Origin of the sequence: Micromonospora sp. MH99 (assembly GCF_021442385.1) — a bacterium.
GTDB lineage: Bacteria > Actinomycetota > Actinomycetes > Mycobacteriales > Micromonosporaceae > Micromonospora.
On record NZ_MUZA01000007.1, the window covers coordinates 57,672 to 114,060 of the forward strand.

The 56,389-nt window shown below is 73.5% G+C and carries 51 protein-coding genes and 1 riboswitch (1 of these 52 running past the window's edge); of the genes, 23 read left to right on the forward strand and 28 right to left on the reverse strand.

The window, feature by feature from the left end; translation table 11 throughout:
* Positions 1 to 138: 138 nt before the first annotated feature.
* Positions 139 to 2,022: a hypothetical protein gene (locus B0E54_RS05840; protein ID WP_234582220.1), complete on the reverse strand. Its 1,884-nt coding sequence runs from the start codon at positions 2,020 to 2,022 to the stop codon at positions 139 to 141.
* Between the two features lie 500 nt (positions 2,023 to 2,522).
* Here B0E54_RS05840 and B0E54_RS05845 point away from each other — a divergent pair, with 500 nt between their 5' ends.
* The 3 genes from B0E54_RS05845 (at position 2,523) to B0E54_RS05855 (ending at position 5,668) form a co-directional block, all read left to right on the forward strand.
* Positions 2,523 to 3,245: a hypothetical protein gene (locus tag B0E54_RS05845; RefSeq protein WP_234582221.1), complete on the forward strand. Its 723-nt coding sequence runs from the start codon at positions 2,523 to 2,525 to the stop codon at positions 3,243 to 3,245.
* A 203-nt stretch (positions 3,246 to 3,448) separates the two neighbouring features.
* Positions 3,449 to 4,705, forward strand: coding sequence for a hypothetical protein (locus tag B0E54_RS05850; protein ID WP_234582222.1), 1,257 nt, complete (start codon positions 3,449 to 3,451; stop codon positions 4,703 to 4,705).
* 99 nt (positions 4,706 to 4,804) lie between these two features.
* Entirely contained in the window at positions 4,805 to 5,668 is an 864-nt protein-coding gene (locus tag B0E54_RS05855) for an alpha/beta fold hydrolase (RefSeq protein WP_234582223.1), read from the forward strand.
* A gap of 33 nt (positions 5,669 to 5,701) precedes the next feature.
* Here the strand turns inward: B0E54_RS05855 and B0E54_RS05860 are convergent, their stop codons facing one another.
* Complete coding sequence (locus B0E54_RS05860) at positions 5,702 to 5,872, reverse strand: hypothetical protein (protein ID WP_007457769.1); 171 nt, start codon at positions 5,870 to 5,872, stop codon at positions 5,702 to 5,704.
* Positions 5,873 to 6,068: 196 nt separating this feature from the next.
* On the opposite strand from B0E54_RS05860, the gene B0E54_RS05865 reads away from it, so the two are divergent.
* Both B0E54_RS05865 and B0E54_RS05870 read left to right on the forward strand, forming a co-directional pair.
* Positions 6,069 to 6,695, forward strand: coding sequence for a hypothetical protein (locus B0E54_RS05865; RefSeq protein ID WP_234582224.1), 627 nt, complete (start codon positions 6,069 to 6,071; stop codon positions 6,693 to 6,695).
* Between the two features lie 156 nt (positions 6,696 to 6,851).
* Positions 6,852 to 7,226: a hypothetical protein gene (locus B0E54_RS05870; RefSeq protein ID WP_234582225.1), complete on the forward strand. Its 375-nt coding sequence runs from the start codon at positions 6,852 to 6,854 to the stop codon at positions 7,224 to 7,226.
* Between the two features lie 58 nt (positions 7,227 to 7,284).
* Here B0E54_RS05870 and B0E54_RS05875 read toward each other — a convergent pair whose 3' ends face one another.
* On the reverse strand, positions 7,285 to 8,241 hold the full coding sequence (locus tag B0E54_RS05875) for a DUF72 domain-containing protein (protein ID WP_234582226.1): 957 nt from the start codon (positions 8,239 to 8,241) through the stop codon (positions 7,285 to 7,287).
* A 132-nt stretch (positions 8,242 to 8,373) separates the two neighbouring features.
* Here B0E54_RS05875 and B0E54_RS05880 point away from each other — a divergent pair, with 132 nt between their 5' ends.
* Positions 8,374 to 8,877, forward strand: a complete 504-nt coding sequence (locus B0E54_RS05880; protein WP_234582227.1) for a DinB family protein — start codon at positions 8,374 to 8,376, stop codon at positions 8,875 to 8,877.
* A 105-nt stretch (positions 8,878 to 8,982) separates the two neighbouring features.
* On the forward strand, positions 8,983 to 9,249 hold the full coding sequence (locus B0E54_RS05885) for a hypothetical protein (RefSeq protein WP_234582228.1): 267 nt from the start codon (positions 8,983 to 8,985) through the stop codon (positions 9,247 to 9,249).
* Positions 9,250 to 9,264: 15 nt separating this feature from the next.
* On the opposite strand, the gene B0E54_RS05890 is transcribed toward B0E54_RS05885, so the two are convergent.
* The 3 genes from B0E54_RS05890 to B0E54_RS05900 form a co-directional block, all read right to left on the reverse strand.
* A complete protein-coding gene (locus B0E54_RS05890; RefSeq protein ID WP_234582229.1) occupies positions 9,265 to 11,346 on the reverse strand; it encodes a glycogen debranching N-terminal domain-containing protein in 2,082 nt (693 codons plus the stop codon).
* Positions 11,343 to 11,732, reverse strand: coding sequence for an SCP2 sterol-binding domain-containing protein (locus B0E54_RS05895; protein ID WP_234582230.1), 390 nt, complete (start codon positions 11,730 to 11,732; stop codon positions 11,343 to 11,345). Before B0E54_RS05895 ends, B0E54_RS05890 begins: the two co-directional genes overlap by 4 nt.
* An 84-nt stretch (positions 11,733 to 11,816) precedes the next feature.
* Positions 11,817 to 12,326, reverse strand: a complete 510-nt coding sequence (locus tag B0E54_RS05900; RefSeq protein WP_234582231.1) for a DUF664 domain-containing protein — start codon at positions 12,324 to 12,326, stop codon at positions 11,817 to 11,819.
* Between the two features lie 79 nt (positions 12,327 to 12,405).
* Between B0E54_RS05900 and B0E54_RS05905 the strand changes: the two genes are divergently transcribed.
* The gene (locus B0E54_RS05905; protein WP_234582232.1) at positions 12,406 to 12,921 is read left to right on the forward strand and encodes a 2'-5' RNA ligase family protein; all 516 of its coding nucleotides are present in this window, start codon (positions 12,406 to 12,408) and stop codon (positions 12,919 to 12,921) included.
* Here the strand turns inward: B0E54_RS05905 and B0E54_RS05910 are convergent.
* Positions 12,918 to 14,159, reverse strand: a complete 1,242-nt coding sequence (locus B0E54_RS05910; RefSeq protein ID WP_234582233.1) for an MFS transporter — start codon at positions 14,157 to 14,159, stop codon at positions 12,918 to 12,920. The genes B0E54_RS05905 and B0E54_RS05910 overlap by 4 nt on opposite strands.
* 229 nt (positions 14,160 to 14,388) lie before the next feature.
* Here B0E54_RS05910 and B0E54_RS05915 point away from each other — a divergent pair, with 229 nt between their 5' ends.
* Positions 14,389 to 14,574, forward strand: a complete 186-nt coding sequence (locus B0E54_RS05915) for a hypothetical protein (RefSeq protein ID WP_007457747.1) — start codon at positions 14,389 to 14,391, stop codon at positions 14,572 to 14,574.
* A 16-nt stretch (positions 14,575 to 14,590) separates the two neighbouring features.
* Here B0E54_RS05915 and corA read toward each other — a convergent pair whose 3' ends face one another.
* A complete protein-coding gene (gene corA, locus B0E54_RS05920) occupies positions 14,591 to 15,718 on the reverse strand; it encodes a magnesium/cobalt transporter CorA (protein WP_234582234.1) in 1,128 nt (375 codons plus the stop codon).
* Between the two features lie 233 nt (positions 15,719 to 15,951).
* Between corA and B0E54_RS05925 the strand changes: the two genes are divergently transcribed.
* The 4 genes from B0E54_RS05925 (at position 15,952) to B0E54_RS05940 (ending at position 20,829) form a co-directional block, all read left to right on the forward strand.
* Positions 15,952 to 17,892 carry an amino acid transporter gene (locus tag B0E54_RS05925; protein WP_234582235.1) on the forward strand — a complete coding sequence of 647 codons (1,941 nt, stop codon included), beginning with the start codon at positions 15,952 to 15,954 and terminating at the stop codon, positions 17,890 to 17,892.
* A gap of 83 nt (positions 17,893 to 17,975) precedes the next feature.
* Positions 17,976 to 18,087, forward strand: a riboswitch (SAM riboswitch).
* Between the two features lie 319 nt (positions 18,088 to 18,406).
* Entirely contained in the window at positions 18,407 to 19,270 is an 864-nt protein-coding gene (locus B0E54_RS05930; RefSeq protein ID WP_234582236.1) for an ABC transporter substrate-binding protein, read from the forward strand.
* A gap of 39 nt (positions 19,271 to 19,309) precedes the next feature.
* The gene (locus B0E54_RS05935; RefSeq protein ID WP_234582237.1) at positions 19,310 to 20,086 is read left to right on the forward strand and encodes an amino acid ABC transporter permease; all 777 of its coding nucleotides are present in this window, start codon (positions 19,310 to 19,312) and stop codon (positions 20,084 to 20,086) included.
* A complete protein-coding gene (locus tag B0E54_RS05940) occupies positions 20,083 to 20,829 on the forward strand; it encodes an amino acid ABC transporter ATP-binding protein (protein ID WP_234582238.1) in 747 nt (248 codons plus the stop codon). The genes B0E54_RS05935 and B0E54_RS05940 overlap by 4 nt, the downstream gene beginning before the upstream one ends.
* 9 nt (positions 20,830 to 20,838) lie before the next feature.
* Here the strand turns inward: B0E54_RS05940 and B0E54_RS05945 are convergent, their stop codons facing one another.
* From B0E54_RS05945 to B0E54_RS05955, 3 genes are all read right to left on the reverse strand, one after another.
* Positions 20,839 to 22,134: a hypothetical protein gene (locus tag B0E54_RS05945; RefSeq protein WP_234582239.1), complete on the reverse strand. Its 1,296-nt coding sequence runs from the start codon at positions 22,132 to 22,134 to the stop codon at positions 20,839 to 20,841.
* 138 nt (positions 22,135 to 22,272) lie between these two features.
* The gene (locus B0E54_RS05950) at positions 22,273 to 23,895 is read right to left on the reverse strand and encodes a Na+/H+ antiporter (protein WP_234582240.1); all 1,623 of its coding nucleotides are present in this window, start codon (positions 23,893 to 23,895) and stop codon (positions 22,273 to 22,275) included.
* A gap of 72 nt (positions 23,896 to 23,967) precedes the next feature.
* Positions 23,968 to 27,366 carry a BTAD domain-containing putative transcriptional regulator gene (locus tag B0E54_RS05955; protein WP_305076118.1) on the reverse strand — a complete coding sequence of 1,133 codons (3,399 nt, stop codon included), beginning with the start codon at positions 27,364 to 27,366 and terminating at the stop codon, positions 23,968 to 23,970.
* A 137-nt stretch (positions 27,367 to 27,503) separates the two neighbouring features.
* On the opposite strand from B0E54_RS05955, the gene B0E54_RS05965 reads away from it, so the two are divergent.
* From B0E54_RS05965 to B0E54_RS05975, 3 genes are all read left to right on the forward strand, one after another.
* On the forward strand, positions 27,504 to 28,382 hold the full coding sequence (locus B0E54_RS05965; protein ID WP_234582241.1) for an alpha/beta fold hydrolase: 879 nt from the start codon (positions 27,504 to 27,506) through the stop codon (positions 28,380 to 28,382).
* A 316-nt stretch (positions 28,383 to 28,698) separates the two neighbouring features.
* Positions 28,699 to 29,148, forward strand: a complete 450-nt coding sequence (locus B0E54_RS05970; RefSeq protein WP_234582242.1) for a hypothetical protein — start codon at positions 28,699 to 28,701, stop codon at positions 29,146 to 29,148.
* Positions 29,145 to 29,540: a hypothetical protein gene (locus B0E54_RS05975; protein WP_234582243.1), complete on the forward strand. Its 396-nt coding sequence runs from the start codon at positions 29,145 to 29,147 to the stop codon at positions 29,538 to 29,540. The genes B0E54_RS05970 and B0E54_RS05975 overlap by 4 nt, the downstream gene beginning before the upstream one ends.
* 14 nt (positions 29,541 to 29,554) lie before the next feature.
* Here the strand turns inward: B0E54_RS05975 and B0E54_RS05980 are convergent, their stop codons facing one another.
* Together B0E54_RS05980 and B0E54_RS05985 are read right to left on the reverse strand one after the other, a co-directional pair.
* On the reverse strand, positions 29,555 to 31,702 hold the full coding sequence (locus B0E54_RS05980; RefSeq protein WP_234582244.1) for a hypothetical protein: 2,148 nt from the start codon (positions 31,700 to 31,702) through the stop codon (positions 29,555 to 29,557).
* A gap of 8 nt (positions 31,703 to 31,710) precedes the next feature.
* Positions 31,711 to 32,655, reverse strand: a complete 945-nt coding sequence (locus B0E54_RS05985; protein WP_234582245.1) for an SDR family NAD(P)-dependent oxidoreductase — start codon at positions 32,653 to 32,655, stop codon at positions 31,711 to 31,713.
* Between the two features lie 131 nt (positions 32,656 to 32,786).
* On the opposite strand from B0E54_RS05985, the gene B0E54_RS05990 reads away from it, so the two are divergent.
* Entirely contained in the window at positions 32,787 to 33,617 is an 831-nt protein-coding gene (locus B0E54_RS05990; RefSeq protein ID WP_234582246.1) for a helix-turn-helix domain-containing protein, read from the forward strand.
* Between the two features lie 15 nt (positions 33,618 to 33,632).
* Here the strand turns inward: B0E54_RS05990 and B0E54_RS05995 are convergent, their stop codons facing one another.
* The 5 genes from B0E54_RS05995 to B0E54_RS06015 all read right to left on the reverse strand — a co-directional run bounded on the left by B0E54_RS05995 (position 33,633) and on the right by B0E54_RS06015 (position 38,630).
* A complete protein-coding gene (locus B0E54_RS05995; protein ID WP_234582247.1) occupies positions 33,633 to 34,400 on the reverse strand; it encodes a TetR/AcrR family transcriptional regulator in 768 nt (255 codons plus the stop codon).
* A gap of 94 nt (positions 34,401 to 34,494) precedes the next feature.
* Entirely contained in the window at positions 34,495 to 35,670 is a 1,176-nt protein-coding gene (locus tag B0E54_RS06000; protein WP_234582248.1) for a zinc-dependent alcohol dehydrogenase, read from the reverse strand.
* Entirely contained in the window at positions 35,667 to 36,209 is a 543-nt protein-coding gene (locus B0E54_RS06005) for an SRPBCC family protein (RefSeq protein WP_234582249.1), read from the reverse strand. Before B0E54_RS06005 ends, B0E54_RS06000 begins: the two co-directional genes overlap by 4 nt.
* A 97-nt stretch (positions 36,210 to 36,306) precedes the next feature.
* Positions 36,307 to 37,941, reverse strand: coding sequence for an MFS transporter (locus B0E54_RS06010; protein ID WP_234582250.1), 1,635 nt, complete (start codon positions 37,939 to 37,941; stop codon positions 36,307 to 36,309).
* A complete protein-coding gene (locus B0E54_RS06015) occupies positions 37,935 to 38,630 on the reverse strand; it encodes an SDR family oxidoreductase (protein WP_234582251.1) in 696 nt (231 codons plus the stop codon). The genes B0E54_RS06010 and B0E54_RS06015 overlap by 7 nt, the downstream gene beginning before the upstream one ends.
* 163 nt (positions 38,631 to 38,793) lie before the next feature.
* Between B0E54_RS06015 and B0E54_RS06020 the strand changes: the two genes are divergently transcribed.
* From B0E54_RS06020 to B0E54_RS06035, 4 genes are all read left to right on the forward strand, one after another.
* A complete protein-coding gene (locus B0E54_RS06020) occupies positions 38,794 to 40,083 on the forward strand; it encodes a sensor histidine kinase (protein ID WP_234582252.1) in 1,290 nt (429 codons plus the stop codon).
* Positions 40,071 to 40,736, forward strand: coding sequence for a response regulator transcription factor (locus B0E54_RS06025; RefSeq protein WP_234582253.1), 666 nt, complete (start codon positions 40,071 to 40,073; stop codon positions 40,734 to 40,736). Before B0E54_RS06020 ends, B0E54_RS06025 begins: the two co-directional genes overlap by 13 nt.
* A gap of 100 nt (positions 40,737 to 40,836) precedes the next feature.
* Complete coding sequence (locus B0E54_RS06030; RefSeq protein ID WP_234582254.1) at positions 40,837 to 41,898, forward strand: Gfo/Idh/MocA family oxidoreductase; 1,062 nt, start codon at positions 40,837 to 40,839, stop codon at positions 41,896 to 41,898.
* A 222-nt stretch (positions 41,899 to 42,120) separates the two neighbouring features.
* Entirely contained in the window at positions 42,121 to 42,648 is a 528-nt protein-coding gene (locus tag B0E54_RS06035; RefSeq protein WP_234582255.1) for a DUF1062 domain-containing protein, read from the forward strand.
* A 50-nt stretch (positions 42,649 to 42,698) separates the two neighbouring features.
* Here the strand turns inward: B0E54_RS06035 and B0E54_RS06040 are convergent, their stop codons facing one another.
* From B0E54_RS06040 to B0E54_RS06050, 3 genes are all read right to left on the reverse strand, one after another.
* Positions 42,699 to 42,857: a hypothetical protein gene (locus B0E54_RS06040; RefSeq protein WP_234582256.1), complete on the reverse strand. Its 159-nt coding sequence runs from the start codon at positions 42,855 to 42,857 to the stop codon at positions 42,699 to 42,701.
* Between the two features lie 251 nt (positions 42,858 to 43,108).
* The gene (locus B0E54_RS06045; RefSeq protein ID WP_030335934.1) at positions 43,109 to 43,330 is read right to left on the reverse strand and encodes a hypothetical protein; all 222 of its coding nucleotides are present in this window, start codon (positions 43,328 to 43,330) and stop codon (positions 43,109 to 43,111) included.
* Between the two features lie 158 nt (positions 43,331 to 43,488).
* The gene (locus B0E54_RS06050; RefSeq protein ID WP_234582257.1) at positions 43,489 to 44,556 is read right to left on the reverse strand and encodes a hypothetical protein; all 1,068 of its coding nucleotides are present in this window, start codon (positions 44,554 to 44,556) and stop codon (positions 43,489 to 43,491) included.
* 4 nt (positions 44,557 to 44,560) lie between these two features.
* Here B0E54_RS06050 and B0E54_RS06055 point away from each other — a divergent pair, with 4 nt between their 5' ends.
* On the forward strand, positions 44,561 to 45,523 hold the full coding sequence (locus B0E54_RS06055) for a hypothetical protein (protein WP_234582258.1): 963 nt from the start codon (positions 44,561 to 44,563) through the stop codon (positions 45,521 to 45,523).
* A gap of 65 nt (positions 45,524 to 45,588) precedes the next feature.
* On the opposite strand, the gene B0E54_RS06060 is transcribed toward B0E54_RS06055, so the two are convergent.
* Both B0E54_RS06060 and B0E54_RS06065 read right to left on the reverse strand, forming a co-directional pair.
* The gene (locus tag B0E54_RS06060; protein ID WP_234582259.1) at positions 45,589 to 48,255 is read right to left on the reverse strand and encodes an AAA family ATPase; all 2,667 of its coding nucleotides are present in this window, start codon (positions 48,253 to 48,255) and stop codon (positions 45,589 to 45,591) included.
* Positions 48,256 to 48,368: 113 nt separating this feature from the next.
* Positions 48,369 to 49,472, reverse strand: a complete 1,104-nt coding sequence (locus B0E54_RS06065; protein ID WP_234582260.1) for an NYN domain-containing protein — start codon at positions 49,470 to 49,472, stop codon at positions 48,369 to 48,371.
* A 220-nt stretch (positions 49,473 to 49,692) separates the two neighbouring features.
* Here B0E54_RS06065 and B0E54_RS06070 point away from each other — a divergent pair, with 220 nt between their 5' ends.
* Complete coding sequence (locus B0E54_RS06070) at positions 49,693 to 51,729, forward strand: glycosyl hydrolase family 28-related protein (protein WP_234582261.1); 2,037 nt, start codon at positions 49,693 to 49,695, stop codon at positions 51,727 to 51,729.
* A gap of 40 nt (positions 51,730 to 51,769) precedes the next feature.
* Here B0E54_RS06070 and B0E54_RS06075 read toward each other — a convergent pair whose 3' ends face one another.
* From B0E54_RS06075 to B0E54_RS06095, 5 genes are all read right to left on the reverse strand, one after another.
* A complete protein-coding gene (locus tag B0E54_RS06075) occupies positions 51,770 to 52,402 on the reverse strand; it encodes a hypothetical protein (protein ID WP_234582262.1) in 633 nt (210 codons plus the stop codon).
* A 15-nt stretch (positions 52,403 to 52,417) separates the two neighbouring features.
* The gene (locus B0E54_RS06080; protein WP_234582263.1) at positions 52,418 to 53,509 is read right to left on the reverse strand and encodes an SRPBCC domain-containing protein; all 1,092 of its coding nucleotides are present in this window, start codon (positions 53,507 to 53,509) and stop codon (positions 52,418 to 52,420) included.
* 67 nt (positions 53,510 to 53,576) lie between these two features.
* Entirely contained in the window at positions 53,577 to 54,626 is a 1,050-nt protein-coding gene (locus B0E54_RS06085; protein ID WP_234582264.1) for a nitronate monooxygenase, read from the reverse strand.
* Between the two features lie 84 nt (positions 54,627 to 54,710).
* Positions 54,711 to 55,832 (reverse strand): hypothetical protein, encoded by a 1,122-nt coding sequence (locus B0E54_RS06090; protein ID WP_234582265.1) that lies wholly within the window; start codon positions 55,830 to 55,832, stop codon positions 54,711 to 54,713.
* Between the two features lie 163 nt (positions 55,833 to 55,995).
* On the reverse strand, positions 55,996 to 56,389 hold the 3' portion of the coding sequence (locus B0E54_RS06095) for a ricin-type beta-trefoil lectin domain protein (protein ID WP_234582266.1). It continues 716 nt past the right edge of the window; the window shows 394 of its 1,110 coding nt (coding positions 717–1,110); the start codon falls outside the window, past its right edge; it ends in the stop codon at positions 55,996 to 55,998.

A 56,389-nucleotide genomic window follows, 5' to 3' on the forward strand; every position in this document is an offset into this window, starting at 1 on the left:
AACCGGCAGATGCGACACGACGACGGCACCCCGCAGTCGAGGCCCGCATCCTCATTCCGGATGCGGGCCTCGACACGGTGTGGTGTTGTCCGGTTTCGACGCCTCAGTCGCGCCGTGACCGGTTGGTGATCGGCCGCCCTACGGCGCCGGCACCTGGATAACAAGCGAGCTGTAGCCGACGTTCCCGACGCTGTCGACCGCGGCGACGTACAGCGTGTTGGTGCCATAGGCCGGCGTGGCCAGGGTCACCGAGACGGTCTTGCCCGTCCAGCCGAGGCTGGTGCCGGCCTCCGCCTCCTCGGTGGGCGGGCCGCTCCAGCCGTAGCGGAAGCTGACCACGTCCAGGTCCGGCGAGCGCAGCTTGTAGGTGTAGAGCTGCCCGGGCGGGGCCGGGCTGGTGACCGCGTCGACGCTCACCGTGGGCGGCTGGTTGTCGATGGTGAACTCGCACCACGCCGACCACGGGCTGAGCACGTAGCCGTCGTCGCTGCGGGTCCGGAAGGCGTACGACTTTCCATTGGCCGTGCCGGTCACCGCTGCCGTGGTGGACCGGCCGCCGGCCGTGACGGTCGAGCCCGTCGGCGGCGTCATCCGGGGCGTGGCGCTGTCGTAGACGCCCGAGGCGGGAATTTCCAGCAGCTCGTACGCCGTCTGGAGGACCTGGCCGGAGTCCGCGTCGGGGAAGACGGCGGAGAGGGCCGGCGCGGCGCCCAGGGTGACCCGGTTGCCCGTGCCACAGGCCGCGCCACCCACCTGGAGAGCGGTGGGCTGGGTGGGCGCCGTGTCGTAGTCGACCAGCAGGCGTGCCGTGGTCGGGTCGTACTTCTTCCACCGGTCCACCGTGCTCTCGCCGGTCCCGGAGGAGTCGCTGCACGCGCAGAGGCCGTAGGTGACCGAGGTCTGGTGAGCGGCCGCCGCGCTGCTGAGGCCTGCCGCGACGCTGCCGGAGAACCGCACGTTCATCGCCGGCTGCGGCGAGTCGATGCAGCCCGTGGCGCGAACGTGTGAGTTCGCGGAGGCGCGCAACGTCGTCAGCGCGGGCGCCCAGGCGGTGCGGGGGGTGCCCGTGATCGCCCCGGACTGGTAGAGGTAGGTCGGGGTGTCGGAGCAGGACCAGGTGTGGGTCGCCACCACCTGCACGTACGCCGACCTGATGATCTTGCCGCTGAGCGCGCTGATCGGGAACTCGAAGTAGGAGCGGTAGGTGACCCCGGAGTCCGCGCTCAAGCCGACCAGGGCGTACCTGGTGTCGCTGTTGGTGGAGTTGTTGTTCGTGGCGTACGCCAAGCGGGAGGGGCTGGCGGACCAGGCCGGGTCGATGTAGACCGGGAAGGTCGCCTTCGCCGGGTCGAGCAGGCCTGCTGACGGGCGCAGCACGAGGTCACCCGCCGCGTCGACGTCGGTCGCTACCGGGGCGGTACGGGCGGCCACGCCGGGACCGGACGGCGATGAGGCCGCCGCTGCACGGGCCGAGCCACCGGAGCCGGTCGAGTCCCACATCTGCGCCGTCGCGGCGCGGGCCACCTCGGCACCTCCGGCGAGGGCCCGCAGCGAGCCGTCGGCCTCCCGCCGGACCCGTGCGTCACCGCCGAGGTCGAAGCGGATCTCCCGCAGCGCCGGGTTCGCCGCGGCCTGCGGCGTCTTCACCACCAGGACGTGGGTGAAGCCGGTGTGGGTGGCCGTGAGCACCAGGTCCACACCGGGCAGCACCTCGGCGTAGGTCGCGGCGTCTCCGGAGACGGTCGGCGCGGGCAGCCCGCCCGGCCAGCCCAGCGTCATCGACTTCGCGCCGTTGGTCAGGGTGGCCGCGGGACCGTGCCCGCCGGATGAGAACACCAGGTCGGCCGGAGAGACCGCCGGCCGGAGACCCGTGGCGGCACGCTGCAGCGACAGGTCGACGTCGGACCAGGAGCCGTCGGCCTGACGGACCCGCTGCGGTACGGCGGCGGTCTCGGCGACGAAGCCCCCGCCCGGCTTGGCGAAGACCTGGGTCAGCTCGGTGCGAGCGGAGACGACCTCCACCCGCTGGCCCGTACGCGTGGCAGTGGCGGTCGCCTGGACGGCGTCAGGCGCCGTGGTTCCGCTGGATGTGGCGCCGCCTGCCGGCGACGGCGCGGCCGACGCGGGTGCGGCGAGGAGAGCGGCGCCGATGGATGCCGCGAATCCGGCGGCTGCCAGGCGACGGCGGAATGATCTCGGAATATGGACAGCATGCATGGAGCGGCCAATGGCCACCGCAACCCCCGTGTATGTGAGACGGCCAGACGGGGGAACTGTAGAGAGCGACATCCAGCACTGTCCACGTCCGTCACATCTGGTGAGCACAAAGGAGACGAGGCACCGCATACCGAAAACCGCGGTTGCCGACCGGAACGGTCGGTGACGGTCGTTCCGCAACCGGCACGTCTGTGGCGGCAACGTGCCACCGCGGTGCCGCACCGTGGTCGCGGGACCACGCAGAGACAACCAGCGCCGGTACGATCCCTTTTCCGGAGGTACGACGCCGCCGGAAGGGAGTCAAGGTGGAGGAGACCACACGCGACGCCCTGCGGCGCTCGGTCGGCACGCGTGCCCGACGTTGGCTGCTGGCGGGCACCCTGCTGGCGGGGCTGCTCACCGCCGTGGCGCTCGTCGCGGCGGCGGCGCCCGCCGATCGGACGTTCGTCGAACTGTCGGGCACGGTCCAGAGCCTGATGTCGGTCGTGACGCCGCTGTTCGGCATCCTGCTGGTGCACGACCTGCGCCGGGCGCCCGGTGCCGGCAGGGTGGCCCCCACGGTGCTGACGGTGGTGCTGCCGGCCGTCGTGATCGGCGTGGTCGGGGTGCTGATCTGCGCGGCGACGCTAACCCTCGCACCGGTCGAGGTCGCCGACAAGCCGTGGCGGTACGCGGGAACAGCGGCGGTGGGCAGCGTGCTGGTGCAGATCGTCGCCGGGCTGGTGGGCACCGGGCTGAGTCTGCTGCTGCGGCCGCCGGTGACCGCGTTCGCCGCCACGATCGTCCTGCCGCTGGGGCTGTTCGGGTTGCTGGAGGTCGTGCGGGCGGGTGCGGCGCAGCCGTGGCTGACTCCGTTCGGCAGCGTACGCAATCTGCTCTCCGGGGAGATGAGCCTGCTGCGGTGGGCGCAGTGGCTGTGTGTCCTGCTGATGTGGGGTGTCGGTCTGAACGCGGTCGGCGCGGCCGTGTGGCGGCGTCGCGAGCAGCCCGGTCGGCAGGTCAGCGCGGCAGCGGACGGGGCTGCGTGATGTCGGTGCAGTCCACGATGGCGTCGACCCGGGGCGGCGGGTCGGCCTCGTCGAGGTGAACGGCGGCCAGGTAGCGGTCGCGCCCCGACGCGGACGTGTCGATCGTCGAAAGATTCTGTTACGGGCCATTGACGCCCGTCGCACAGGGGTGATCTGATCGCGCCCTCAGAGAATCTTTCATCTTTCGATGGATGGGGGGCCCCATGCCCAGGTTCCGCCGTACCGCGCTCGCCGCGGCACTCACGATCGTCACGGCCGCGCTGTCGACCGCTGTCGCGCTGCCCGCCCCCGCGACCGCCGCGCTGCCCACCGCCGCCGTGGCGCTCGGCGACAGCTTCATCAGCGGCGAGGGCGCGGGGGCGTACACCCCGGTGGTCGACGCCAACGGGGTCGCGCAGGGCTTCCCCGGCTGGACCGCGCCCAACAACAACGCGTACTTCTGCCACCGGTCGGCGAACGCCTCGCTCCACCAGGCGAACCTGCCGGGCATCCAGAACCGGTTCAACCTGGCCTGCTCCGGCGGCCAGCCACACGACATCGCCACCGCCTCCGGCGCGCGGGCCAACGGCCGGACCGTGGCCGCCCAGCTCGACCAGCTGCGCGCCGTCGCGCAGACCCAGGACATCGACCTCGTGCTGATCGGTCTGGGTTCCAACAACAGCTCGTTCACCTTCGGCAGCGTCGCCGAGACGTGCGCCAACCGGTTCATCGCCGACGCCTGGACGGGCTGGTGGGAGTTCTGGGCCTACCTGAACGGGCCGGTGGAGCAGAAGCCCTGCAGCGACGCCGACCTGGCCACCGCCGCGCAGCTCAGCGCCGCGACCGCGGAGACGACAGCAGCCGTACGCCAGATCCTGACCACCCTCGACCAGGTGGACGCGGACGGCCAGCACCGGGTGGTGTTCCAGGACTACACCAACCCGCTGCCGCTGGACCTGAACCCGGTGTACTACGAGGAGGACGGCCGGGACGACACCCGGGACAAGTTCCGTGACCTCGGCGCCGAGCGGTACGCGGCCGGCTGCCCGATCCACCGGGCCAGCCTCGCCCCCGGGCACCGCTTCTCGCAGGGCCTGGGCGGCATCGTGAAGTCCACCCGGGACACCCTGGCCGCCGAGTTCCCGGGCGACGACCTGGTCTACCTCAACGTGCAGCGGGCCTTCGACGGCGCGCGGCTGTGCGAGTCGGCGTCCAGCCCGACCGGCGCGCTGGCCACGCCCATCCGGCTCCAGGACGGCGCGACCGGCACGTTCGTCACCAGCCTCGCCGGCAAGGACAAGATCGCCATTCAGCGGATCGCCAACACCTGCGTCAGCTACTTCCAGACCTGCCAGGAGTCGTGGCACCCGAACGCCACCGGGCACCAGGTGCTCGGCCGGTGCCTCGCCGGCGCGGCAGTCACCGCCGCCCGCGCGGTGTCGTGTGTCCGCGCCGGAGACGGGACGATCTCCGTCTCCTGACCTGTCGCGCCACCGGAGGCCCCGCCACCCGGCGGGGCCTCCGTCGCGCCCGGACCGCCTCGGCTACCCGCCGGTAACGCCGGGCCGTACGCTGAGCCGGTGAACGGGGACCCGGAGTACGTGCAGGAGTTCGTCGACGTCGACGGCGCTCGACTCGGTGTGCAGGTCTATCCCGAGCCGGCCCGCCCGCCCGGCGCTCCCGTGGTGCTGATCTGGCCCGCGATGGGGGTCCGCGCCCGCTACTACCGGCCGTTCGCCGCCGCGCTGCGCTCCGCCGGCCTGGCCGTGATCGTCGCGGATCTGCGGGGCACCGGAGCGAGCACGCCCGCGCCGAGCCGCGCCGACCGGCACGGTTACGCCGAGCTGGCCAGCGACATCGGCGCCGTCCTGGCCGCCCTCAAGCCGCGGCTCGACGGGCGTACCCGGGTGCTGCTCGGCCACTCCCTCGGCGGGCAGGCCGCCCTGCTGCACCTCGCCCGCCACGGCGGCGACGCGGTGGACGCTCTGGCCCTGGTCGCGGTGGGCGTCCCGTACTGGCGCACCTATCCGGGTCGCCGAGGGCTCGGCGTTCTGCCGTACACGCAGGGCATCGCCGCCACCGCGGCGCTGCTCGGCGTCTGGCCCGGATGGGGCTTCGGCGGTCGGCAGGCACGCGGCGTGATCCGCGACTGGGCACACACCGCGCGAACCGGCCGTTTTCCCCGCCTCGACGGCATGGACACCGAAGCGGCGGTACGCGCGGTGCGCACACCCGTGCTGGCGATCAGCGTGGACGACGACCAGTACACCCCGCACGAGACGATGGACCACCTCTGCGCGAAGCTCACGGCCGCACCGGTGACCCGCGAGCGGTACACGGTGGCGGACGCCGGGGCGCCGCTGGACCACTTCACCTGGGTCCGCGCCGGCACACCACTGGCCGGGCGGATCGCCCGTTTCGCCGCGGACCTGCCGCCCCGCTGAGCCGTACCGGCTGCTCGGGGCGGCCCGCCCCGCTCACTCCTCCTGGTCCAGCGGCACCAGCTCGTCGTCGCGTTCCACCTGGATCTGCGCGTGGTCCTTGCGCGGCGCGACCTCCGCGGTGTTCCGGTGCGGATCGTTGTCCGGGTGCATCAGCACCGCGTCGGTCTTGGGGGTCTTCTCGCGGACCTCATCCGGCTGCGACATCGCGTTCCCCTCTTTCGTCGGCGTCGGACGGATCTACCCGCCACCACGCGGACGACTCCTCCCGGAGGCGATCTCCGACCGCGACGCCCGTACGTCCCCGTCGTGTCGAGGCGACGGGGATCGGCCGACAGGCGACGGGGTTAGCCGCCCGGGCGGCGGGTAAGCCGCATCGCCCGACACGGCGGAAGGGGATCACATGTCCGAACGACACACCGCACTGCGCTCGATGCACGATCTGGGTCTGGCGGCCTGGTTCGGCGGCTCCCTCATGGGTGCCTTCGGCGTCAACGGCGCAGCGGCGAAAATCAACGACTCGACCCAGCGACTGCCGGTCGCCTCGGCCGGCTGGTCGAAGTGGACGCCGGTCAACGCGGCCGCGATCGGCGCGCACCTGGCCGGCGCGGTCGGCGAACTGGTCACGGAGAGCCCACGGGTGGCGGCCCAGCGCGGGGTCGGCCGGGCCAGCGCCATCAAGACGGCGCTGACGATCGGCGCGCTCGCGGTCACCGGCTACAGCCGGTTGGTCGGCATGCGGTTGGAGAAGGCGGGCGGTCCGCCGGTGAGCGGCGCCACGGAGCCCAACCACCAGACGCCGGCCAGCGTCGCCTCCTCGCAGCGGCAGATGAAGCTGCTCCAGTGGGCGATTCCGGCGCTGACGGGATCACTTGTCGTCGTCACCGCGTACATGGGTGAGCAGCAGAAGCCCGGTCAGGTGCTGCGCGGGATCCTCAACCGCACCGGCGGGATCCGCAGTGCGCCGATGAGCATGGCCAAGATGGGCATGGGCATGGGCAAGCGACAGATGGCCATGTCCGGACGCTGAGCGTCGGGCCGGCCGGCTTCCCGCCGGACCGTCGACGGCGGGGCGCCGGCCGGCCCTGCGCGCCCGCCACGCTCCACGGCGTGCCGAGCGGGCAGGACCGGCCCGGAGACGGGCATTCCGTCCGTCGGTAGCGGCGGACCGACGAGCGAGGTGGCCATGACGGCACACGAGGGACGCAGCAGTGGCGGTGGCGATCGTCCGGAACCGGAGGCGGTCAACCCGTGGGGCACCGGCGACGGCTTCGACGCCGACGCGCCCTGGGGCACCGACGAAGACTCGCCGATGGACGAGGGCAGCGAGGAGACAGCGGTGCCCGAGGGACGGCGCGGTGAGCGGCGCGCGGGCGCCCCGGCTGGCCGCAGCGGTCCGGCCGGTCGGCACGGCTTCGGTTCGGTCGAACCCACCCGTACGACGATGGCCGGGCCGGGTGCGCCGCCGGATCCGGCGCCCAGCGGTCGGAGCTTCCCCGACGACGCGGACATCAACGAGCGGTCCGAGGACGCGCTGCGCAGCCGGGGCCGACGCTCCTGATCAACCGACGCTGCCCGCGTGCCCGCTCCGAACGGGGTGCACGCGGGCAGCAGTGGCGTCAGCCGGTCGACGTGGCCCGTGCCGCTACGGGGTGACCGTCGGCCGGTCCACGGGGCCCGGGCGGCACCCGCGGATCGGCCAGCATGGTCTCGGCGAGCAGTTGCGCCAGCCGGGTGGCGTCGCGCTGGGCCTGCCCGGCGCAGCAGTTGTTGAACAGCACGTGCAGGTCGTCGACGTCTCCGGCCAGCTCGGCCAGCCGCACGGCCCAGTCCCGCAACTCCGACTCGTCGTACGCGTAGCGGAACTTGTCCTGCTTGTCACCGTCGCCCCACGCGTCGCTGTGGCCGTGGAAGCGGACGATCGCGGGCTCCGCCGTGCGCGTCAGGATCGGCGGCACCGACGACGGATGCCCCTGCGGCATGTCGACGCAGACCAGGGACAGGTCGTACGCGCGCAGCAGGTCCAGGGTCGCGGCGGCGGCGTCGCCGTCGAACCAGGAGGCGTGCCGCAGCTCCACCGCCACCCGCCACGGCCGGCACCGCTGCGCCAGTTCCACGATGCGACGCTCGGCGGCCGCCCCGCGCGCCAACCACGGCGGGAACTGCAGCAACACCACGCCCAGCTTGCCGGCCGCCGCGATCGGGTCCAGTGCCGTCCGGAAGCGGGCCCACAGCTCGTCGTACGTCTGCTCGGGCAGATCGCGACGGCGGACCCGGCTCGGGCCGGCGGCCGGCCGCAGATCCCGGGGCAGTACGGCGACCGGCGTCGGGTGGCCGGTGAAGAGGCTGAACGCCTTGACGTTGAAGGTGAAGTCGTCGGGCGTCGCGTCGACCCAGCCCTGTGTCGTCTCCGGCACCGGAACGGCGTAGTAGGACGTGTCCACTTCGACCAGCGGGAACCGCCCCGCGTAGAAGGCCAGCCGGCTGGCCGGCGTGTTGGCCGAGCGCGGATACCAGCCGGAGCGCAGCAACGTCTGGTCCGCCCAGGACGACGTGCCCACCTTGATCACACCCATGTCGTTCAGTGGACAGTCCCGCGGCCCGATCGGCAACCGCTGACGGCCGGCGCTCTCGTCGTGTCCGGCCCCGAAGTGTCGGTACCCGCTCCTAGGCTGGCGCCCGACCGACCTCGACGGAAAGGGCACACCATGACCAGCACCGCGCAGCTCACCGGGGAACGGGCCGACCTGCTGCAGACGCTGCGCCGGCACCGGGGCTTCCTCCTGCACACCGTCGACGGTCTGACCGACGAGCAGGCCGCCGCGCGCAGCACCGTGAGCGAGCTCTGCCCGGGCGGGCTCATCAAGCACGTCGCCGGCACCGAGGAGCGGTGGATGCGGTTCGCCGTGGGTGGCGCGGAGGCCATGCAGCGCGAGGAGATCGACTGGGTCGGCCAGTTCCGGATGGCGCCGGGCGAGACCCTGGCCGGGCTGGTCGAGCGGTTCCAGGCGGTGGCCGCCCACACCGACGAGCTGATCGCCACCCTCGATCTGGACGCGGCCCACCCGCTGCCGCAGGCGCCCTGGTTCGAGCCGGGTGCGAGCTGGACGGTCCGGCGGGTGCTGCTGCACCTCATCGCCGAGACGTCGCAGCACGCGGGTCACGCCGACATCCTGCGTGAGGCGATCGACGGGTCGAAGACCATGGGCTGAGCCCCGCCCCGGCCCTCGGCGCCTCGCCTCGTGCCGTCACCACCGGTCCCCTGCTCCGGGCGCGGATGTGACATCGCCTGCGGGGTCGGCGCTGAGGGACAAGAGATGAACGCGGACCGGATGGACCAGGAAACCGCCGAGCGGCTGCTCGGCGGTTTCCCCGTCGACCCGTCGACCGGCACGCGTCCGGTCGTGCTGCTCCTGACGGCGGTGCGCGCCGCGCCGCGCCCCGACGAGCTGGCCGGGCTGAGCCTCGCCGTGCAGGGTTTCCGCACCGCCCAGGCACACCACCGGCGCCCCGCCCCGGCCCACGTGTCCCCGTCGCCCGATCAGGACGCCGACGGTGCGACAGGCCGGAGCGACGGCCGCTGAGTCACGATCGCTGAGTCACGATCGCCGTCGGGTCCGCGGGCGGGCCCCCGGGTGGGTGGAACGGTCACCGGCGTACGCGTCGGTGTGCCCCCACCGGCCGGGAATGTCGAGCAGTTCGACACCGCCGAAGCCGGTGGGCAGGGCGGGATTCACCAGCAGGTCCTCGCCGGTGGGCCGCAGGCCCAACAGGGTGCCCAGCAACATCAGCAGCGCGCCGGAGGACCACGACTGGGGACGACCGGCCGAGGGCAACTGGACCGGATACTTCGTCAGGCTCCGCTCGTAACCGGCGATCAGCTCCGGCACCGCTCCGCCCAGCGTCTGCGCCATGTCGAAGATGCCGGCCGCGATGCGGGCCGCGTGCGCGTCGAAGCGGTAGTGCCGCAGGCCGGCGGCGATCAGGGCGTTGTCCGACGGCCAGACCGCCCCCAGGTGCGAGCCCACCGGGTTGTACGGGCGCTGGTCGGTGGCGAACGTCCGCACACCCCAGCCGTTGAACAGCCGAGGCCCGAGCAGGTGCTCGGCGATAGCCTCGGCGCGATCGTCCGCGACGATCCCGCTCCACAGCAGGTGCCCGATGTTGGACGCCAGCGCGTCGACCTGCTCGCCGTACGGGTCCAGCGCCAACGCGTAGTACTCCCGGTGCGGCAGCCAGAAGTCCCTGTTGAACCGCTCCTTGAGCGCCGCCGCCTCCCGATCGAGCCGGTCGGCGTACTCGTGGTCGCCCCAGAACGTGCGGGCCAGCCGGGCGCCACGCCGCTTCGCGTCGTACGCGTAGCCCTGCACCTCGCAGGTGGCGCGGGGAAACGCGGGCAACCGCCCGTGCGCGTCGGCGATCGCGTCCGGGGAGTCCTTCCAGGCCTGGTTCACCACGCCGTGCCGCTCGTTACGGCTCTGGTAGCGCACGTAGCCGTCACCTGTCATGTCGCCGTACTCGTCGATCCAGTCCAACGCCCGCCGGGCCGGGTGGCGCAGCTCGCGCACCAGCTCCGCGTCGCCGGACCAGCGCTCGTACTCGTCGAGCAGGACCACGAACAGCGGGGTGGTGTCGGCCGCGCCGTAGTACAGCGCGTTGCGCCGCTCGCCGAACGCGGCCAACTCGCCGTAGCGCAGCTGGACCAGGATCTTGCCCGGCTCCTCGTCGTGGTCGTCGTCGAGTTGGCCACCCTGCAACAGCGCCAGCATCCGCAGCGTCGCGCGGGCCAGCTCGGGGGTGAACGCCAGGCTCTGCAGGCAGGTGATGATGCTGTCCCGCCCGCACAGTCCCATCGCCCACGGCAGGCCGCCGACCGGCACCGGGTCGGTGTACGCGAGTGGCTCGTACCGGAGCGCCGCCAGGGCGGCCAGGGCGCCCTGGTAGGTCTCCTCCAGGCCGGCCCGTTCGGCCACCAACTGTGGGGCCCGGGCCAGCCACGCGGTCAGGTCGTCAGCCATTCCCCGCCGCTGGACCTGCTGGTGCGACTCCAGGTCGGCGCGCATGTCCCGGTCGCCCTCGCCCTGCATCGTCATGCTGGCGTGCAGGGTGGTCTCCCACGCCCCCTCGGGCGGGACGCTGATCCGGAAGGTGAATCCCCCCTCGTCGACCTCGGCGGGGGCGGTGCTGCGCACGGTGGTGACGCGGCCGAACCGCTCCCGCTCGTAGCGCAGCACGAGCGCCGCACGGTCGGTGTCGGCCGCGATCCGGACGGCGCGCGGTCGGGGCTGTGCGAAGTCGGCGATCTCGGCGATGTCGGTGAAGTCGGCGCCGACCTCCATCCGCACGGTGAAGTCGGCGGGCTTCGGCGAGTGGTTGAGCACGGTGATCTGCTCGTGGAAGCAGTCGTGCACCGAGCGGTGCCGGATGATCGACACGTCGGCGTCCACGTAGTGGCTCGCCGCGCCGGGCACCAGGAAGAACCGGGTCTCGAAGTACGTCATGTCGTCGCGGGAGAGCGCGTTGAGGCGTTGTCCGTCGACCGTGAGCACCCAGCGGGACAGGAAACGGGTGTCGAACGAGAAGAGCCCGACCGGCGCCTGCGGATCGACCTCCATGTCGCCCTGGGCGTCGCTGATGGCGAACACGTTGCCGGCGATCACATGAACCTGCTCCTGCCTCATCGCGCCTTGTCCTGTCCCGCGAGGGCCGCCCGGCCCAGCGCACGGGGATGCCGCGCGTCGGCCGGGCCGGGGAAGATCCGCCGCAGCAGCATCAGCAGCGCCATGTCGCCGCGCACGGTCAGCTCGTTGCGCAGCAACGCCTCGGCGAGGTGCAGCTGACCGCTGGTCAGCTGGTCGAAGACCGCCCGGTCGGCGCGGACCAGCAGGTCGGCGTCGTCGGCCGACCGGGTCACCCGGACGTGCTGGTCGGCGACGGTCAGGTACCAGTGATCGGTGCAGCCCTCGCCGCGCATGTCGAGCCGCAGCGTCCCGGCGGTGGTCTCGGCCAGGTCGGGGCGCCGGCTGCCGTCCAGGTCCTGCAGGAACCGCGCCGCCGTCGTGTCCATCAGGTCACCTCCCGCATCCGGTCAGGATCACCCGGCGCGGGGTGAGCGGGAGTCACCCGAACCGGGTGAACCGGGGGACGCGGGTCAGTCGGCCTCGACGAGGCCGCGGACGTAGGCGGCCTGCCCGGCGTGTTGCAGGTCGTCGTCGGCGATGCTGACCAGCCGCACGCCGAGAGTGACCGGCGGGTCCCACGACTCGTCGACGACGCGGTCCAGGTCCGCCGGGCGCAGCCCGGCCAGGAACGTTCCGGTACGCGCCGCAACCGCCCCGTAGTAGTCGATCAGCGCCTGGGCGCTCTCCGGCCGCACCTCCGCCACCTGCGCGGGCGTGTGGTCGTAGCCGGTGTTGTGCGGGTCGGCGGCGAGCCCGAACCGCCCCGCCCAGTCCCCGCTCTCCCAGATCTGCTCGGCGTCGAGCAGGTCGGCGACGTGGTGGTCCTGGACGCGGGTCAGGTGCCAGACCAGCCACCCGACCGGGTTGGCGCCCTTGCCGGGCGCCCGGCGCAGCTGCTCCGGGGAGAGGCCGTCCACCGCCGCGCGGACGAGGTCGGGCAGCCGGTCGTACGTCTCGGTCAGCAGGTCACTCACGTCCACTGGGCACGCCTCCTGGTCGGTTTCCGATCACGGTACCGCCGGACACCGACAGCCGGACCTCGGCCGCTACGGTGATCACGTGGTCGCGGCGCTGGAGCTGTATCTGGACCCGGATGCCACCCGGCGGATCCGGGTGCTGTGGGACGCGTTGGAGGCCGAGGGCGTGCAGAGCATGCGTTCGCTGCTGGAGCAGCGTCACCGCCCGCACGTCTCGCTCGCTGTCGCGCCCCGCTTCGATCCCGACCAGGTCGCGGAGGCGCTGCGCGGCACCGTCGTGGCGGCTCCCCTACGACTCGACTTCCAACACGCGGGGCAGTTCGTCGGGCGGGTGCTCTGGCTCGGCCCGGCGCCCACGCCGGAACTGCTGGCGCACCACCGGTTGGTGCACGGTCGGCTCGCCGCCGCCGGCATCACCCTGGTCGAGCACTACCAGCCCGGGCGCTGGGTGCCACACTGCACGCTGTCCATGCGGGTGCCGAACTCGCTGATGGCCGCCGCGGTGCGCCGCTGCCTGGAGGTACTGCCGCTGGCGGCGACAGTGGTCGGCGCGGCCCTCACCGACCACGCCCGCGGCATCGCCCACCCGCTGTCCTAGCCGTCCTGGCCGTCCTTGCCGTCGACGCTCCGGCGCGCGGACACCGTCGCCGCCACCGCTGCCGCGAGCGCGATGGATGCTCCGGCCACCAGCAGCAGGCGCGGACCCAGCGGGGCGAGCGCACCGGCCAGCCCGGTCCCGAGCGAGCCGGCGGCCACCTTCAGGGCCGCCGTCGACACGAACACCTGCGTCCGCACGGCGTCCGGCGCGTACGCCGACCGGGCGGCCAGGGTGGCCGCGAAGAGCGGCGCGGTCGCCGCCCCGGCCAGGGCGAACGCGACGACCGCGAGCCCGAAGCTGGGCACTGCCGCGCAGAGCCCGATCCCCACCGCGCCGAGCGCCGCCCACCGGACGGTGAGTCGTTCCGGGTCACCGGTCAGCGGAAACGCGGTGACCAGGAGCGCGCCGGCGAGGTTTCCACCGCCGTACGCGGCGGCCAGCAGCGCGCCGGAGACCGCCTCCCGGTCGAGGTCCGCCGCGAGCGCGACGGCGAGCACCGACACCGCTCCGCCGGTGAGCGCGGCGAGCGAGGTGACCCCGGTGACCCGGCGCAGCGGTCCGGGACCGAGCAGCGCCCGCAGCGCTCCGCGGGCGGCGGGCGTCGTCCGCTCCGGCCCCCGCCGGGCGGGTACGCGTGCCGGCAGCGTCCCCACCAGGGCTGCCGCGAGCAGGGTGGCGGCACCCAACCCGACCAGGGCCGGCCGAGGCCCGGCCAGGGCGGCGAGGGCAGCCACGGCGGCCGGACCGGCGCTGCCACCGACCCCGTACGTCACCGTGTCCCACCCCTGACCGCGACGTTGCGCGCGCTCGTCCGGGTCGAGCAGTCCGGCGAGCCGGCTGCTCAGTCCGCCGGTCAGCAGCGGCCCGCAGGCCCCGGCAACGACAAGCAACGCGGCCGGCACACCCACCGGCACCCGGCCGAGCAGCAGCGCGGCCGTCGAGACCGCTCCGGCGTACGTGACGAAGCCGGCCGCCAACCGGCCCCGGCCGTCCGGCGCCCGGTCCAGCCAGCGACCCATCAGGGGCCCGAGCAGGTGCGGCGCGGTCAGGCACGCGGCCAGCAGCCCGCCGAGCAGCGCCGGCCGGGCCGCCCCGACCTGCGACACGGTGGCCAGCAGCACCACGCCCACTGTCGCGCCGGCGTCCGCGCCACGGGCGAGCGTCGCGGCGACGAGGTAGCGGGGCAGGGCTCCACGTCCGGTGGTGACCTGCACGGCGGTGTCGAGGGATCCGCTCACCTGTACCTCGCTACCCACTCCGCCACTCGATGCACCATCGAGGCGAGATGTCCGGTTTGGCGGGCGACAGTCGGGAAACCGAAAACAGGGGGTGCGGATGTGGCCGGGCGTGGGATGGTTCGACGTGGATGCCGTACCCGTGGTGACCCGCGCGAGCGGGCCGCCCGGCCGGGGGCGCGGGCGCACACCGCGCCGCCCGCGGCGGCTTCGACGAGGAGAGGCAGGGCCCATGCAGGCTCAGCGCAGGCCACCGCGCACGGAGCGGAGCCAGACCAGCCACGACCGGACCGGCGGCGGGATGACCGGGGCGGCCACGCCCCTGACCATCTGGGCCGCCGCCGTGCTGCTCGGTCGCATCGGCGCCGGTGACGACGACAGCGAGGACGAGCGGCACATCCTGCGCGGCATCGAGTGAGCCCGGCGCCCCGTCGCTAGAGCCAGCCGCGCCGCTTGAAGACCAGGTAGAGGGTTCCGCAGACCAGCAGCATCAGCAGCAGCGCGAACAGGTAGCCGAAGCGCCAGTTCAGCTCCGGCATGTGGACGAAGTTCATGCCGTACACGGTGCCGATGAGCGTGGGAGCGAACAGGATCGCGGCCCACGAGGAGACCTTCTTCAGCTCCTCGTTCTGCGCGTAGCTGGCCGCGGTCAGGCTGCGCATCTCCTCGTTCTGCTGCTGTGAGACGAGGGTGGCGTTGACGGTGAGGATGTTCTGCAGCAGGTGCCGGAACCCGTCCACCCGCTCGACCACCTGGGTGAGGTGGTCGGTCACGTCACGCAGGTAGCGGAGCAGCTCCTCGTCCGTGCCGTAGCTGCCGGCGCCGGTGGCCAACGCGTCGAGCATGGTGAGCAGCGGCCGGGCGGCCCGCTGGAACTCGATGACCTCCCGACTGAGCCCGTAGATGCGCCGGCTGGCGTTCGGGTCACCCCCGAAGACCTGGGTCTCGATCTCGTCGATGTCGTTCTCCAACCCGGCGACCACCGGCGCGTACCCGTCGACGACCTGGTCGAGGATCGCGTACAGGACCGCCTCGGGCCCCTGGGCCAGCATCGGCGCGTCGGCCTCCATCCGCCGCCGCACCGCGGCCAGGTCGGGCACCTCGCCGTGGCGGACCGTCACCACGAAACCGGGCCCGATGAACAGGTGCAGCTCGGAGAACTCGACCTCCTCCCGCAGGTCGTCGTAGCGGGCGGCACGCAGCACCACGAACAGCGTGTGCCCGTACCGCTCCAGCTTGGGTCGCTGGTGGGCGTTGATCGCGTCCTCCACCGCCAGGTCGTGCAGGCGGAACTCGCGCGCCAGCGAGGAGATCTGGTCGATGTCGGGCCGGTACAACCCGATCCAGGCCATCGCGTCGTCCTGCTCCTGGAGGCAGGAGTACGTCTCGGCGAGGCCGGCCGGCGAGGCGAACCGGTGTCCCCGGATGTAGACCGCACTGTCCACCATGCCACCGGCGGGCGGGGGCGGTGCCGGCGGTGGCGGCACGCCGACGCGGGTCTCGTGCTCGTCGAGCTGACGGCCGAAGCCACCACCCGGGCGGAAGCGACGGCCGCCGACCATGACCCGCTCCTCCCCCGGTGGCATCCGATCCGGCGGCCTCCCGGCCCGACCGGGCGGTTCGGTGCGGGGCGCCGGAGGCGCTGCATCCCCTCTGCCCCCGGGCCGAAACCCTCCGACTCGCCGGCCGCACCCACCCCCACCGGGGACGGGCAGGTTCGGCGTACCCGGGGACGGGCGCGTGCGACCGGGCGGATACTCGCGGTGACCATGGGCGGAGGACGGGGGAAGCGCCGGTGCAGGGCGACAGGCGCGGTGGGCGGCTGCGCGGCTGGCTGCTCGACGGCGGTACGGAGCGGACCGCGCGACATCCCGGCCCGGGCGGGCGCCCGCCCGAGGATCGGCACCACCCGTGGTGGAAGGTGATGTGCCTGACCGGTGTCGACTACTTCTCGACGCTGGGCTACCAGCCGGGCATCGCGGCGCTGGCGGCCGGGGCGCTGTCGCCGGTGGCGACGCTGGTGCTGGTGCTGGTGACGCTGCTGGGCGCGCTGCCGGTGTACCGGCGGGTGGCTGTCGAGAGCCCGCACGGTGAGGGTTCGATCGCGATGCTCGTACGCCTGCTGAGCTACTGGCCGGGCAAGCTGTTCGTGCTGGTGCTGCTCGGTTTCGCGGCCACCGACTTCATCATCACCATCACCCTCTCGGCGGCGGACGCGACAGCCCACATCGACGAGAACCCGTTCTGGCCGAGCGGGCTCAAGGGACACGAGGTGCTCCTCACGCTGCTGCTGGTGGCACTGCTGGGCGCGGTGTTCCTCAAGGGATTCGGCGAGGCCATCGGGATCGCCGTCGTCCTGGTGGCGGTCTACCTGGGGCTGAACGCGGTGGTGATCGCCGACGCGCTGTGGCGGGTGGCGACCCACCCGAGCGCGGTCGGGGACTGGACGAACGCGCTGAGCACAGGGCACGGCGATCCCCTGCTGGTGGTCGGGTTGTCCCTGCTGGTGTTCCCGAAGCTCGCGTTGGGCCTGTCCGGTTTCGAGACCGGGGTGGCCGTGATGCCGCACATCCGGGGGGATCGCGCGGACTCGGAGGACCGGCCGTTGGGCCGGATCCGGGGAGCGCGGCGGCTGCTCACCACCGCCGCCGCGACGATGAGCGTCTTCCTGATCACCAGCAGCGTGACCACCACCGTGCTGATCCCGCCGGAGGCGTTCCAGCCGGGCGGGCCGGCGAACGGCCGGGCGTTGGCCTACCTGGCGCACCAGCACCTCGGCGGCGTGTTCGGCACCGTCTACGACCTGTCGACGATCGGGATCCTGTGGTTCGCGGGCGCGTCGGCGATGGCCGGGTTGCTCAATCTCGTACCCCGTTATCTGCCGCGCTACGGCATGGCCCCGACCTGGGCGCGGGCGGTCCGGCCGCTGGTGCTGGTCTTCACCACCGTGGCGTTCGTGATCACGGTGGTCTTCTCCGCGAGCGTGGACGCGCAGGGTGGCGCGTACGCCACCGGGGTCCTGGTGTTGATCACCTCGGCGGCGACGGCGGTGACCCTCGCGGCGCGACGACGGCGCCAGCGGGGGCGGACGTACGCCTTCGGGACCATCGCGTTGATCTTCGTCTACACCACTGTGGCGAACGTCGTGGAACGCCCCGACGGCGTCAAGATCGCCGCCTGTTTCATCGGCGGGATGATCCTGGTGTCGGTGCTGTCCCGGCTCATGCGGGCCTACGAGCTGCGCGTCGACCACGTCGAGCTGGACCCGGCCGCCGCCCGGATGATCGACGAGCGGGCCACCCGTCGGATCCGCCTCATCGCGCACGAGCCGGAGCGCCGCGACCCGGCCGAGTACCGCGCAAAGCTGGCACAGACCATGGCGGACAACGACTTCCCCGACGACAGCGACGTCATCTTCGTCGAGGTCCACGTCACCGACCCGTCGGACTTCGAGACCGAGCTGCCGGTGCGCGGCAGCGTGGCGCACGACAGCTACCCGGTGCTCAGCCTGACCGGCTCGTCGGTGCCCACCGCGCTCGCCGCCCTGCTGCTGGAGATCCGCGACCGGAGCCGGCGACGGCCACACATCTACTTCGAGTGGAGCGAGGGTGGCCCGGGTCGCAACCTCCTGCGCTACCTGGCGTTCGGGCAGGGCGCCATCGCCTCGGTCACCCGGGAGATCCTGCGTCGCCAGGAGCCCGACCCGCGCCGCCGACCGCACGTGCACGCCGGTTGACCTGCCGGTCGAACCGTCGCGGGCCGTGAGCGTGGTCATAACGGCTGGACGGTCCACCGGTCGGAGCTGCTAGCCTCGGCGCAGGTCATGAGTGCCAGCGCGAAGCCCCGGCTCGCTGGCCGGCAACCCTCCTCCGCGGTGGGGTGCCCCGGGTGAAGACCAGGCACCGGCAGGACGCCGGCGCAAGCGTGGCCTGGCACCCAGGTCAGCAACAGACCCGGGAGACCGTATGCGCATCATCCTCAGCCCCACGCCACCGGCCGGTCGGCTCACGCCGACCCTGACCCGGCGTCGCCACGTGGACCTGATGCGAATGCGCAGCGCGGCGTGTACCGCCGCCTGACGCGCTGACCCCTCCCCTCCCCGGGCGACCACGCCCACCCCACTCGACCCTCGCGTCGATCATGAAGATGTTGCCCGTCCGACCAGCGTGTCGGGGCAACAACTTCATGATCGACCGGGTCAACGCACCCTTTTGGAGACACCCGTGCGATCTTTTTCTGTCCTGAGCCGTGTGGTTGCCGTTGGGGCGGCCCTTCTGGTTGCCGGCGGGTTGACAGCCTGCGGTGGCGACGACTCGTCCGGCGCCGCCGGCAACCCGTACGGGCTGGCGCAAGCCGGCGTGCTGCGGGCCGGCACGCTCACCGACGCCCCGCCGAACGTGTACCTCAAGGACGGTAAGTTCACCGGCTTCGACAACGACCTGCTGACCGCAGTGGCCGGCAAGCTCGGCCTGACTGTCGAGTTCGTCGGAACCGACTTCTCCGCGCTGCTCTCCCAGGTCAACAACCACAAGTTCGACGTCGGCAGCTCCTCGATCACGATCACCGAGGCGCGGAAGAAGACAGTCGACTTCGGCAACGGCTACGACTTCGGCTACTTCGGGCTGGACGTGCCGGCCGGCTCGCCGATCACCGGGTTCGACCAGCTCGCCGGCAAGCGGGTAGTGGTGGTCCAGGGCACCGTCCAGGACGACTACGCCACCGGCAAGCAGCTCGACCCGGTGCGGGTGCCGGACTACAACGGCGCGATCAACCAGCTCAAGGCGGGCACCGCCGACGCGTGGATCGCCCCGGCGGAGATCGGCGAGAAGTCGGCCGCCGACAGCAAGGGAAAGATCACCGTGGCGGCCAAGCAGCTCAGCCCGGCGCCCACCGCGTACGCCGTGGCCAAGGGCAGCGACAAGCTGCGCGAGGCGCTCAACAAGGGCCTCGACGAGGTGATCGCCGACGGCACCTGGAGCCGGTTGCAGGCCCAGTACTACCCGGGCCGCCCCATCCCGGCGGACTTCACCCCGGGCAGCGGCACCGTGGCGGCGCCGTCCGCGTCCACGTCCGCCTCCGCCGTGCCGTCGGCGTCGGCGTCGGCTGCGTCCTGAACCGGTGACGAGCGAGCAGGGCGGTAGGAGAGGCGACCGATGGATCCGTTGAGCACCCTGTGGGAGACCTTCTTCGACGCCGACGCGATGCGCGAGGCGCTGCCCGAGATGCTGACCGTCGGGCTGCCCAACACGCTGCTCCTGGCGGCCTCCGCCGCCCTGCTCGGCACGGTGTTCGGACTGCTGCTGGCAGTGGCCGGCATCTCCCGCAGTCGGTGGCTGCGCTGGCCGGCGCGCGTCTACACCGACGTCTTCCGCGGGCTGCCGGCCGCGGCGACGATCCTGCTGATCGGCGTCGGGCTGGCGCCGCTCGGCATGCGGGTCTGGGGACCGGACCCGTACCCGCTGGGCGTCCTCGCGCTGTCGCTGATCGCGGCGGCGTACATCGGGGAGATCTTCCGCTCCGGCATCCAGTCGGTGGAGGCGGCCCAGTTGGAGGGCGCGCGGGCGCTCGGCTTCTCCTGGGCCGACGCGATGCGGCTGGTGATCATCCCGCAGGGCATCCGGCGGGTGCTGCCCGCCTGGGTCAACCAGCTCATCGCCCTGATCAAGGACTCCAGCCTGGTCTACTTCCTCGGCCTGGTGGCCAGCCAGCGGGAGCTGTTCCGCATCGGGCAGGACTACGCCGCCACCACCGGCAACGAGTCCGCGTTGCTGCTCGCCGGGCTCTTCTACCTGGCGTTGACCGTCCCGCTGACGCACGTCGTCAACTGGATCGACAGACGGCTGCGCAACGGCCGGCCGGCCACCGCACCCGCCGACGACGAGGACGACGACCTGGCGCTGGCCGGGGCCCCGGAAGGAGACCGGCGATGACCACCACCGCGACCACCACCTCGGTGAGCCTCCAGGCGCGCGACGTCCACCTGGCCTTCGGGCCGAACCGCGTGCTGCGGGGCGTCGACCTGAGCGTGCAGCGGGGTGGGACGGCCTGCGTGATCGGGCCGTCCGGGTCGGGCAAGTCCACTCTGCTGCGTACCCTCAACCGGCTCATCGAGCCCGACCGGGGCGACGTGCTGCTGGACGGGCGCAGCGTGCTGCGCGACGACCCGGACGCGCTGCGCCAGCGGGTCGGCCTGGTGTTCCAGCAGTTCAACCTCTTCCCGCACATGAGCGTGCTGCGCAACGTCACCCTGGCTCTGCGGCGGCTGCGCAAGCTCGGCGAGGACGAGGCGGTGGCGGTCGCCCGCGACCAGTTGGAGCTGGTGGGGCTCGCCGGCAAGGCCGATGCCCGGCCGGCGCAGCTCTCCGGTGGCCAGCAGCAGCGGGTGGCGATCGCCCGGGCGCTGGCGCTGCGGCCCGAGGTGATGCTCTTCGACGAGGCCACCTCGGCGCTCGACCCGGAACTGGTCAAGGGGGTGCTCGGGGTGATGACCGACCTGTCCTCCGCCGGAATGACCATGGTGGTGGTCACCCACGAGATGGGCTTCGCCCGGCACGTCGCCGACACCGTCGCCTTCATGGACCGGGGTGTGGTGCTGGAGGCCGGCCCGCCGGAGAGGATCTTCGAGGGGGCCGAGCATCCCCGGCTCCGCCGTTTCCTCGCCCAGGTGCTCTGAGCCGGCCGCTCAGCCGGCCTGGATGCGCAGGTGCAGCGCGAACGCCTTCAGGTCGCCGAGCAGCTCCAGGATGGCGTTGCGGTACGCGACCGACGCCCACAGGTGCAGCTCCTCGTCGTCCAGCCCGCCGAACGCCAGCGAGAGCGCCTTGCGTCGACGCCGGTCGAGCACCTTGTGCGGGCGGGCGAGCAGGTCGCCCTCCCGGCGCAGCGCCTGAAGGTAGGCGGCCACCGCCTCCTGGTAGTGCTGCCCGGCGACCCGCTCCAGCAGGGTGAACTCGAAGACGTTCAACGCCGCCTCGGAATCCCAGTACGCGGCGTCGCGCACCGGCGCGCTCGCGAAGTGCCGGCCCATGGCGTGCCGGGCCTCGTAGAGCAGCAGCACGCCCCGGCCGGTGGTGCTCAGCGGTCGGCGGGGCGACGGCAGTCGCAGCGTGCGTACCGGCGCCGCGGCGGTCAGGTCCACCGCGCCGGCGTACGCCGGCATGCGGTGCGTTCCCGGCGTCGGCTCCGGCAGCAGGCAGGCCCGCTCCTGGTAGGGCAGCTGACCACCGGTGGGCACGGCGCGCACCGTCGCGGCGTGCAGCTCGGCCAGGGGCCGGTCGTCCGGGGCCTGGCCCGGCGGCAGGGTGAGCACGAGACCGTTGACGCCGGGCACCGGCACGCCCAGCACGCAGGAGGTGCGCAGGAACGCCCAGGTCGCCGCCGCCTCGCGGATGCCGCTCGCCACCGCCTGCGCGTCGGCCCGCCAGTCCTGGGCGATCCGCAGCCGCTGCGCCAGGTCGGCGGTCGCGGCGTCGTCGTGCGGGTACAGCTCCCGGACGGCCCGGGGCAGCGACCCGAGGCGCAGCTCCAGCGGGTCGCCGGTGGGCCGGGGCACGGCGTGCCTCGGGCAGTCGGCGGCGGAGTGCGGGTCACCGTCGACCGCGTGGCAGTCGCCCAGCCAGCTCGCGCCGGGCGGGCCGGCCGGACGGGCGAACGCCAGGTGGGGCAGCCGGCCGGTGCGCAGCACCGTCTCGTACTGGGGGCCGGTGCGCGCGGCGCGCAGCACGTCGAGTGGCAGCATCGGCGCCAGCGCCACCACCGCATCGAGGACGACGCAGTGCGGGCAGGCGTCGCGCACCTGGTAGCGGCGGAGGTGGTCCACGCCGGGCTGCTCCCACTGGACCCCGATGACGGCGTCGTCCTGCGCCATCAGATAGAGGAACTGGGTGGCGACGCGTTCGCGGGTGACCGCCACCAGCTCGTCGAGGAACTCCCGCTCGGTGACCGTCCGCAGGTCGGCTTCGCTCCCTCCGGTGGTCATGGGCACCCCCTCGCGGGCCTAACGCATCGACGGACGCCGAACCGGTTTCCTACCGTACCCGCCGACGACGTGCCCGAACGTCTCGCACCCGGCGGGGGCGGTGTCACCAATCCGTCAGGCCGCCGGCGCCGGCCGGTGTCACTCGCTGGGCCCGCGCCCCAGCAGCCGGATCTCCTCGTTGTCCAGGGCGGCCTGGAGCTCCTGGAGCACCAGGTCGTCGATCTCCCGGTTGTCGCGCAGCCGGGTCAGCTCCCGCCGCTTGTGGGCGAGGACGCCGAGGCGCAGGCGCTGGTCCAGCCGGCGTTCCTCGGCGGTACGCCCACCGCTGTCGTTGAAGTCCTCCAAGTGCCGCTGGTACTCGGCCTGCAGCCGGCTCACCGTCTCCCCCTCGACGCCGATCTCGGCGGCGACCCGGGGCAGCGCGTCCAGGCCGGCCTGGGTGGCGCGCTGGCGGGCCTGCCGGGCCTCGTCGACGCGTTCGGGGTCGCCGGTCAGCCCCGCCCAGCGCACCACCAGCGGCAGGGTGGTGCCCTGCACGAGCATGATCAGGACGATGACCAGCGCGGTGACGAAGATGATCAGGTCGCGCTCGGCCACCGGTGTGCCGGCGGCCGTCATCGTCGGGACGGCCAGCGCGGCGGCGAGCGACACGGCGCCCCGGAAACCGGCCCAGCCGGCCACGGTCCCCACCCGCCAGTCGGACGCCGGCTGGTCGTGGTCCATCATCCGGCGGCGGCGCAGCTTCGCCGACTCGGCCGTCAGGTAGACGAACAGCAGCCGGGTGGCGACGACGACCGGGGTGACCACCAGCACGATCGCCAGGGCCCGGCCCGGCGAGGTGCTGGAGATGCCCCGCACCGCGCGGGGGATCTGCGTGCCGAGCAGCACGAACAGGCCACCGTTGATGAGGAACGTGGACAGGTCCCAGAACGCGTACGCCAGCACCCGGGACCGGGCGCGGATCACCCGTGGACCGGCGTACGCCAGCACCAGGCCGGCCACCACGACGGCCAGCACACCGCTGGCGTGCACCGAGTCGGCGAGCAGGAACGCCGCGAACGGCGTCAGCACGCTCAGCGCCCCCTCGCGCAGCGGGTCGTCGAGCCGCTTGCGGATCAGCACCACGACGGCGCCCACCAGCAGGCCGGCGACCACTCCACCGACGCCGGCCCCGACGAACTCCTCGCCGATGCCCAGCACCCCCGGCCTGTCGCTCTGGGTGAGCAGGCCGACGGCCACCGCGAAGATCACCAGGGCGCTGCCGTCGTTGATCAGGCTCTCCGCGTGCAGGGTGGTGAGCAGCTTGCGGGGCAGGCGCTTGGCCAGGCCGGTGACCGCGGCGGCGTCGGTCGGCGCGAGGACCGCGCCGAGCACCCAGGCGGCTGCGGGGTTCACGCCGAACGCCTGCGCGGTCAGGGACACCGTGACCATGGTGAGCACCACGAGCACCACGGCGAGCAGCCCGATCACCGGCAGGTTGGCCCGGATCTCGCGCAGGCTGATGGTGAGGCTCTCCCGGTAGAGGATCGCGGGCAGGAAGATCAGCAGCACCAGGTCCGGCTCCAGGGTCACCTCGGACAGCGGGGGCGCCAGCCCGAGCAGCACCCCGAACCCGATGAGCAGCACCGGTGGCGCCACCCGGTACCGGCCGCCGAGGGTGGTGCCGACCAGGACGGTGACGCCCAGCACCACGATCAGGACGAGCACCTGCACGGCGTACCCCCTCGATCCCCGGCCGACGACGAACGCCGGTTGTTCCATCTGATCGCACCCCGGTTGCCGGTTCCACAGGAACGGGCAAGTCGCCGGGCGCGGGGCACGCGCCCGGTCGGGTCAGCTCGGGTCGGCGGTACGGAGGCGCGCGGTGAGCAGGCGGGCGGTACGACGGTGTCCGGCGGCTTCCTCGTCGCGGCCGAGGGCGGTGGCCAGGTCGGCGAGGTGCCCGGCCACCGGGCCGACGGTGAGCACCCCGCTGCCGGCGGCCAGTTCGCCGGCCGCCGGGCCGAGCGCGGCGGCGACGCGCTCCATGGTGGGCCGGTCGCCGACGGCGAGGGCGGCCCGGGCGGTGAGGCACAGCCGTACCTCCCGCAGCAGGTCGTGCGGTCCGTCCGGGAGGGCCCGCAGGGCCGCTCGGGCGGCGTCGCGGTCCCCCTCGGCCGCGAGCAGCAGCGGGCGGACCCACGGCTCGTGCGGTCCCCAGTCCAGGCCCGCCCAGTCCTCGTCGTCCGGCCCGGGGATCGGCCGCTGACTCACCGGCCCGAAGGCCGGTTGGTCCTGGCCCGTTCGGCCCGCGCCCGTGGACGCCAGCGGGTCGGCGCTGACGGCGTCGGCCAGGCGCAGACCGAGCAGGGCGAGTGGCAGCAGTCCGTGGGCGAAGCCCGGCATGGCGTCGGCGGGGAGCCGTTCGGCTGCCGCCCGGTACGCGGTCGCCGCCGCCTCCCGGTCGCCGTCCAACGCCCGGCGCAGCGCGGCGTACCAGCCGGTGAAGACGCCGACCAGCGGCAGCTCGTACCGCTGGGCGAGGCGGTCGCCGGCGCGGGCGTGCTCGTCCGCGCCGGCCCGGTCGGCTCGCGCGCAGCACGACTGGACTCCGATGAGGTGACCCAGCACCTCGAAGGTCACCAACTGGCGCGCGGCGGCCACGTCGATTAGTTCCGCGCCGATCCGGGCCCGCTCGGCGGCCAGCCCGACGCGGTGGAACGTGTGCATGAACCGCGCGTTCAGCGCGAAGGCCAGCAACCCGGGGTCGGCGACGGTCCGGGCGATCCGTTCGGCCTCGGCGGCGGCCTGGCTGCCCCGCTCACCTGTGGTGCCGCGCAGCTCCAGCGCGAGCGTGCTCAGCAGCCGGCTGCGCTGCGCCGAGCCGGTGGGGCCGAGGCCGGTCAGGGCGTTCTCGGCGGCGCGGACGATCCGCGCCGAGAGCCTGTCGTCGTCGTTGCGGGTCCAGATGGCGGGCACGTCGAAACCGGCCAGCACCTCCGCCGTCAGCCGGGGGTCACCGACCGCCTCGGCGTCGGCGATCGCCTCGGCGCGGTGGCCGCGCGCCTCGGCCAACCGGCCCGTCACGGCCAGAGCCCGCCCCAGGCCCAGCACCGCGTTCAACCGTTCGCGCCGCTCGGTCCCCCCGGCCCGGTCGTACGCGTCGACGACCTGCGCCCACAGCCGGGCCGCCTCGTGCGGGTTGCCGTCGCGTTCGGCCTGCTCGGCGGCGGTCCGGGCGTAGCCCGCGGCCCGGTGGGCGGCGGCGGGGCCGCCGGCGCGCAGCAGGTGGTGGGCGATCGTTGCGGGGTCGACGGGCTGGCGCCGCTGCAACGCCTCGGCCACGGCGGCGTGCCAGGCCGCGCGACGCGCCGCGGACAGGTCCGCGTAGAGGGTGTCGCGGACGAGGATGTGGGTGAACCGTAGTCGCCCGTCGGGCTCCCGCTCGGTCAGGAACCCGGCCTGCAACGCGCGGTCCACGGCGTCCAGCAGCTCCGCCGGGTCGCCGGTCAGCGCGCCGAGCAGCGCGGGGTCGACGTCCCGGCCGAGCACCGCCGCCTGCCGCAGCACGGTGCGGGTCGGCGGGGGCAGCTGTGCGAGGCGGTGCCGGATGACGTCACGGACCCCGGGCGGCACCGCCGCCAGCGCCGCGCCGCCCGCACCGGCGTACAGCTGGGCCAGCTCGCGGACGAAGAACGGGTTGCCGCCGCTGCGGTGGTGGATCAGCCCGACGGTGGGCGGGTCCAGCTCCCGTGCGGCGAGGGTGCGGGCCAGCTCGCCGGTCGCCTCGGGAGACAGGCCGCCGAGATAGACGCGCACCGGTTCGAGCGCGGCGGCCCGGGCCAGGGCGGCGGTCAGCTCCGGGCTGATCTCGGTGGCCCGGTAGGTGCCCAGGACCAGCACCGGCCCGGCGGCCGGCTGCGGCCCGGTGAGCAGGGCGGTGAGCAGGTCCAGCGTGTCGCCGTCGGCGCGGTGCAGGTCGTCCAGGACCAGCAGGACGGGTCCTCGGCCGGCGGCGGCGGAGACCGCCGACGCCACCGCGCGGTGCCGACGGAACCGGGCCACAGCGGGGTCACCCGTGCCACCGGTCCCGGCCGTCCCGCCGCGGTCCAGCGGCTCACCCGACCCCGGCGGCTCACCAGCCCCGGTGAGCGCGTCGGTGATCTGGGTCCACGGCCAGGCGGCCGGGGCGCCCTCGTACTCGGGACTGCGGCCCCATGCCGTGCTCCAGCCCTGCGCGGCGAGCTGTCGGGTCAGCGCCTCGGCCACTGCGGTCTTGCCGGCGCCCGGCTCCCCACTGAGCAGGGCGAGCGTGGGCCGGCCGGACCGGGTGGCGACCTGGGCGGCGTGCCGCAGCCGCTCCAGCTCCACGTCCCGCCCGACGAACGGTCGGTGCGGCGCCGTTTTCGACCCACCGTCCCGGACGGGTCCGGCCCGGTCCGGGACGGCCACGGCGGGGGCTCGGGTCAGGTGTGGCGCCTGGGCCAGGATGTCGGCCTCCAGCCGGCGCAGCTCGGGCCCCGGGTCCAGACCCAGCTCAGCCACCAGGACGGCACGGGCCTCGCGCAGCGCGGCCAGCGCCTCGCCCTGGCGCCCGGCGCGGTACCGGGCCAGCGCGAGCAGCCGCCAGGCGTCCTCCCGCAGCGGATGGCTGGCGAGGTGGGCGGGCAGGTCGGCGGCGACCTCGTCCGGACGATCCAGCGCGAGCAGCGCCTCGGCCCGCCGCTCCACGGCGAGCATCCGCAGCTCGTTCAACCTGTTGGTCTCCGCGGCGGCCCAGAGTGCGCCCGCGGCGTCCGCGTACGCGGGGCCCCGCCACAGACCGAGCGCCGCGTCCAGCGCGGTCAGTGCCGGCGCGGGCAGGTCCCCGGTCAGCAGCCGTCCCGCCTCGCCGACGGCCGCCTCGAAGCGGTAGGCGTCCACCGATTCCGGGGCGGCCCGCAGCGCGTACCCCGGGGGTTCGGTGACCAGGAGGCGGGGTGGCTGCCGGGGTGGCCGGTCGGGCTCCAACGCCCGGCGCAGGTCGGCGACGAAGGTGCGGATCGCGCCCACCGCGCCGTCCGGTGGGACCTCCCACAGGTCGTCGACGAGGCGTTCCACCGGCACCATGCGGCCGTGGACGATCAGCAACCGGGCCAGCACCAGGCGCTGCCGGTGACCCCGCAGCGGGACCGGGCCGCCCGCGGTGGTGGCGGTCACCGGGCCGAGCACGCCGAAGGTCACCTCCACCGGTGGCGTCGGTTGCCTGGTCATGGCACCAATCTAGGCGGCCGTGCTGGCGCGCACTGATCCGGCGCTGACCGTCCGCTGATCACTGCCGGGCAGCCTCGATGACGTACGACGGCCACGGGCGTCCCGCCCGCCGGCCCCGCTCATCAGGAAGGTTTCCCGTGCAGCCGAGGATCAAGGGATTCGACTACCAGCGCGTCACCGTCGCCGACGGCGTGACGCTCACCGCCGCCGTGGGTGGTTCCGGGCCACCGATCGTGCTGTTGCACGGTTTCCCGCAGACCCACCTCATGTGGCGGCACGTGGCGGCCGACCTGGCCGCCGACCACACGGTCATCTGCCCCGACCTGCGTGGCTACGGCGACAGCGACAAGCCCGTGGACGACGACGGCACGGCGTACGCCAAGCGGACGATGGCCGCCGACGTCGTGGCGCTGGCCGGCGCGCTCGGTCATGGGCGCTTCGCCCTGGCCGGGCACGACCGGGGCGCCCTGGTCGCGTTCCGCGCCGGCCTGGACCACCCGGAGGCGATCAGCCAGCTCGCCCTGCTCGACGTGGTGCCCACCCTGGACACGTGGGACGTGCTGCACGGCGTCAGCGCCGCGGTCGCCTTCCACCTGTACCTCATGGCGCAGCCGCCGGGCCTGCCCGAGGAGCTGATCGGCGCCAGCTCGGACGCGTTCTTCGGTCACTTCCTCGACGTCTGGACCCGCGACCCGGACGCGCTGCCGGCCGAGGTGCGTGCGGCGTACCTGCGGGCGTCCCGCGACGCGGTCACCTCGATCGTCGCCGACTACCGGGCGTCGGCCGGCATCGATGTCGTTCACGACACGGCCGACCGGGCGGCCGGCAACCTGCTGCGGATGCCGGTGACGGTGCTCCAGCAGGACTGGGGCGCCGCGCTCGGCTACGACGCGGCGGGGGTGTGGCGGGCCTGGGCTCCGGACCTGGAGCACCAGACGGTCAGCTGCGGCCACTTCATGGCGGAGGAGGCGCCGGCGGTGGTGGTCCGGGCGCTGCGCGATCTGCTCCTGCGGTGATCCGCCGGAGCGGACGACCATCTTACCGACGGTAAGATATCCGACACTCTACGTCCCGACCGTGCGGGGTCGCCGGCATTCCGGCGGCCCCTCGCGCGGAGGCAGCCAACCAGCTCTGACCTGCGGAAAGGCGACGTTACACCGGGTGGACGAGAACCGGTCACCGGTGCTACACAGGCAGATACCGGCAGCCAACGACGGCGAGTCGCCCATCGACCGCCCAAGACCGCAGCCCGCGAACCGGTTCGTACGCGCGACCTGACACGACGTCGGCCGGTGGCGGGACAACGGTCCCGGTCTCGACCAAGGAGTCGCCGTGGGACATCCCCGCTCCCGGGCCAAGAGCCAGCCGTTCGAGGTGGCCGCCCTGGTCACGACGCCCATCTGTGGATTCCTGCTGCTCGTGCTGGACATCCGATCACCGTCGGTCCAACTGTCCATGCCGGAGCCCATCCAGCTCGGCTGGGAGGTCGCACTGATCGTGGTCGGCGTGGGCGGCCTGCTGGGCATCCTGTGGCCCGGTCGACTCTCCACCGGCCTCGGCATCGAGTTCGCGGCCGTGCTGGTGCTCGGCACCATCACCGGCATGTACACGGTGGCGCTGGTGGCGGTGACCGGTCCGCAGGGCCTCGTGGCGGCCTCGTTGGTCAGCGCCCTGCCGCTGGGCGCCTTCTGGCGGGCCGCCCTGATCGCCGTCGACCTGCGCTGCCTGGCCTACGGCCACCAGTGCGAGGCTCACCGACGGGTCGTCGGAGGTGTCACGTGATCTCGGCACCGGCACCCGAAGCGCCGCACTGGGTGCAGGTGCTGCTCAGTCTGCTCGGAATCCTCGGCGGCACGACAGGTCTGGCCGCCATCGCCACTGTCGTGTCGCAGCGGGGCAAGTTCAAGGCCGACGCGGCCGACACGCTGACGGAGGCCGCCCTGACGCTCGTGCAGCCCCTCCAGGTGCGGGTCAGCGAGTTGGAGGGCGAGGCGGTGAGCGCGCGATCGGAGCTGGGGCTGCTGCGCGAGCAGGTCAACCAGTTGCAGTTCCTCGTCCGGGTGCTCAACCGCACGCTCGACCGGTGGCGTGCCGCGGTGCACGCCCCGGACGCCACCCTGCGCAAGATCCGAGCGGTGGTAGCGGAGTACGAGCGGCTACCCGAGGACCGCTGACCGACTTCGCCGGCTCAGTCGCCGTCCGAGGAGCGCAGCCGGCAGATGAGGTCGCGTACCGCCGCCCGGAACTCGGGGTCGGACTCGCCCGGGTGATGCCCGCGCAGCGGTGGCGGCCGGCGCTGCCCCGGTGACGGCACCAGGCCCTGCGGGTCGCGCAGCCGCCGATCGACGCGGCCGGCCGGATCGGCCGCCTCCGGCGGCGGATCGCCGGGCCGGTGCGCCGCGAAGATCCAACCGCCGACCGGGTCGGTGTCCCGCCAGAGGTTGAGCCACCGCCACCCGACCCGCTCCCCCACCTCGCGCAGCGCCTTCTCGTCGAGGTAGGCCGGGAAGAGCCGGGCGTAGAGGCGGCCCAGCGGCGAGCCGTAGGTGAGCAGGGCGACCCGCCGGCGCGCGGCCGGGGGCAGCCGCAGCACCGCGAGGGCCAGCAACGCCGAGCCGTGGCTGTGCCCGCACAGCAGCACCCCGGCGTGCCGCTCGCTCAGCTGGACGATCCGGTCGGTCAGCTCCGGCACCGCGCGGTCGGCGTAGCTCGGGGGCGCGAACGGGTGGGCGGCCCGGGGCCAGAAGGTGCCCAGGTCCCACAGGATCCCGACGTACCGGCGGAACCACGCCGTCCGGTAGGCGAAGACACCACCCAGCAGCAACGCGAGGAGCACCGCGGCGAGGAGGTAGGTGCTTCCCGCGAGCCCCATCCCGACGGCTCCGGCCGGCAGCCCGAGAGACTGCCGCGCCAACTCGTCCGGTTCACGCCCGAACTGCCCGAGCAGACTGGTGGCCAGCCCGACCACCGCGAGAGCCGCGTAGAGGGCCGCCAGCAGGCCCAGCCACTCGGTGAACCGCGCCCGGGCCACGGTCCTGGTGACCCGCCGCACCTGTCCGGCTGCCTCCGGCGGCGGCGCAGGAAAGTCGCGGGCGGTGATCGCCACCGCCGCCCGGCGACGGCGGTGCCGCGACAGGACTGTCAACGCCCCACACAGCAGCACCGCGGCGGTCACGTGCAGGAAGAAGGCCAGCAGCGTCCAGCGGTACGGCAGCGGCGGCCCCCCGTCGCCGCGGTAGCCACCGAGCAGGATCCCCGTCAGGTAGACGAGACCGGCGGAGAGCGCGCCCGCCAGACCGACCGCGATGGCCGCGATGAGCGCCGCGCCCAGCCCTCGCGGCAGCGTGGACCGACCGCGGTGCCACAGCACCACGCCGCTGAGCACCACCAGCAGGACCATCTGGCCGAGCAGGGCGCCACCGGCGATCCCGTCGTAGCCGGGAAGCCCCGCCGACGGCGGCCAACCGCGCTCGTCGCTCGCGACGGCCACCACTGTCGCCACGGTCAGAACCGCCGCCAGCACGCCCGTGGCGCGGGCGGTCACCGTGGCCGTCCGGGCGGTCGCGGCCCGGTCGATCAGCCCCGGGGCGGCGAGCAGGCCCACGCAGACCACCAGGACGGCCGCGCTGAGCGTCAACAGCAGCGTCGTCACGGGCGTCGCGCCGCCACCGCGACGGGCCGCGAGGAGCAGCACGTCGAGGACGGCGAGCGCGGCGGCGACGTGGATCGCCCGCAGCCGCACCACCAGCGGCTCCACCGCCCACAGTGGGTTGCCGGCCGGGCCGGAACGGCGGGTTCCCAGCAGTCGCAGGAACGCGACGGCAAGGATCGGCAGCAGCGCCAGGACGGCGAGCCGCTGCCCGACAGGTCGGTCGTCGAGCCCGGCCAGGGTGTCGAAGGGCGCGCGACACGCCACCGCACCGAGACACCGCCAGGCGAGCAGGTCGAGGGCGACCCCGGCGATGGACACCACGTACACCACCGTGAGGTTGAGCGCGAGGAGCCGGCACAGCACGGTGACCCCGGCGGCGCCGCTGCCGGTGGGCCGCATCCACACCGCCGCGTTGCTGAGCATGAACGGCAGCAGAAAGACCATGCCGAGCGTCCGGGCCACCGTGCCCGAGGGCAGGTCACCCCAGCGGTACGCCTCGAGCGTCACCCCGGTCGGGTCGGCGTCGTCGGACCCGTCGCGGCGGTGAAAGCCTCCTCGGGCGTCGCCCGCGACCTGGCGTACCCGCTCCGCGCCGAGGATGACCGAGGGTTTCGCTCCCGACACGCCGTGCACCCGCAACTCCACCACGTCGTCGCGTCGCGGTTGGTCGCTGTGCTGCGGCATCGCTGCGGCTACCCGTGCCGTCGCCGGCGGGCACCGTCGGCGATGAGGTCCGCGGCCACCTCCCAGAGCCGCTCGGCGTTGCCCGCGTCGACCGCGTACGCCGCCACGCCGCTGTAGTCGGCGGGCCGCTCGGTCCGGACCGGGGCCTCGGCGCAGTCCTCGAAGTAGCGGCCGCCCACGCCGTCGAGCAGCGGGGACGCCGCGAGCAGCACCGAGGTGGCGGCGCCCTGCTGCGGGGTCTTCTGCCGCTCCTTCGGCGTCCGCAGCCCGCCGGTGTGCTTCTGCAGCCCGGTGGCGATGGCGCCGGGGTTCAACGCGTTGGCGTGGATGTTCTCGCCGGACCAGCGGCGGTCGGCCTCGACGGCGAGCAGGGCCTCGGCGCTCTTGGACTGCCCGTACGCCAGCAGGGGGTCGTACGGCCGGAACGCGAAGTGCAGGTCGTCGAAGACCACCGGCGAGAAGAGGTTGCCGCTGGAGCTGACCGACACGACCCGGGCGCCACCGGCGGCGGCGAGGGCGTCGTGCAGGCCGACGGTCAGCGCGTAGTGCCCCATGAAGTTGGTGGCGAACTGCATCTCCCAGCCCTCGGCGGTGCGCTCCAGCTCCGGCAGCGCCATGATCCCCGCGTTGTTGATCAGAATGTGGAGTGGCCCGTCCCAGCCGGCGACGAATCGGCGTACCGAATCCTGGTCGGCCACGTCCAGCTCGCGGGCGGTGACCCGGTCCGCGCCGATGCTGGCCGCGATGTCCCGGGCGGCCTCCTCGCCGGCCGTGACCCGGCGGACCGCGAGCACCACCTCGGCGCCGGCGGCGGCCAGCGAGCGGGCGGTCTCGATGCCGATCCCGGCGGCGCCGCCGGTGATGACGGCCCGCTTGCCGCTCAGGTCGACTCCGGCGAGCACCTCGTCGGCGGTCGAGGCGAAACCGAATGGCGTCGTGATTCGTTCGATCATCTCTGTCCCGTCTTCCGATCACGCTTACTCGACCCACTGTCACCCGGCCGGCGGGCGATATCCGGGTTACCGCTTTTCCTGGTAGTGGCAGGACCAGGTTGGGCGGCGGCGAGCGCTCCTACGATGAGCTGGTGAGCGCGGCCGGCCCGCTGGGCGAGTACCTGCGTGCCCGGCGTGAGCTGATCCGGCCGGGTGACGTCGGGTTGCCCGCACACGGCCGCCGGCGGGTGCCCGGCCTCAGGCGCGAGGAGGTGGCCCTGCTGGCCGGCATCAGCGCGGACTACTACCTGCGGTTGGAGCAGGGCCGGGACCGCAGTCCGTCGGCCCAGGTGCTCGAGGCGCTGGCCCGGGCGCTGCTGCTGGACGCCGAGGCCACGGCGCACCTGCACCGCCTCGGGGGGCACGCGCCGACCGGCCGACCGGCACGACGCCCGGATCGGGTGCCGGTGGGCATCCGCCAGTTGGTGGGTTCGTGGGCGCAAACGCCCGCCTTCGTGCACGGCCGGCACCTGGACGTGCTCTTCGCCAACCCGATGGCGACCGCCCTGGCGCCGATCTACCGGGTCGGGGTGAACCTGCTGCGCGCGGTGTTTCTGGGCCCGGACGTGCCGGCGCTCTATCCGGCGCCGGAGGCGGTCGCCGCCAGCGCGGTGGCCGGCCTGCGCGCACAGGTGGGGGTCGAGGTGGACGATCCGCGGCTCACCGAGCTGGTCGCGGAGTTGACGACGGGCAGCGAGCTGTTCCGGCGCTTGTGGGCGCGTCACGATGTCACAGTCCGCGCCGGGGGCGGGCTGCGGGTGTTCCACCATCCGCGGGTGGGCGAGTTGGAGCTGCGCTACGAGAAGCTCACGATCAGCGGCACCACCCAGTCGCTTGTCGTCTACCACGCCGAGCCGGGCAGCGCGTCCGCCCGGGCCCTCGCCCGGCTCGGGGCCGCCGTCTCGACGGAGGCAGCCGGATAGCACCGGCCGTCGCAGCTACCGGCTGGCCGCCCGCTCGGCGACCACCACCGAGATGCCGTCGAGGACGCGTTGCAGGCCGAACTCGAAGGCGTACTCCGGGCCGTACGCCCCGCCGTGCTGCTGGCCGGCAGCGGTGCCGACGCGGGACGCGGTGGGGTAGCTGTCGGCCGTCAGGAACGTCTCCAACCAGGGCGCGTGCGACTGCCACCACTGACCGTCGGTCATGTCGGTCTCCCGCTCCAGGTCGACCACCTCGGACGCGGCGCGCGCGGAACTCTTCACGTGGCCCAGGACGAGGGTGAGCACCGCGTCCATCTCGATGTCGGTGAGCCCGATGTCGGCGACTGCGCCGAGTTCGTGGTCGTACTTGGCCACCAGGTTCGGGCCGAGCACCGGGCGAGTCGTCTCGGCCCGCAGCATCCACGGGTGGCGCTGGTAGAGCGCCAGGTTGTCGTGGGCGATCCGCTCCAACCGGGCCCGCCAGTCGCCCTCGACCGCGGAGCGCGGCATCTCGCCGTACGCGGTGTCGATCATGACGGCGACGAGTTCGGCCTTGCCCGGCACGTAGGTGTAGACGGACATGGTGCCGACACCCAACGCCTCACCGACCCGGCGCATGGTCAGCGCGTCCAGGCCCTCGGCGTCGGCGATGTCGATCGCGGCCCGCACGATCCGGTCGACGCTGAGGCCCTGCCCGGCGCTGCGGCTGGTCGGTTCCCGGGTGCGCCAGAGGATGGCCAGGCTGCGGGCCGGGTCCGCGGTCGCCTTGCGCTCAATCGCCATGGTGCGGCCATCCTAACAACGGGGTCGTACGGCGTACGTCGACCGCGCGGCGGTGCCGGCGCGGCCCTTTCGCGACCGCGCCGGCACCGGCCCGTCACGGCTTCAGCACGACCTTCTCGCAGTCGTCCTGCTTGTTCTTGAACAGGTCGAAGCCGCGTGCCGCGTCCTGCAGCGGCAGGGTGTGGGTGATCACCCGGGTGGGGTCCAGCTCGCCGTTCTCGATGTGGCGCAGCAGCGGCTTCATGTAGCGCTGGACGTGGCACTGGCCGGTGCGCAGGGTCAGCGACCGGTTCATCCACGCGCCGGAGGGGAACTTGTCGAGCAAGCCCCCGTACACGCCGATGACCGACACGGTGCCGCCGCTGCGGCAGGACAGGATCGCCTGGCGTAACGCGTGCGGCCGCTCGGTCTCCGACCGCACGGCCTGCTTCACCCGGTCGTACGCGTGCAGGTGCGCGCTGCCGTGGCTGGCCTCCATGCCGACCGCGTCGATGCACTTGTCCGGCCCGCGTCCGCCGGTCAGCTCCAACAGCCGGGAGCGGACGTCCACCTCCTCGAAGTTGATCGTGGTGTGCCCGGCCTCCTCGGCCATCCGCAGGCGGTACGGCTCCTTGTCGATCGCGATGACAGTTGCCGCGCCGAGCAGGCGGGCGCTGTCCATCGCGAACTGCCCGACCGGGCCAGCGCCCCACACGGCGACGACGTCGCTGGGCTGGATATCGCACATCTCGGCGCCCATGTAGCCGGTCGGCAGGATGTCGGACAGGAACAGCACCTGCTCGTCGGTCAGGTCCGACTCGATCTTCAGCGGCCCCACGTCGGCGAACGGCACCCGCACGTACTCGGACTGGCCGCCGGCGAACCCGCCGGTCAGGTGGGAGTAGCCGAAGATGCCGGCGACCGGGTGGCCGAACATCTTCTCCGCGATCCCGGCGTTGGGGTTGCTGTTCTCGCAGCACGACCACAGCTCGGCGGCGCACGCCGCGCACGCGCCGCAGGCGATCGGGAACGGCACCACGACCCGGTCGCCGACCCGCAGCCGACCCGGGTCGACGCCGGCGCCGACCTCCACCACCTCGCCCATGAACTCGTGGCCCAGCACGTCACCGTCCTGCATGGTCGGCACGTACCCGTCGACCAGGTGCAGGTCGGACCCGCAGATCGCGGTCGAGGTGACCTTCACGATCGCGTCGCGCCGGTTCAGGATGCTCGGGTCCGGCACGTCGCGGACCTCGACCTTGTTCCGGCCGGCCCAGGTGTTCGCCCTCATGCCGCCTCCCCCTTCGCCAGTTCGTCGCTCGACAGCGGCTGCGCCGGCCGCTGCGGGAACTCCCGGCGGGCGCGCTTGCCCCACGGTGCGCCGTCGGAGCGCATCACCTCGCCGGTCTCCATGACCTGCTTGAGTCGGCGCAGGTCGTCGTCGAGCTGCTGGTGCGGCTCCTCGCCGAAGTACCGGGCGACGGCCTGGCCGAGCTTGCCGCCCGGGATGTCGTACACGAGCAGCACGTGCACCTCGGTGCTCACGCCGTCGGGCGCCGGCACGAACCACACCTTGCCGGTGTTCGGCACGTCGGCCTCGCCGGTGGACCGCCAGCCGATGCGCTCGTCGGGCACCTCGTCGGTGATCTCCGCGTCCCACTCGACGCTACGGTCGAACGGCGCGCTCGCCGTCCAGTGACTCGTACGCTCCCCGGTGACACGCACCTCCTCCAGATGGGCCATGAACGTCGGCAGGTTCTCCAGACGACGCCAGAAGGCGTACACGTCGGACACCGGCCGGCGGATGGTCGTGGTAGCCAGCAGATCCATGGGTTCCCTCCCCTCTCAGGGCCACCACGTACCCCGACAGTCACGTCCTGCACATGACGCGGGAAGAAATCGCCCACGAGATGGGGCGTACGGAGATTCAGAGTCCTTCGCGGTCGTCGCTCAGCGCCGGCCCGGCGGCGGCCGGCACGAGGTGGCGCACCTCCGGAGCGCCGTCGGTCAGCTCCCGGGCCCGTGCCTCGGCCTCGCGGTCCTCACCCGTCAACCGGCCACCGTGCTGGCGCAGGTGCTCGTCCCAGGACGGCACCAGGTACACCTCGACGAACCGATCCGTCGTCTCGGCCGGCCGGAACAGCCCCCAGCGCATCGCGCCGGTGCGCTGGCGGGCGCCGCGCACCACGTCCATGGCCGCGAGGAACGGTCCCGTGCGCTCCGGCCGGACCGTGTACTGCACCGTCACCAGCACCGGTCCCACGCCCGGGTCCGGCTCGTGCGCCAGGTGCAGTTGCGGCCAGTAGGCCGACGGTTCGCGGTTCACCGAGCGCAGGTCCGGCAGCGGCCAGATCCGGCTCGTCACGGTCCCGACGAACATCAACGCCGCCGCTGCGAGGTAGGCGAGGACCAGCCCGCCCATGTCGGCCACCAGACCCCACACGAGGGCGCCGACGGCCTGCCCGCCGGCGAAACACACCTGGTAGACGGCGAGCCCTCGGGCCCGTACCCAGCTCGGCAAAAAGAGCTGCATCTCGGCGTTGACGTTGGCCAGCACCGTCACCCAGGCCATCCCGGCCGGCAGCAGGGCGAGGAGCACCAGCGGCACCACCCGTACGGTGCCGACCACCGCCAGCGCGACTGTGAACAGCGCGCCGGCGACCAGCAGGAGCTGGTTGGCCGACAGCCGGGTGCGGATCACGGCCAGCAGCACACCGCCCGCGATGGCGCCCACCCCGAGGGCGGCCAGCAGCAACCCGTACCCGCCGGAGCCCAGATCGAGCCGCCGGGCCGCCACCAGCGGCAGCAGTGCCCACAGCGCGCTGGCCGGGATCACGAAGACCAGCGCGCGGCGCAGCAGCCGGCGCACGATCGGCGAGTGGCGTACGTAGCGGCTGCCGGCCCGCAGCGCGGCGGTGAACCGCTCGGGCACCTCGACGGCGCGTGCGGTGCCCGGCCGCCAGCGCCACAGCGCGGCCGCGAAGATGGCGAACGCCACCGCGTTGAGCCCGAAGACCGGGGCGACGCCGGTCCGGGCGATCAGCACACCGGCCACCGCCGGCCCCACCGCCCGCGCCACGTTCACGCTGATCGACCCGAGCGCCGACGCCGACCGCAGCTGCTCCTGCGGCACCAGCTCCGGAATCACCGCCGACCAGGCCGGCAGGGTGAGCGCCTGCCCGACCCCGAACGCGAAGGTGAGGGTGAGCAGCAGGGCCGGCGGCATCCGGTCGGTCAGGGTGAGCAGGGTCAACGCCACCGCCACCGCCACCAGGAACAGCTGCACGGCGATCAGCAGGTGCCGGCGGTCGAAGCTGTCGGCCAGCACCCCGGCGGGCAGCGCCAGCAGCAGCACCGGCAGCAGGCTGGCGGTCTGCACCAGCGCCACCAGCGTGGAGGCGTTGGAGTGGTGGATCAGCAGCCACTGCGCGCCGACGGTCTGCATCCAGGTGCCGATGTTGGCGGCGAGCAGGGCCAACCAGAGATTGCGGTAGACGGCGCCGCGCAGGGGCGCCCACGCGGAGGCCGGACGGTCCCCCGGTCCGGCTGCCGCCGTCACCACCGCCCGTCCGCGCGCAACACGCGCTCGCCGGAGACGTAGAGGTCGTCGGGTTGCAGCAGCAGGAGCCGGACGACCTCGGTGGCGACCTGCTCGGGCAGGGCGTACACCTCGTCGAGGAACTCCGCGCCGACGCGTTCCTGCAGGCGGGTCGGCATCGGCCCGGGGTGCAACTGCATCACCTTGACGCGGTTGCTGTGCTGGGCCTGGGCCAGTGACTCGACGAGGCTGCTGCCGTAGCTCTTGGTCGCCCGGTAGACCGGGATGCCGGGCCGGGGCGCCGCGAGCGCCATCGCGCCGATGTAGACCACGTTCCCGTGGCCCTGCCGGTGCAGGTGCTCCAGCGCCTCGCGCAGCAGGTACGTCGTACCCAGGACGTTGATCTCCACGGCCCGCCGGATGTGCTCCACGGACAGGTCCCCGAGGTCGCCGCCCGCCCACATGGACGCGCACGCCGCCACCCCGTCGACGGTGCCGTAGCGCCCCACCACCTCGGCGAACGCGTCCCGGACCTGCTCGTGGGAGGAGACGTCGCAGACCGCGCCGTCGCACCCCAGCTCGTCCGTAGTCGCGGCGACCTCGGCCGGCACGTCGCCGAACACCACGACCCGGTGCTCGTCGACGAGCAGCCGGGCCACCGCGAGGCCCAGCCCGCTGGTACCGCCGACCACCACGAAGGTTCTGGCACCCAATGTCTCTCCAGCCGCCGCCACCGGTGTCACACGGAGCGCGTGACGGCGCGTTCTTCCCGTTTCCGGACCCCGCACACCCGCTCGGCCGGTAGTGCTGGGCATACCCCGGAAAGGGGATCTGGACGGCTGGGGCGCCCGCTGACCGGCGATTAGCGTCTGCGGCATGACCTCGGAACACCCCCGCCACCTGGCCGCGACGCTGCGCCGACGCGACTGGTTGATCTCCGCCTGGCCCTGGCGCGCGCTGGCCTACCTGGTGAGCACCGTGCCGATCGCCGGCGTGCTCACCGTCGGACTGCTCGTCATCGGCGCACCCCTTCTGGCCGCCGCCAACGCGCTGCGACTGCACAACAGGCCACCGGAGATACCGCTGATGCTGTTCCTGGCAGTCGGCAGCCTGACCCTGGTGGCCCTCGCGCCGATCGTGAGCTTCCCGGTGGCCGCCGTCGAGCGGTGGCGGCTCGGCCTCGTGGACGGCCGCCCGCTGCCCGCGTCACCGTGGCCGGGCCTCGCCGCCCGCTACCGCACGGCGGCCGGCTGGCGGGAGGTCGCGTACCTCTTCTGGCTGGGCGGTTTCGTGCCTGTCGCGTACTGGGTGTTCCTGGTGCTGGTGCTGCTCGACATCGGGATGGTCACCAGCCCCTGGCTGGCCGGGGACTCCGACCCGGTCGTGATCTGGCGGCCGATCGAGAGCGCCGGCCAAGCCATCCCGTACGCGGTCGTGGGAGTGCTGCTCCTCCCGGTGCTCTGTTACGGGGTGGGGCTGCTCGCCGCCGGCCAGGCCGCCGTGGCGCGGTGGGCGCTGGGCTCGCCGGTCGACGCGGCGGCGCTGCGTGAGGTCGCCCGCTCCCGCACCCGGCTGGTCGGCGCGTACGAGGCGGAACGGCGCCGCATCGAGCGGGACCTGCACGACGGCGCGCAGCCCCGGCTGACCAGCCTCACCCTGCAACTGGGCCTGGCCCGGCTGGACGTACCCGAGGACTCCCCCGCCGCCCGGCCGCTCGCCGTGGCGCACGACCAGGCGCGCGGGCTGATGGTGATGTTGCGGCAGTTGGTGCACGGCATCCGGCCGCAGAGCCTCACCGACCTCGGTCTCGCCGGGGCCGTACGCGAGCTGGCCGACGCGGCGCCCGTCGCGGTCACCGTGCACGCCGACGTCGACGGGGCGCTGCCGGAGATCGTCGAGACCACCGCGTACTTCGTGGTGTCGGAGGCGTTGAGCAACGTGGCCCGGCACGCCGGGGCGACCCGCGCCGAGGTGCGCCTGTCCCGGGCCGGCGGTGACCTGGTGGTCGAGGTGTCCGACGACGGGCGCGGCGGCGCCGACCCGGCCCGGGGCACGGGCCTGACCGGTCTCGCCGACCGGGTCGCCGCCGCCGACGGGCGGCTGCTGCTGGCCAGCCCGCCCGGCGGGCCTACGCTGGTCCGGGTGGAGCTGCCATGTCGCCGCTGACCCGGGTGGTGCTCGCCGAGGACGAGGTGCTGCTGCGCGAGGGCCTGGTCGCGTTGCTGACCCGCTTCGACTTCACGGTGTGCGCCGCCGTCGGGTCCGCGCCGGACCTGCTGGAGGCGGCCCGCACCCACCAACCCGATCTGGTGCTCACCGACATCCGGATGCCACCCGGTCGGCGGGACGACGGGCTGCGCGCGGCCGTCGCGCTGCGCGCCGAGCGTCCCGGCCTGCCGGTGGTGGTCCTGAGCCAGTTCGTGCAGACGGGGTACGCGGCGGCGCTGCTGGACAGCGGCGACGGCCAGCGGGTCGGCTACCTGCTCAAGGACCGGGTGGCCGAGGTGACCGAGTTCGTCGACACGCTGCGCCGGGTCACCGGCGGCGGCACCGCCATCGACCCGGACGTGGTGCGGCAACTGCTGCACCGCCCCCGCGACCCGCTCGCCGCGCTCTCCGGCCGGGAACGGGAGGTGCTGGCGCTGCTGGCCGAGGGCCGCTCCAACGCGTCGATCGCCGGCCGGCTGCACGTCACCGAGGCCGCCGTCGGAAAGCACGTCGGCAACATCCTGCTCAAGCTCGACCTGCCACCCAGCGACGACACCAACCGCCGGGTGCTCGCCGTGCTCACCTATCTGCGCGCCGACCCGGTGGGCTGAGGGGCGCCGGGCCCGGACCAGGCCCGACCGCGCGCGGCGTAGATTCGAGCACCGGCACCGCCGCCGGTCCAGGGCGCGGGCCAGGAGATGGGAGTACGGCATGGCGGAGGCGCTGCGGGTCGGTCTGCTGGGGTACGGGTTGGCGGGTCGGGTGTTCCACGCGCCGTTGATCGCCGCGACACCCGGGCTGCGGCTGGACGCCATCGTCACGCGCGATCCGCAACGGCGCGAGCAGGCGCACCAGCACTTCCCGGACGCCCGCCTGGTCGACGACGCCGACGAGCTGTGGCGTACACCCGAGGATCTGGACCTGGTCGTGGTCGCGACGCCGAACCGGCAGCACGTGCCGATGGCGCGGGCGGCCCTCGCGGCCGGCCTGCCGGTCGTCGTCGACAAGCCCCTGGCCCCCACCGCCGCCGACGCCCGGGCGCTGGTCGAGGAGGCCGACCGTCTCGGCGTTCCGCTGACGGTGTTCCAGAACCGCCGCTGGGACGGCGACTTCCTGACCGCCCGCGGGCTCGTCGAGCGCGGCGAGCTGGGGCGGGTGCTGCGCTTCGAGTCCCGGTTCGAGCGGTTCCGCCCGACCATCAAGCCGGGCTGGCGGGAGCTCGCCGGCACCGAGGAGGCCGGCGGCGCGCTGTTCGACCTGGGCGCGCACCTCATCGACCAGGCCGTGCAGCTCTTCGGCGCGGTCGAGCGGGTCTACGCCGAGGTCGACCGCCGCCGCGCGGGCGCCGAGGTCGACGACGACGCGTTCGTGGCACTGACCCACGCCAACGGCGTGCACTCGCACCTGTGGATGGGGGCGATCACCGCTCAGCTCGGCCCGCGCCTGCGGGTGCTGGGCGACCGGGCCGGCTACACGACCTACGGGCTGGACGTGCAGGAGGCGGCACTGCACGACGGCGGCCGACCCGACCAGCCCGGCTGGGGCGAGGTCCCGCCGGAGCGGTACGGCCTGCTCGGCGTCGACGGTGACCTGCGTCCGACGCCTACCGAGCCGGGGGCGTACCAGAGCTTCTACGCCCAGGTGGCGGCGGCGCTGCGCGACGGCACGCCGATGCCGGTGGACCCGCGCGACTCGGTCGCCACGGTCGAGCTGATCGAGCTGGCGCACCGGTCGGCTGCCGAAGGCGTGGTGCTGCCGGTCCCGACGGCCTGAGGCGGCCGAGCCCTTCGAGGTACGCGAAAAACCGGTGGAGTGGCGGCGCTCTCGCCGTTAGCGTCCTGCCTCAACCTGTCGTCGAGGCGAGGACGTTCCGTTGTACACCCTGTGAGACCTCCCGAGCGCTGATACGCGCGTCGCGCCTGTGCGCCGCGCTCCTTTTTGCTGCGGACTTCTCACTGAAACCGGTGTACCTCTGTGCTCTCACAATGGGCCGTCGTGCCCACCTGCCTGCCCATCATTCGCCGCCGTTGCCACGTGTGCGCGTCCCCGCACCTCCGGCCGAGCGGCAAATTCCGCGTCAACGCCAACAACAAGCTCATCGACATCTGGCTCCTCGCCCTCTGCACCGGGTGCGGGGACACGGTGAAGCTCACGGTCCTGGAACGGACGACGGTCCGCACCATCCGACCTGAGCTGCTCGACCAACTGCACAACAACGACAGTCGCCTGATCGCCGAACTGCTTCAGGATCCGACCGTGCAGCGTCGCAATCGATTCGTCCTGGACTGGGACGGCCGCTGGCGTCTCGACACCAACGGATCGGCGCACCTGGACCGCGAGATGGTCGACGTCTCGGTCCGCTTCGGCGCACGAATCCCGGTCCGGCCCGCGCGACTGATCGCCGAGGGCTTCGGTCTCTCCCGAGCCGAGGTCGACAGGCTGAGCGAGGAGGGGAAGATCGTTTCGACGGTTCGCCTGAGCGGCAAGCTCTCCGGCGACTTCACCTTCACGTTCAAGCGCTGAGCCCGTCTCGGAGCACGGGGCCTGTCCGGTTTTTGGGTGCCGGACAGGCCCTACTCCGGTTCCTGCTCGGAGGGGGCGTCGTCCGGCACGCGGGCGTCGTCGTCGGTCAGCGCGTCGTCCGACGAGGCGGCGAGGTCGGCGAGCCGGCGCTCGGCCTCCCGGATCTCCTCGTCGAGCCTGGGGTTCTCCTCGTCGGGACCCTGCGACATGGGCGACCTCCATCGGGCGCGGACCGCCCCCGTGTACCCGGCCTGCCGCGGGGAACACGGAAAGCGCTCGGCGGACCCGGCCACCGGCCGTTCCACTCCGGCGATGGTGCGGTATCCGAGCGTCCCGTTGCCGCCAGATCGGCGACGTGGGGGTGGATCGTGACGGTCGGGGGGTGAGTCGAACACCGGGCGGGCCGGGGAGCGCACCGGGCGGGAGCCCAGGAGCGTTGCCGGCCCGGCCCGGTGCCGGATCAGCGCTGCTTCAGCTCGCGCCAGGATGGGTGCGTACCGCGCCAGGCGTCGGCGAGGATGGCCGCCGAGGCCCGGCTGGGGCACTGCTGCACCCGCTCACGACCCGACGCCCCACCGATCTGGGCGCGGACCTCCCAACCCTGCCCGTCAGTACGGATATACACGTCCCGGCGCCCGCGCGGGGTCGTGTCACCGTTCCACCAGTGTTCCTCCACCTTCATTCGCCGACCGTATAGCAATTTTCGTGCTGGGGGTACGGCGCAGGTGAGCATATACCGCATTAATAGCCGCAACTCAGACACAGTTCCACCTGTGCGGGCGACGGGGAGGAACCGCATCGGCGATTCCTCCCCGTCCTGAGCGATGAATCAGGCCCCCGTCACATACCGCTGAGCACGCCAGCCAGGGTGCTGGCCAACTTGTCCTGCCCAGAGGGACTGGGATGCGGCGACCCACCCTCTGCGGTGATCTGGATGTCACCCGGAGTGAACGGTGGCGCGAACGCCACCCGCACGGCCGGATCGAACGGGACTCCGAGCTGGATGGCCCAGTTGAGGTCGCTGATCACACCCCGCACGGTGCCCACCCAGAGCGGATCGATGAGCGGTTGCAGCGTCGACACCGGCGCCGAGGGCAGGTAGGACTGCAATCCGGTGGGCAGCAGCGACTTGAGCTTGGCCCAGCCGTACTGGCCGACGTCGATGTTCGCCGGGGTGATGTCGTAGTACAGCATCCACACCACCTTGTCCGCGCCGGCGCCCAGCAGGGAGTTGACGATGGTGGTGGCGTCTGCGGTGATGCCGGCGTACTGCGCGGGGCCGTTGTAACGCGGCACCCCGATGTTGATGTAGTAGTCCTCGCCGACCGGCAGGTCGAGCCAGAAGTTGCAACCACCGCCGTTGGTGACGATGCCCTGCTTGCCGCCGACGGCCGCCCACTCGAAGCGGAACACGCCGTACGGGTCCAGGGCCTCTGCCGCGAACTCCAGGCCCCGGCACATGCCCAACCGGGTCAGGACGGTGGTCCAGTTGGTGTTGTTCACCCCACCGGTTGTGGCGTGGTACGCGTTGTGCCCGTCCGCCTTGGCCTTGGCGATGCGCGCGGTGGCGAGGCCGAGCGGGCTGGCCACGCGCCCCCATCCGTTGCCGCAGGCGTCGGGGCCGGCGCGACCGGCGATGATGTCGCCGGTGCCGTATCCGGTGCGCGCGTAGTTGTCGTAGTCGACGATGCTGCCGTCCATGTCGAAGTAGCGCCGGCCGTAGCTGTAGACGCCGTTGTTGCCGGGCATCCCCCGGTCGTCGAACGAGGTCATCGGGCAGCCGGGCCCCACGCCGAAGCCGAACTGGTGGTGCGACGAGCTGATCGAGTCCCCGGTGAGGGTCAGGACCGTGTCGTCCTCGACGGTCTGCACCTCCCGGCAGCGGATACGGTCCTTGTTCGCGTCCACCAGTGTGGGGTTGCCGTTGACCTGTGGGCAGCCGGTCGGCGGCGGGGGCGGCGGCGAGGTCGGCCCGCCGGTGGGCCAGGGCGGCCCGTCGGTTGGGTCAGGCGGGTTGCTGGGTGACGACGAGCCGCTGGGTGAGGCGCTGCCCGACGGCGACGAGCTATCCGACGGAGACGCGCTGCCCGAGGGCGACGCGCTGCCCGACGGGGATGAGCTACCCGACGGAGACGCGCTACCCGAGGGCGATGCGCTACCCGAGGGGGACGAGCTGCCCGAGGGCGACGCGCTGCCCGAGGGCGACGCGCTGCCCGAGGGCGACGCGCTACCCGACGGGGATGAGCTACCCGAGGGAGACGCGCTACCCGAGGGAGACGAACTGCCCGACGGGGATGAGCTGCCCGACGGGGACGCGCTCCCGGAGGGGGACGCGCTGCCCGAGGGGCAGGGCGAGCCGGTGGGCGACGCCGTTGAGGAGGGTGAACCGGTGGGCGACGCCGTCGAGGTGGGGGCGGTCGCGGTCGCGGCGGGAGCCCGCTGCGCGACCGGCTGGGCCGTCACCGGAGGCCGGGTCTGCCGGGTCGGTGTCGCCGACGTCGAGGCCGACGGCGAACCGCTCGGGTCCGGGCAGTCGGCGGCGGCAGCCGCGTTCTGGGTACGGATCTGCGCGAGCCGCGCCTCGACCTCCACCGGAAGTTTCGCGCCCGGCTTGACGCACGGATCGAGCAGCCAGGTCGTGCCCTCCAGCTCCCGGGTGCAGGGCGGCGCGTCGTACGAGACCGCGGCGGGTGTGGCGCTCACCGGGGTGGGCGAGGCGCCGCCGGCTGCGGGAGCGACGACCGCGGTGACCGTGGCGACCGCCACCGCCACCGTGGCGACGAACAGAACATTGTGGACGTGGAACGACCTGGTGGGTCGCCGTCCCGGTGGTCCGCTTGGATCCAGTTGGCTCATGCCGTCCTCCAGGGACTGAGTGCACCGGTAGGTGTGTTACCGCACGGTAGAAAGGTGTGCGGTAACCCGGTAGATCAGTCGCCCTTACCTACTGTCGAGGCTGGATCGCTCGCGGTGACCCGCCGCCCGTACGTCCGGCCGCTCGTGGCCGAGCACGACTGCCAGCTCCCGGCGGTTGCGCACGCCCAGTTTGGTGAAGACGCGGGCCAGGTTGTTGTTGACGGTGTTGACCGACAACCCGAGTCGGTCGGCGATGCTGCGGCTGGACAGGTCGACCGCGAGCAGCGCGACGTCCCGTTCGCGGCGGGTCAGCGTCGCCTGCTCCGCGCCCGGAGCGGTAGCGGCGAGCAGTGGTGTGCGTACGCCGTGGCAGGCACGGGCCAGCGTCGCCGCTCGCTGCGCCACCGCCAGCCGGGGTCGACCACGGCGGGCGTACGCCCGGGCGGCGGCGCCCAGCGCCTCGGCGGCGAGCAGGGTGTGGCCCCGGACGACGAGGTCGTCCACGGCCGCCTCCAGGGTCGGCCCGTCGTCGCGGAGCAGACCGTCGGCAGCGGTGGCGAGGGTCGACGCGAGCCCGCCGAGCCGGTCCGCGAGGGCGGTCAGCCGGTCCCGCACCGGCTCCGGTGCGCCCAGCCGCGCGCACTCGTAGAGCGCCACCGCCTCGATCGTGGGCTGCTCGCTGCCCCGGGCCAGGTCGGCGGCATTCCGGGCGGTGCGGATGGCGGCGGTGAGATCCCCCTCGGCCACCTGCACCCAGGCGCGGTTCAGCTCCACCCACGGGTGGAAGATCCGGTTCGCGGTCCGCTCCCGCGCGTCCGCCGCGGCCAGCCAGCGGCGGGCGCCGGGCAGGTCGCCGGCCAGGGCACGGACGCCGGCCAGCTCGGCCCAGTACGTCCGCACCAGGTGGTACTGGTCGTTCTCCTCGACCAGGGCGACGGCCTCGCGCAGGTCGGCTTCGGCGCCGTCGAGCTGCCCCTGCGACTTGGCGATGATCCCCCGGAACCCGGCCCACACGGCGACCATCCCCCGCGCGTCGCTGGCCACCGCCGCGCGGTAGCCCTCGTCGGCCAGCTCGACGGCACCGGCCAGCTCGCCGGCGGCGTACCGGGCGTAGCAGAGCCCCAGCCCGACCTGCGCCTCGTTCCAGGGCAGGTGCTCGGGCTCGGCGGCGAGCACCGCCCGGCCCTTGTGGGCCAGCTCCGCCGCGAGCCCGAGCCGGCCGAGCATCCCGGCCGCCGAGGCGGCGCCCATTGTCGCCCAACTGGCCGCCCGCACGCCGGTGTCGGCCCGGGCCAGCACGGCCTGGCCCACCGCCAGCGCCGCCTCGCAGCGGCCGTCGTAGAACAGCACCCACGACCGGGTGGCCTCGGCCAGGTCGTACCCGGGCGAGCCCGCCGGCACCATCCGCAGCGTCTCGTGCGCCTCGTCGATCCGGTCCAGACCCCAGTAGAGCAGCCCGGCCCGGGTGATCGCCCAGATGGCGAGGTGTTTGCTGCCCGGCGGCGGCGCCGGTGGCAGCATGTCGAACGCCTCCTGGCTGCGCGCCTGGTACTGCAGCACCCGGGCCAGCAGCCACTGCGCCTCCCAGCCCTGCCCGGCGTCGTACGCCGTGCGGGCCAGCCGCTCGGCCAGGTCGATGTCGAACCGGTCGATGGCCTGCCGCGCGGCGGCCAGCGCGATGCCCGGATGCCGGACGCTGCCCGAGCGCAGTTGCCACACGCCGGCGACCAGCGCGTCGTCGCGGCGGCGCAGCGGCATGCTCGCCAGCACGTCGGCGAGCTGCCCGAAGACGGTGCGCGACCGGCTGGCGGGCATGCTCGCGCGCAGCGCCTCGCCGTAGAGCGGATGGGCCATCCGCAGCGCGGTCCGCGCGCCGGAGCGCTCCGCGACCACCATGCCGCTGCGCTCGGCCGCCTCGATGGCGGCCGGATCGACGAACCGTTCCAGCAGGGCGAGCGAGAGCGGTTCACCGCAGGCGACCACCTCCAGCACCTGACGGGCTGCCGGTTCCAGGGCACGCTGCCGGGCGCTGACCAGCTCGGCCAGCCGAGGGCTGCCCGACGCGGTGCCGCGCCACCGCCAGACGCCTCGCGACTCCCGCAGCCCGCCGGTGTCCAGCGCGTCGGCCAGCAGCTCCCGCAGCAGCAGCGGGTTGCCGTCGGCGAGCTGGCGCAGCCGGCGGCGGCTGAGGGCGTCGAGCGGCCCCGGCGCCGCCTCGTCGAGCAGGTGGTCCACGGCGGTGGCGGGCAGGGGGCGTACCTCCAGCCGCCGGCCCGAGCCGGTCCACAGTGAGGTGAGAGCGTCGGAGAGTGGTTCACCCGCGCGGACCGTCGCCACCGCCACCGCCAGGCCGTGTACGGCGAGTTGGTGCAGCAGCCCGGCGGACGGTTCGTCGAGCAGGTGCGCGTCGTCGATGCCGATCATGACAGGGCGCCCGGCGCTGCGGCGGGCGAAGTCGCGCTCCACCGTGACGACCAGGCCCATCGGGTCGACGCGCGGTCGATTGGGCGCGGGAATGAGGTGGGAGACCGCCCCGAACGGGATGGAGCGGGCCGCGCCGGTCGCGGAGACCCAGTGACACTCCACGCCGTTCTCGGCGGCCCGCGCCAGCGCCTCGCGCAACAGCCGCGTCTTGCCCACCCCGGCGTCGCCGACCAGCACCAGGCCGGGCGCCCGCGCCGACACGACGTCCTCGATGGTCTTCAGCTCGTCGTCGCGGCCGACGAGTGTCCATTCGCCACGTCCCGACATGCCGACCGTCACCTCGCCCTCGGGGCAGCCCTGCCGTCCACCCTATGGGCAGTCCCGGCACTTCCGCTCGACAGCTGTCGATGGCCGGCAGGGGCCTTACCGGAGGCGGTCGCTCACCCCTGCGCGGTGAGCAGGTAGTCGTCGGCCTCCGGGCTCCACCGCAGGTCGACCGCGCCGCTGGTGGCGGCGGCCTTGCAGAACTGCAGGAAGCTGCGGTAGCCGAGCTTCTTCTCGCTGAAGTCGGGGCGGGCCCGGCGCAGCTGGTTCTTCAGACCGGAGAGCGCGACCGGATTCCCGGCGCTGCCGAGCTCACCCACCACGCCCCGGAGCAGCCCGAAGGCGACCTCCCGGTCGCCGTGCTCGGGCAGGGACACCTCGGGGTCGCCCTTCGCGGGCCCCTCGGCCAGGTCGATCACGTTGTGCTCGGCGAGGTGGCGCAGCAGCTCACCGAAGGTACGGAAGCCGTAGTCGGACTCGCTGAACGTCGGGTCCTTGCGCAGCAGGGTGCGCTTGAGCCGGGAGGCGGTCACCTCGCCGCTCGCGCTGCCCTGCAACCCGGCCACCGTCTGGGCCACCTGTACGGCGAGGGCGTCCACGTCCCGGCCGGGCTCCTCACCCGCCGGCCGCCCCTCGGCCTCCTGCTCGTGTTCCTGTTCGCGCTGCTGTTCCGGCTCGGGCGGACGCTGGTCGGGGCCGGGTTGCCGGGTCGGGCGACCGCGCCGGCTGCGGGTGGGCGGGATGTCCACACCCTCCAGCCGGTCGTAGTAGAGGAACTCGTCGCACGCCGGGGGCAGCAGCGCCGACGTGGACCCCTCGACCCCGACGCCGATGACCCGCTTGTTCAGTTCGCGGAGCTTGTGGACCAGGGGTGTGAAGTCGCTGTCGCCGCTGCAGATGACGAAGGTGGAGATGTAGTCGCGCTCGAACGCCAGCTCGATCGCGTCGACGGCCATCTTGATGTCGGCGGCGTTCTTGCGGGACGCGCCCATGCGCTGCGGGATCTCGATGAGCTCGACGTGGGACCGGGTGAGCATCCGGCGGTCCTCGTCGAAGTACGACCAGTCGGCGTACGCCCGGCGCACCACGACCCGCCCCCGCTCGGCCAGCGCGTCGGCGATCGGCCGGAAGTCGAAGTCCGCGCCGCCACGGTGGTCGCGGGCCCCCAACGCCAGGTTCTCGTAGTCGAGGAACAGTGCGATCCGGTCTTCTTGATCCACGCGGCTCAGCCTACGCCGGCCGGGGTGGTCAGGGCGCACGCGACGCGCGACACCTCAACTCGCCAACCGTCCATTTCTTGCGGCCTGATAGTCGACTCTTTTCAATCTTCGATTGTTGTCTTGCAGTGCGATGTTCGGTGCTGCATCATGACGATCAATGTCGGGCGTCCGGGGGAACGCCGGGCGGACCTCCACCACCACCCCACCAGGAGGATCACCGATGTTTCGCAGCATCCTGCCGGCACGGGGACGCCCGGGCCGCCCGGTCGCCACCGCCGTCGCGTTCGCGGCCGGCCTCGCCGTGCTGGTCGCCGGGCCCACAGTGGCCGCCGCCGGCCCACCCGGCTCGTCCGGCGCACAGCCGGTCGTCACCCGGGCGGCGCTCGACCCGGCGCTGGTCGCCGGACGCGGCGCCGACGTCGACTTCGTCGAACAGGAGGCCGAGAACGTCCGCACCAACGGCGAGGTCATCGGCCCCGACCGGTCCGCCTACACGCTGCCCGCCGAGGCGTCCGGCCGCCGCGCCGTCCGGCTCACCCCCGGCGAGTACGTCGAGTTCGTCCTGCCCAGCGCGGCGAACGGCATCACCGTTCGGTACAGCATCCCGGACGCGCCCGCCGGCGGCGGGATCACCGCGCCGCTGCGGGTGGCCGTCAACGGCAGGAACGTCCACACCATGACGCTGACCTCGCAGTACTCGTGGCTCTACAACCAGTACCCGTTCACCAACGACCCGCAGGCCGGGCTGCTGCACCCGGACTGGTGGATCACCGAGTGCCAGTGCGTGCCGTCGGCCACCACGCCGTACCCGAGCATCAGCACGCCGTTCCGGCCCACCCACTTCTACGACGAACAGCGGCTGCTGCTCGGGCGCACCTACCGGGCCGGCGACACGGTCCGGCTCACCGCGCCGGCCGGCAGCGCCGCCGCGTGGACGGTCATCGACCTGCTCGACTCCGAACTGGTCGCACCGCCGCGCGTACGGCTGCTCGCCGCGAACGTGCTGGCGTTCGGCGCCGACCCCACCGGTCGCCGGGACTCCGCCGACGCCCTGGACAAGGCCGTCGCCTTCGCCCGGCGTACCCACCTGAAGGTCTACGTCCCGCCGGGGACGTACCAGGTCAACCGGCACATCATCGTCGACGACGTGACCATCGAGGGCGCGGGCAACTGGTACACGATCTTCAAGGGCCGCGAGGTAGCCCTGTCCACGCCCGCGCCGGACGGCTCGGTGCACACCGGCGTCGGCTTCTACGGTCGCGACGCCGCCGACGGTGGCAGCCGGAACGTGCATCTCTCCGGCTTCGCCATCGAGGGCGACGTACGCGAGCGCATCGACACCGACCAGGTCAACGCGATCGGTGGTGCGATGAGCGACTCCACGATCGACGGGCTGCACCTGCGGCACACCAAGGCGGGTCTGTGGTTCGACGGGCCGATGCGCAACGTTCGCGTCACCAACACCATCGTCGTCGACCAGATCGCCGACGCGCTCAACTTCCACACCGGCGTGACCGACTCCCTCGTCGCGCACACCTTCGTGCGCAACACGGGTGACGACGGCCTGGCGATGTGGTCGGAGAAGACGGCCAACGCCCGCAACACGTTCGACCACAACACCGTGCAGTCACCGACGCTCGCCAACGGCATCGCCATCTACGGCGGCACCGACACCACCGTCTCCAACAACCTCGTCGCCGACCCGGTTCGCGAGGGCAGCGGGCTGCACGCCGGGGCGCGCTTCGGCGCGGAACCGTTCGCCGGCTACCTGCGGTTCACCGCCAACACCACCGCCCGCGCCGGGACGTACGAGCTGAACTGGAACATCGGGCTCGGCGCCATCTGGATGTTCGCGCTGGACCGCAGCATCGACGCGAACGTCGAGGTGACCGGCGACGCGTACCTGGACAGCACCTACAACGCGATCATGCTGGTCAGCGACTGGCCGGTGAAGGACCTCTACTCGATCACGAACGTGCGCTTCCGCGACGTCCGGGTCGACGGCACCGGCACGTCGGTGCTCAGCGCCCGCTCGGCCGGGTCGGCCTCGTTCGCCAACGTGGACGCCCGCAACGTGGGAGCGGTGGGCGTGAACAACTGCGGGTCGTTCCACTTCACCCCCGCCGGGTCGGAGTTCACCCTCACCGACCTGGGCGGCAACGACGGCGGCTGGCTCGCCCCGTGGCTGCTGCCCAACACCATCACCTGCGACGACCGGCCGCCGGTGGCACCACCGCCGCCTCCGGCCCAGTGGTGAACGCGGTGGGCGGCCCGATCGGTCGGGCCGCCCACCGCCGTCACCGCCTCCGGGCGTACGCCAGCGGCACGGTCGTCGGCTGCCCGTCCCAGGCGCCAGTCAGGACGGCGCCCTGCGCTCCGACCGCCCCGGCGGCCGGCCGGCGGACCACGACCAGCTCCACCGCGTCGGTGACGATGACCGTGTCGACGTCGTCGACGACCTGCCGGACGGCGCCGATCGCCGGCACCGCCCCGCCGTCGCCGCTGACGTCGATCGCCATCGTCGGCGGTCGCACCTCGCGCCGGCCGTCGACCTCGAAGTACTGCTCCGCCTGCCCGGCGCCGGCCAGGATGGCGTGGGTCAGCGCCGCCGCGTAGACCGGGTCGGCGCAGCCGTCGTACACCCACCGGCGGCCGAGCGCCGAGTGGTCGGTCGTGCCGACCAGCCACTCGTCGGCGTCGCGCAGGGGCTCGGCGCGGTAGGTGAGCGGGACCTGGTGAACCGGGGAGTCACCGGCGGCGACCAGTATGGTCTCGATGCCGACCTCGCCGGCCGGGTCGTCGAAGCGGTACGCCCCCCGACTCACGACGTCGATGCCGGCCGGCCCCTGCCACCACTGTCGGTCGGGCAGCCAGGTCGTCAGCAGTTCGAGCTTGGTGGGGCGCAGTGTCGCCCGGTGCAGCAGTGCCATGCTTCAGGAGCCTAGTCAGAGCCCCGCGCACGGGTTGCCGCCCACCGTGCAGCCCTCCGGCTCCCTGGCCTTCGGCCGACTGTCGCGGACGTCGAACCGGATCGTCCGCGACCCGCCGGCGGGCACGGCCAGGCCGCTGAAGGTGATGGCCTGCCCGTCCTGACGCCAGTCCGCTCCCTCGACGTCGTCGACGCTGCTGCCCTCGGCGAGGGTCACCACCACCACCCACTGCTCCGCGGGCGCGGGGCCCGGGTTGTCGACCACCACCTCCCCCGTGTAGCCGAACAGCCGGCTCGAGTCGGTGTCGTAGCGCGCCGCCAGCGGCGGTGGGGGCGGCGGCACCGCCGCCGTCGGCGTACGCGACGGCGTCGCCGACGGGGTGCGGCTCGGACGGGCGGTGGTCGGCGTGACGCTGCGCGACGGTCGCGCCGACGGTGTCACAGTCGGCTGCGCGGTCGGCGCCGCCGCCGCCATGCTCGGCGGCGTCGTCGGCGTCGGCGTCGAGGCGGGAGTCGGCGCGGCGGAATGCTCCGGCTCCCCCGGCAGCGTCAGCCACGCCACCAGAGCAGCCGCCAGCACGACCGCGGCCAGTCCGGCGACCGCCGCACGACGCCGGGACGGCGCCGGGCCGGACGCGCCGAGCACCGGCAGCTCGGTGGTCATCCCCGCGACGCCACGCCGCAGATCGACCTGCTGGAACGCGAGCCAGTCGAGGATGGCCGGCAGGCGCACGGTCAACGCCTGCCGGAGCTGCTGTTCGCGTGGCCCGTGCTGCTCGTCCGACCACGAACCGTGGGTCGGGACCTCCCGCACGGTCAACCGGCTGCCCTGCTTGGTGGCGGTGACGGCGCAGGTCAGCTCGGTGAGCCGACCGGCCTCGTCGCAGCGCAACACCAGCAGCTCCGGCACCCGCCGCTCGGTCACCTCGACCTCGACGTCGGTGTCGAAGCCGGGCAGGCCGGCCGTGTGCAGCAGCAGCCGGTCCGGCACCCCCTCCACCATGTCCGCCTCGGCGAACCAGCGGCCGAGCAGCTCCCGATCCGTCAGAGCGAGCCAGACCCGGTCGGGTGGGTGGGACAGGTCGACGTCCGCGCCGATCTCGATCACGGCGAGACTCTAACGGGTTGCGCGTCCGGGCCGTTCCGCCCGCCCGGATCGACGACAGGTCGCCTGGTCAGCCCCAGCGGGTCGCCCGTTGCGCCGCCGCCGTCAGCGCGGCCCGGGCGGCGGCGCTGACCTCGACGACCAGCTCGGCCGCCGGTACGTCCCGGGCGAGCGGGTGCGCCTGCCCGGCCCACAGGTTCACCACCGAGGCGTCGCCGTCGCGCCGGGCGGCGGCGAGCAGCGGACGGGTCAGGTGCAGCACCTGCGGGTAGCCGGCCGGCGCGACGGCGTCGTGCGTACGCAGGAAGTCGTTGACCACGCCGCGGGCCCGCTTGCCGGTGTAGGCCCGGGTCAACGCGGTCGGCGCGGCGCTGGCCACCGCCGCGCGGTGCAGGGGTGAGCTGCCCGCCTCCGGGCAGCGCAGGAACATGGTGCCGAGTTGGGCGGCCTGCGCCCCGGCGGCCAGCGCCGCCGCCAGGGCGGGGCCGTCGGCGATGCCACCGGCGGCCACCAACGGCCGGTCACACCGCGCCGCGGCCAGCCGGAGCAGCGGCAACAGCGCGTAGTCGTCGTCGTCCGGCATCCCGCCCCGGTGCCCACCGGCCTCGGTGCCCTGCACCACGACGGCGTCCACGCCCAGCTCGGCGGCGGCCGTGGCGGCGGCCGGGCCGGTGACCGTGGCCCACACCTCGGTGCCGCGCTCCCGCAGGGCGGCCACCACGGCGCGGTCGGGCAGCCCGAAAGCGAAGGACACCACCGGGACCGGGTCCGCGAGAAGCGCGGCCAGCTTCTGCGGGTACGCGTCGTCGCCGCCCACCGGCTCGCCCAACCGCACCCCGAAGCGGTCGGCCTGCGGGGCGAGCCGCCGCGCGTACTCCCCGACGGCGGCCTCGTCGACCGTGTCGTCACCGGGCAGGAAGACGTTGACCCCGAACGGCCGGTCGGTACGCGCGCGCACCTCGGCGATGTCGGCGACCAGCCGCGCGGTGTCGATCATGCCGGCGGCCAGGAAGCCCAGCCCGCCGACGGCGGAGACGGCCGACACGAGGGCCGGGGTGGACGGGCCGCCGGCCATCGGCGCGGCGACGATCGGGTGGCGCAGCTCGGACAGCACGGACATCCACCCATCCTGCCGCAGCGCGCCGGCCCTCCGGCTCGCGACGCGGCGCCCGCCCGCACACCGTGGCGTGCACGCCGCCGTCGGTCAGCGTCGGTCGGTGTGCCGGCGCCACAGCACCCCGGCCACGGCGAACAGTGCCAACAGCGTCCCGGCGCCGGCGGCCAGCGGCCAGGCCCGACCGCCCCCGATGCCGGCCGCCTGTGCGGCCGGGCGGGCCGGCGGGGACGACGGCGGCGCCGCCGTGGTGGACTCCGCCGGGTGCGGGGCGGCGGCCGTCGCCGTCGGGGCCGGATACCGCAGGATCGTCGGGCGGCTGCCGGCCGGCTGGTCGGCGGACTCGGAGACGGTGAGCAGGGACCGGCCGTCGCGGCTGTAGGTGACCGACTCGCCCTGTGGCTCGTCCGGCAGCGGCATGACCCGTGGGGTGCCACCGGTCAGCGCGGCGACCACGTCACCGCCGGTCACGTCGTACTCGAACGCGTCGGCGTAGGTCCGCAGCACCACCCGACGGCCGTCCGGCGCGTTCGCCGCCCCGGTGACGACGCCCCGCCCGAGGAACGAGAACGGGTTGCTGGTGGTGCTGGACGGGAGGACCACCCGGCCGACCGAGGCCAGCGGTGTAGTGGCCCCCGGCTTCAGCGCGGTGGTCGGCGAGTACAGCACGACGGTGCCGCTGCCGCCCTTCGTGATGATCAACGGCTGGCCGGCCGCGTCGAGCAGCAGCGCCTCGGCGTCGTGCGGATTGTCCGGGTATTTCATCCGGTACAGCACCGGCTGGTCCGCCCCCGGCGCGAGCCGCCACAGCGCGATCGTCTCGCGGTTGCGGTCGTTGTCACCGGTGTCGGCCACCCAGATGGTGCCGTCCCGGCCGAGGGCCAGGTCCTCGGTGTCGCGAGGCCGGGAGGGGTAGCTGACCGTCCGCGCCACCGCGCAGCGCCGGTCCAGGAAGAAGATCCGGAGGCGGGCCTCGTCGTCGGCGCCGTCGTTGACCACGACGTACCCGTCGTCGGTGGCGACCATCCCGGAGATCTCGGTGAGCCGGTCGTCGCGGACCTGGCACACGCTCACCCCGGCCGACGCCGCGCCGGCGACCGCCGGACCCGGCGACTGCACCGCGGCCAGCGGCACCGCGCCGGCGACGAGAGCCGCCAGTGTCGCCGCCGCGCGGGCGTACCGCCCCCGGTCCACCCAGCCGCGTACCCGCATCGCCCGCCTCCTCGCCGCAGCCGTGGCCCGGCCGCCCCGCCCATCCTGGCCGATCGCGACCAGCGGCGGCGACGATCCGCGCGGACCCGACGACATCGCGCGGCCGACCGGGCGCAAAGGGGCGGGCGTCCACCGGGGCACGAGGTGGACCGGCGCCGGACCGCTACCTCGTGGACCAGCGCTGCGCGCCGCCGCCGTTGCAGGTCCAGAGCTGGACGGCTGTCGCGTTGGCCGTGCCGGCCGATGCCACATCGACGCACTTGCCGACGCTGGTCAGCATGATCGCCCCGTCGGAGCGGAAGGTGAACCGTTGGGCGGCGCCGCCGTTGCAGGTCCAGATCTGCACCCTGGTGCCGTCGGCGCTCGCGGCGCCCGGCACGTCCAGGCAGCGGTCACCGTAGACCCGCAGCTCCCCGGCGGCGGTACGGGTCCAGCGCTGGTTGGCGGCGCCGTGGCAGTCCCAGATGATGACCGGGGCGCCGGCGGTGGTGCTGGCGCCGGAGACGTCCAGGCAACGCCCGGAGTTGGGGTTGACCAGGCCGACCGGGGTGCCGACC

Coding starts and splice junctions, on each gene's coding strand:
- B0E54_RS05850 (WP_234582222.1), top strand. CDS start 3,449: ATGCCCAGGTTCCGCCGTACCGCGCTCGCCGCGGCACTCACGATCGTC.
- B0E54_RS05860 (WP_007457769.1), bottom strand. CDS start 5,872: ATGTCGCAGCCGGATGAGGTCCGCGAGAAGACCCCCAAGACCGACGCG.
- B0E54_RS05865 (WP_234582224.1), top strand. CDS start 6,069: ATGTCCGAACGACACACCGCACTGCGCTCGATGCACGATCTGGGTCTG.
- B0E54_RS05870 (WP_234582225.1), top strand. CDS start 6,852: ATGACGGCACACGAGGGACGCAGCAGTGGCGGTGGCGATCGTCCGGAA.
- B0E54_RS05875 (WP_234582226.1), bottom strand. CDS start 8,241: ATGGGTGTGATCAAGGTGGGCACGTCGTCCTGGGCGGACCAGACGTTG.
- B0E54_RS05880 (WP_234582227.1), top strand. CDS start 8,374: ATGACCAGCACCGCGCAGCTCACCGGGGAACGGGCCGACCTGCTGCAG.
- B0E54_RS05885 (WP_234582228.1), top strand. CDS start 8,983: ATGAACGCGGACCGGATGGACCAGGAAACCGCCGAGCGGCTGCTCGGC.
- B0E54_RS05890 (WP_234582229.1), bottom strand. CDS start 11,346: ATGAGGCAGGAGCAGGTTCATGTGATCGCCGGCAACGTGTTCGCCATC.
- B0E54_RS05895 (WP_234582230.1), bottom strand. CDS start 11,732: ATGGACACGACGGCGGCGCGGTTCCTGCAGGACCTGGACGGCAGCCGG.
- B0E54_RS05915 (WP_007457747.1), top strand. CDS start 14,389: ATGCAGGCTCAGCGCAGGCCACCGCGCACGGAGCGGAGCCAGACCAGC.
- corA (WP_234582234.1), bottom strand. CDS start 15,718: ATGGTCGGCGGCCGTCGCTTCCGCCCGGGTGGTGGCTTCGGCCGTCAG.
- B0E54_RS05935 (WP_234582237.1), top strand. CDS start 19,310: ATGGATCCGTTGAGCACCCTGTGGGAGACCTTCTTCGACGCCGACGCG.
- B0E54_RS05940 (WP_234582238.1), top strand. CDS start 20,083: ATGACCACCACCGCGACCACCACCTCGGTGAGCCTCCAGGCGCGCGAC.
- B0E54_RS05945 (WP_234582239.1), bottom strand. CDS start 22,134: ATGACCACCGGAGGGAGCGAAGCCGACCTGCGGACGGTCACCGAGCGG.
- B0E54_RS05950 (WP_234582240.1), bottom strand. CDS start 23,895: ATGGAACAACCGGCGTTCGTCGTCGGCCGGGGATCGAGGGGGTACGCC.
- B0E54_RS05955 (WP_305076118.1), bottom strand. CDS start 27,366: ATGACCAGGCAACCGACGCCACCGGTGGAGGTGACCTTCGGCGTGCTC.
- B0E54_RS05980 (WP_234582244.1), bottom strand. CDS start 31,702: ATGCCGCAGCACAGCGACCAACCGCGACGCGACGACGTGGTGGAGTTG.
- B0E54_RS05985 (WP_234582245.1), bottom strand. CDS start 32,655: ATGATCGAACGAATCACGACGCCATTCGGTTTCGCCTCGACCGCCGAC.
- B0E54_RS05995 (WP_234582247.1), bottom strand. CDS start 34,400: ATGGCGATTGAGCGCAAGGCGACCGCGGACCCGGCCCGCAGCCTGGCC.
- B0E54_RS06000 (WP_234582248.1), bottom strand. CDS start 35,670: ATGAGGGCGAACACCTGGGCCGGCCGGAACAAGGTCGAGGTCCGCGAC.
- B0E54_RS06005 (WP_234582249.1), bottom strand. CDS start 36,209: ATGGATCTGCTGGCTACCACGACCATCCGCCGGCCGGTGTCCGACGTG.
- B0E54_RS06020 (WP_234582252.1), top strand. CDS start 38,794: ATGACCTCGGAACACCCCCGCCACCTGGCCGCGACGCTGCGCCGACGC.
- B0E54_RS06025 (WP_234582253.1), top strand. CDS start 40,071: ATGTCGCCGCTGACCCGGGTGGTGCTCGCCGAGGACGAGGTGCTGCTG.
- B0E54_RS06030 (WP_234582254.1), top strand. CDS start 40,837: ATGGCGGAGGCGCTGCGGGTCGGTCTGCTGGGGTACGGGTTGGCGGGT.
- B0E54_RS06040 (WP_234582256.1), bottom strand. CDS start 42,857: ATGTCGCAGGGTCCCGACGAGGAGAACCCCAGGCTCGACGAGGAGATC.
- B0E54_RS06045 (WP_030335934.1), bottom strand. CDS start 43,330: ATGAAGGTGGAGGAACACTGGTGGAACGGTGACACGACCCCGCGCGGG.
- B0E54_RS06060 (WP_234582259.1), bottom strand. CDS start 48,255: ATGTCGGGACGTGGCGAATGGACACTCGTCGGCCGCGACGACGAGCTG.
- B0E54_RS06070 (WP_234582261.1), top strand. CDS start 49,693: ATGTTTCGCAGCATCCTGCCGGCACGGGGACGCCCGGGCCGCCCGGTC.
- B0E54_RS06075 (WP_234582262.1), bottom strand. CDS start 52,402: ATGGCACTGCTGCACCGGGCGACACTGCGCCCCACCAAGCTCGAACTG.
- B0E54_RS06085 (WP_234582264.1), bottom strand. CDS start 54,626: ATGTCCGTGCTGTCCGAGCTGCGCCACCCGATCGTCGCCGCGCCGATG.
- B0E54_RS06090 (WP_234582265.1), bottom strand. CDS start 55,832: ATGCGGGTACGCGGCTGGGTGGACCGGGGGCGGTACGCCCGCGCGGCG.